We start from the raw sequence: 57,671 nt of genomic DNA on the forward strand, positions 1-57,671 counted from the left end.
TAGCTTTAATCTATTACCAACACCAATTTCTTGCAATTGAAATTCAGTTTCTGGAATACCAGAAACAGTGAACCGACTATTTCCCTCTTCCTGTCCTTCAAACACTCTTGTAACTGAATTAATAGCATCTCGTTGAAAATCCAGGTTTGGATTAAATTTAATCTTCATAGCCATATCAAATACTCCTTACATCTTCAATTCCGTGTTGCTTCAGGATCTGAACAGCATTGGTTTTAATCACATCATCTTTGAAGCCGCTGTCTCTGAATACCACTCGGGTTAGCTCCGGCTCCAGTTCTTCCTTCTGTTTGGCAATACCTTCCACCACAACGAGGTCAATTTTTGGAGCTAAGCAGATAAATAGGGCTCCGGCACCTGCCACAAATACTTTTGAACCGCCGATTTCTTTTTCTTCAATTGGGAGAGCTAAGTCTAAACCATACTTCAGCAGTATCTCATAAAGTACATCCTGTTCTGAGCGATCAGGTTTAATATTTTCAATGGAATCTTCAATAGATAACTGAACTTGTTCAAAATTGGGGTCCCAAGCTTTGATATTCGACTCATCAAGCTTCAATGACTTGAAACCATTTTTATGATTATTTTTTTCATTTGATTCATCAATAATATTAATGACTTTTCTAATTCTATCTTTGGCAATTTCAGATATGGTCTTGTATCCTAATTTATATGCTTCAGATTTTTCTTCTATTTCTTCAGGTAGTTGAACAAGAATAAATCGCCTATTTCCATCATCATTTATATTTTTGTAAAGACAAGCTTCCGCTAAGGATGCTGAGCCAGCAAAGAAATCAAGTATCAAGTCGTCTTTTTTTGTTCCTACATGAATAATTTTTTTCATGTAGTCCACAGGCTTTGGATAGTCAAATACCTGTTTTCCTTGAAACAGTTCTTTCAGGGCTTTATTCGATCCATCAGTATGCCCAACTTCATCATAGTCCCAAAAGGTAGTAGGAGTGATACCCTGTTTAACTTCACTTAAAAAGCGTTTTATAGAAGGAACGTTAGAACCGTCTTCTCCAAACCAAATTCGATTATCATCAACTAATTCCTGAAATTTGTCTTTAGAGTACCTCCATGAATTACCTTCAGGGGGAGCTACTTTTCTACCAGAAGGTGTAGTAATTTCATAAATATCCTTCTCTGTTACTCTACCTACACTTAAATCACTTGATTTCCAAGGTCCTCTTGGATCATTATCTGGATTACTATATCTACTGTTTTGTTTTTCAGTTCTTGGAAGCAATGTTGGACTAAAGGATTCAGAATTCTTAGCATAACATATTAAATACTCATGGCTTGTAGAAAAATGTTTTGCATCATTTTGTATTCCATATTTTTTTCTCCAAACAATATTTGCAACAAAATTACTGTCACCAAAAACCTGATTACATACATTAATCAAGTTGAACAATTCATTATCATCAATTGATATAAAAATGCATCCATCTTGAGTCAATAACTCTCTTGCTAATAACAATCTTGGAAACATCATGTTTAACCAATCTGTGTGATATCTACCGCTATATTCTGGATTACTACTAACTTTTTTTCCTTCTCTATCAACTTGACCTGTTATTTTTAAATAATTCCTGATGTTATCACCATAATCGTCAGGATACACAAAATCGTTACCTGTATTGTAAGGAGGATCTATATAAATCATTTTCACCTTCCCATGATAGCTTCGCTGAAGTAGCTTAAGAACTTCCAAGTTATCTCCCTCAATAAACAGATTCTCAGTACTATCCCAGTTAACACTTTCTTCTGGGGCAGGTCTTAAAGTTCCCCGACTGGGAGTCATGGCTAATTTCCGGGCTTTACTTTTCCCATTCCATGTAAAAGAATAGCGTTCCTTGCTATCTTCTTTAAACTCTCCGAGTACTTCTTCAAGAGTTTCAAAATCAACTTTACCATCTGTTACAATTTCCGGGAATAGCTGCTTCAGCTTTTCTATGTTTTCAGCTACCAGATCTTTACTTTCCCCATCTTTTTCTGTCAGTGGTGGTATGGTGTCACTCATAATTGTTTTGCTATCTGCTTAAGTTGTTTTTCCAGTTCCTTAATATCCACATTCAACTTCACTTTTTCATTGAATGCTTCTTCTTTCTTTAATTTCACTTTAAGGGCTTCAATTTGCTCTTCCAAATCCCGGTGTTCATTCAGGGCTTTTATTCTTTGCTGCTTTTTACTTTGCTCGTCCAGCATTTCAAAATTACCGGTTACACTGGCGACTTTATAAGCAGTAAAAGCATCTATCCAGCCTTTATAGAATACCTTAAGGTTTAACCTTGGCTGTTTATCATAGGCTAATTGTTCTACAAAAGCCCGATCGGAATTTGCCTTTAAATTCTCATCAATCTGTTCGGTAACCCAATACTCTTCAATAGTAGCCGCCTGATTATCTGCCAAATTAAAGCGTTTATCAGCTACTGATAAGCGAACCCACTGTTTCCCCTTAAATACAATCATCATAGGGTATGGAATTGCCCGGTGTATTATATCTGTCAATCGGTTCACATGATGGTCATTCTCCAAGTCAACTTCAATCACCGCTATTTCATCATAATGAAAATGTTCTTCTTTCACCGGAAATATCAGTGTAACAGTTGGCTTTATAGAATATTTCCACCTTATATGATTAATATCTTTAGTAAACCACTTCTTATCGGTTACACTGAACTTTGCGTTCTCATAAAACAGTTTTTTATATACTGGCTTGTCCAGTCTGCACTTCTCCGGCAGTTTCAGATATGTATAGGGAAATTCATCCATTAAATCTGATCGGGTGATACAATGAGATAGCTTACCACTTCAAAATCATTCACCCCTTTAAAGGAATGTTTACTGATGGTAGTACCACCTCGGGTGAACAAACTCTCCACACCTTTTTCCTCTGCCTTCCCTGAAATGGACTTCACCGCCTTTTCTAAAAGTGCCTGATATTTTTCCATCCTTGTACCATCTTCAGTTTGCTTCATGAACGTTTTGAAAGCATCATTTTCGGAGGAAGTATTCCCAAGGCTAAGTAGTTTAAAGATGTCTAAGAGTTTTTTTGTCTTGGTAAATGGAATAGCCGCATTACCATCGGCATCCACATATGCGAGATAGTACGGAGCAATTGAATAATTTGGATCAATACTGATATTTGGATTATCCGATTTTAAACAAAAAAGTACACCTGCGGCAGAATTTTCTGTTATAAACTCGTCAGGATTTACACAAGCTCTACCACCAATTGGAAGCTTTGTAAGTTCTTCTTCGTGGTTTTTCAGGTATTCAGCCAAATCCATACGAAAGTCATTCAGTGTTAAATCAGTTATTGAAATTCCACTACCTAAATCCTCAAGATCGAGTACCTCATCCTGCAATTGCTCCATTTGCCTGCGACGATACTCTAAATCGTTCATGGTGGCAGAATCCTTATACTCAATTACATTTTCTTCCCCGGTTGCTGAAATATCCAAGAGCACCATTCTACCAGACACTCTGGCCTCCAGGTTAATGTACTCATCCAATTCAAGGTTTGGCCAAAAATTCACTAATTGAATCTTACTGTTAATTGACCCTAAGCGATCGACTCGTCCAAATCTTTGTATAATTCTGACTGGATTCCAGTGTATATCGTAGTTGACTACAAAATCACAATCCTGGAGATTTTGTCCTTCTGAAATACAATCGGTGGCAATTACAATATCAATTTCTTTTGTGGCCTCCTCATCAATTTTCATGCGCTCTTTTGAGATAGGAGAAAACCAGGTAATGATAGAAGCTAAATCGGTTCTAATACCGGGAAGGGTACATTTATTACCAGAATTACCACCCGTTACTAATGCAACATGAAGGCCCAATTCATCCTTAGCCCACTTTGAGATATCATCATATAAATATTCTGCTGTATCCGTAAAAGCAGTGAAGATCAGAGCCTTTTTATTACCGGCATTAATTGGGTTTTCAGCCTTTTCCCGAAGCAGCGTTTTTAGTTCTTTTAGTTTTGCGTCATTCTCTGTTTTAACAGAATTTGCTGTTCTGTAGAGCTTTAATAGCTTTTCCTCATCTTCCTGAAGTTCTTCTTTCCAGCGAATTAAATCCATGTCCTGAATTAGAACCTTAATTTTATTTCCAATCAGGAATGGCTCCATTGACTCGTCTTCCAGATCCACATCCTCAATGGACAATTCATCTATCTCATCTACACTATCAATTTTATCTATCAAATCCTGAACTTTTTCATGTAGCTTACCAAGTGTGGACGAAAATGATACTACGGAACTCTCTAATCTTTTAAGAAGATTCACTCGCATCAGATGTATCAGACTTTGCTCACGATCTACCTGTTTAAATACCGAACCCTGAGCAACTTGAGTATCATATTTTTGGGCATACTCGTCTCGTTTTTCCGGAAGCAAATATTTGAGGGGAGCATAAGCCGCTAAATTTAATTTCCTAATTTCTCTGTTTATCTCTTTAAGGGGAGGGAACTCATTCTTAAGATCAATATCAGGCTTCTTGTTGATTGGCTTCAATCTTTCCGGAAATGTCCCAAAATCTTCACCTTTGAAATACTTAGTAATGTGCTTTCTCGATCTTGCAATAGTGAGTAAATCAAGCAGTTTGAAATAATCAAAGTTCAGAGCATCTAATAGGGATTCGGTGGTTCGTTGCTCAGCTTCAAAATTCTGCCACTGATTGAATTTAGTTTGTGCCTTTTTGAGGGTTTGCTCAATGCTATGAATGCCTGACTCATATAATGCGTCGTCGCTGCCTTCAGTTATAAAAGCCACCTGATTCTTAAGGTCATTCATTCGGTTATTTACCGGGGTAGCCGAAAGCATTAATACTTTAGTCTTAACACCGCTTTTTATTATCTGGTGCATGAGCTTCCCGTAGCGGGTTACTCCATCTTTTTTTGGCGGATTATTTCTAAAGTTATGTGATTCATCAATTACAATTAAATCATAAGTGCCCCAATTCACAGTCTCCAGATTGATATCACCTGACATACCACCATCCCTGGTAAGATCGGTATGGTTCAATACATCATAATTAAAGCGATCTTCAGCGAATAAATTTCTTTTATCATTTAATGTATAAATAGTCCAGTTATCTCGGAGTTTCTTTGGAGCTAATACAAGAACTCGATCATTTCTCAACTCATAATACTTTATCACTGCAAGCGCCTCAAAGGTCTTTCCTAACCCTACACTATCCGCTATGATACATCCATTATGCTGCTCAATTTTACTAATGGCACTGATTACTCCGTCAATTTGAAATTTGTATAGTTTATTCCAAACCAGCGTGTTTTTTATGCCGGTACGAGTTTTCATAACCCGTTCCTCATCAATCAGATCTAATGAGTCCTTAAAAAGGTGATAGAGCGTTTGAAAGTATAATTTCTGAGGAGATCTTGGCTTGTAAATGCTTTTTAATGAGTCAGAAAGTAATTCCATTGCTTCTTTACCGGAACCAGTATTATTCCATATTTGCTGAAACCAATTATTAAGCCGAAGCACATTATCATCATCCTCAAATAAACTATTCATCTCATGGCCAGAAGAAGGGATAACCCCAAGGCCAGAACTTGTTAATGTTGATGAACCATTAATAACAGAATGTTCTCCCCCATCTTGAAACACCTCATAGTGGTTCGCATTTAGTGGGTCATAAGAACCTTTTACTTCTACTTTATCATTAAGCCATTCATCAAATTGCTTTGCCAAAGCTTGTACTGTAAGTTCATTTCGCAGCTCACGATCATTGACATCTCCGAGAATAGGAGGCAGGCCTTCAAGTTCCTCTGGAAACATATCTTTCAGAGAAATCAACAGCTTTACAGATTCAACCTGATTGAGCTCTTCACTAATAGCTGAATATCCAAACAAAGACAATTTTCTTGTTATGATATTCAGTTTGTCCCCTTTACCAATAGCTTTTTTTAAAGCATCAAGTACACGCCCGTTGTCTCTGTTGTCTAAAATCATTTATTAATTAACTTCTTTGCTAATTTATACTCCCGATCAAACGGCACCTTCTCTATCCGAAATAATAATTTGGCAATGCAATCGCTCAACTTACGTAATAATAGGTAAATACTATTTAGTCACATAAACTAATTCTCTTAATAGATAGTATATGGTACCTGTTTTTTGGTAATCGTTTCAAGTTATATCTACTCGAACAATTTCTATTGCATTTTTTTAATTCTTAGTGTGGAATATCCGAAATGTACTGTAATGTGCTCACCGAGTACGTGAATACCGCTTGGCTGACATCATGTCGTTATGAAACATCCATCAAATTTGTCATTAAGATAAAATGAAGCATTCATCACTTGTGATATTTTTTAATGCACTTATCAAATCTATAAAAGGTTCCGTGTATTCAAGGACCATACTCTTATGTAAATTTTTCGGATCCGGATACGCATTATTACCATATATCTTGATAGAATTATCCTCATAGAATATTTCAAAAGACCATTGTGTACCATCTAAAACATCAGATTCGTAATGCCTTGACCAGTTCCAAATCTCGATCCTATTTAAGATTTCCCGAAATTGTATCCATTGTTGCTCAGATGGATTAAAGACTTCTTCTTCCATAAATAAGTATGATAATCCACTGTAATATTTCAATTTATTTCGTTCCAGTTCAATTTTAAATGAGGGACCATCATAACCTCCAATTTCAAAAAGCAGTTTTTTTGGCACAATATTTAAGGAATTCTCTTGCATAGATATTTTCATTGGTTCAAACCGAATATGGTCATAAAAAACTAATTGTGTAGAATTTTTAGCTTCATTTTAGCAATTTCCTCATCCACATCTTCTTTTCTAACAACTAAATGCGCCGGTCTATTTGTCCGAAAGTTCTGAGCGATAGGTTTCGGGCTTAAAAGCGGCCGTACACAATCATAAAACATACTGCTTCGCATTCCGGTTTTCTCTTCTACATAGACCTGAGCCTGTTTTATTGTCATCACTTCCAGGTTTACCAGGTATTCGATATCAGTATTGTCTTTTTTTGTCATAATCATGGGTAGTTAGTTAGTTATTGATGTTAGGTGCTGCCTTAAATATTAAACCTGCTTTTCTTAAAAAGTCCGGTTTGTGTGGCTGTTGCTGTAATTTGTTTCAAAAAGGAAAAAACGACGTTTATTCTTATGGAATGGCCGTTTTTGTTGAAACAGTTGTGGAAACATTGCTGTTTCAAGTTGATTTTAGTTTTAATTGGATACAATAAATTCAGATACTTACGATCTTCGATTTTGAAACTTTCTTGAAACATGAATGTTACCATTACAGGAGTCAATGTTTCAGCCGGTTTCAAAGAAGTTTCAAGAAAATGTTTCATAAAAAGTGTGTTTATAATGATTTTAAGTTCGTTTTATACCTTTTGAAACATTGAAACAGAGATTTTCCAACTTTCACCGATCTCATATTACTGGTTAAAAAAATATGTCAGAATGGAGCTGACTCTTCATCAAGTGACTCTGTGTTTTTGGGTTGCAGGTCATCCTCTTCTTCGACAATTCCATTTTTCATCTTATAGGTTGTCCAGTCCGAGCTTCCAACCGGTCTGAACTTGTCCCAGTTAAAGGCATTTCTGAAAATTTCGATCTCTACCGCTTTAGGGATGGAATAGCCTCTTTGCCGGGTATAACCCATCGCAAATCCGGAGGCTGACTCGCCGATTGCCCAATTCACGACCTTTAGATCGCCATTTTTTCCTAAATCGCTCAAGTCTTTCAACTTCTCATCCACGATATCCTTTCTGACAAGGCTATCGGTTCCACGTTTTTCCTGTTCGTAGATATCCCAAACTGCTTTCGCCCAGAACTTCAACCGGCCGTCTTCCATCCAGTTAAAATGGACAGTGGTGATTTTCTGCGCCTGAATAAGCGTACCAATAGAGTCGATGTAATCGGAAAGCGGATCATGTCTTGCAGCAATTACCGCATTTCGAACGATTTCTTTACGTATAAAGCCAAAAAGCTTTTTATCAATTAGCCCATCAATGCGGTCATGTAGTTTCTCCTGGATCAGTGTTTTGAATGATTCATCATCACTCTTTTCCAGCTCCCGGAATTCCAGTTCTACGTTGCTAATCTCCCGTCTGTACTCCGGTTTTAGCCAATGGTACACGGTGAGCAGTGAAGCAAACTGACTAATTTGTCGATCCTGAAGAACCGCATTTGAATCTCGTTGAGCAATATCCTGCTTAACCGTATCTCGGAGGTAGGATCTCATTCTATCGAGATCCCAGACAAATAGCTTTCGGTCAACCAGGTAGTAGTTCTGCATGTAGGAGATCATCAAAAGCTGAAGGATCTCTTTATTTTGCATCAGCCATTTCACATGTTGCTCCGGCCCACGAATGCTCTTCTTGTACTCGTAAATCAATGACCGACTGAGCAGATGATCCGTGGCCGGTTTAAAGTTACTGCAAAACAGAGGCATGGTGCGCACCTCTTTGCGCTCCTTACCCCATTTATTCCCTTTTTTGATGTTGGTTGGCCGGGGTTTAAGTTCGAACCAGGAGTTCCAGGTCTGATCTTCAATCTTCGCCTGTTTCCCCGGTACCTGGGGAACGTGCTCATCGATCCACTGGGGGATCTGGGATTTCATTTCCAGGGCTTCATCCACCGAACGTGGCGGTGGCGTGTTCAAACTGTCCAGGTAATTAATTCCAAAGAAGTCCAGAATACGTTTTGCAACCTCACCTTTACCTACGTTTCCCTCTCCATACAGATACAAAAAGATGATATGCTTGAAGTGGCCATAGATTTCATCAAAGTAGATGTAGCTGAAGATGTAGGATAGAATGAGCTTTCCCCATTGATCAAACTCGCTATCTCCCCCAACCATTTTACAGAAGTGATACTCTACCTCTTTAAACTTCTCTTCGAAGCGTTCATCATCAAACAGCATCCGCATCGCTTTCTTGTAGTGCCCGGATGGATCGGCTACTCCTAACTCAAAGTGGGGGAGGTGTACAGCATCATCGGGTGGTTTAATGAACTTGTTATCACCAACGGGGAATGCGCCATCCTGAAGGGCAATTAACTGTAGTTGCTGGCCGGTTTTCTTGGGAAAGTTGATCAGAACATTTCCGGCCAGAAAGTATTTCTCATTTTCAAAGGTAATGAAGCCGTAGTGATCGTACTCCCGGACGATCCTTGGTTTGTAGTAATGGTTGACATGCGACCAGAAGCTGCGCATCTCCTCATTCCTCATGTTTTTCACTTCCAGAACATCCTTTTCCCAAACAGCTTTGGAAAACTCCTCAACGCTGTGGGTTTGACCGGGTTCAAACAGAAAGGGTTTGTAGATCGCTTCCTTAAACTTGAAGTATCGAATTCTGCCTTCATAGCTTCGATCCCAATCCTGGGTTTCAGAATTCCACTTCTCAATGATCGAGTCCAGGAGGATGTCAAATTCCGTTACTACGATATTGTCACTGCCTTTTCTTCGGAACCATCGGTAGGTTTCATAATCCCTGAAATACTCCAGGCTATCCTGCTCGGCCTTCCACTGATCTTTCCATCGTTCAAACTCCACCTCCAGACGAATCTCCGCTTCCTGAATAGTGGCATCGTTTTTATAAGCCACGTACTCTGCCAGAGTGATGTAATTTCCTTTAGAATCATGGCAGCGGCCTTCATCCAGGTTTATTTCCAGATCAAAGCCTCCATGAATGATATTTTCTGCATTCGATATGACGGTCTGGTTCTCGTAAATATGTTGAAAATCGTCATACTCTCTTTTGAGCAGCCACCGCCAAAAATCTGCGTTATATGTTTCTACCTGCATTCTTTCACCTCAGATTCTGGAGTCTTCTTATTCGAGTACTCAGTGATGTATACTGATCGAGTTAAAGCATCCGGAATTGTGGCCAGTAGTTTAATGATATCGCTATGGCTGGGTTGTACGAATTCAATCACATAATGTATCCAGTCCATAGATATTCCATCAGCTGGTACTGTTATAGTGAATCCAGCATCCAGAGCAGCTTTTATGCAATCCTGGCTACTTTCCCAGTTGGTATTACGAATAACCAATTCACATCGATCGGTGTACTTTCGTAATGCATTGGCCTGGTCTTTCTGAAGTGGCGGAGATACTTTTACTGTTGGTGTGTTTTTAAATATATCCGCTGGCGTATCATCACAAATCACGGTAACGCATCCGGCCTTTCGTATGTCTGACCGAACATCTTTAAGATTAGGAATGGGTTCCTTTCCTCTAAATCTCTGTTCGGCTTTACCAGAACTATCTTTTTCAATGGAAATATGAAACCGGTCAGCGAACTGGTAGATCACCTCATGAAACTCTTTACCTTCGATACGCATCAAAAAATCGATGGCATCACCACCAAGTCCGCATCCGAAGCATTTATAAATGCCTTTCTGATCGGATACGTGAAAGGAGGGTGTCTTTTCTTCATGGAATGGGCAGCAGCCTTTCATTCCGTTCCCGGATCGCTTCAGCTCAACATAGTCTGAAACGATACCGGTTATGTCATCACGGGAGAGATCCCGGATCTGATTGATTGCTTGTGTAAATGTCATAGTACAGGTACCCCGTAAATTTTCTTCATTTCGATAATCAGTTACTATTTATCGATTGTTGTGGTAGTTACGCAGTTCGAGTTGAGCCTTGGCTAAAATCTCTGCGGTAGTTTTAATATCCAGTGGTTCGGTAGGTGAGACGGTAGATGCAAACAGCTGGAGGTCTTCAGCTTCATATAAGATGGAAGCGATAAACCAAACCGTTGCCCTAATGTCATCCCGACCAATCGTGATATTCTTGTCTTTTGCAATAATGGTCATGCTATTGATGTTGCTCATTTTCCCCAACGCTCCAGTTCGGAAAAATGAATCAGGTACCGTCCGGTCGGTGATTTTTTGAATTTTGATATGTTTCCTTTTCCCACATAGTTAGTAACGGTTCTATGCTGAAGGTTGGCTCGGTCGGCAAATTCTTTTGTGTCTAACCATTCGGACTGTGGGATGGCATCGTGAACTAACCCTTTGACGTATTCAAGCTGACTTTCCAGACTATCTATGGCTTTAAATAGTTTTTGTTGTTTATCTGAGATCACGGGCTACCTCCATTTCTTGCCAAAATGAAGGGTTTTCCTTTCTACTGTCCGCAATGAAGTTTTTAATTGCGTCTCTTAACCAGGGTGTATTTTCGTGATGTTGGGCTACTCTTATGACTGCTGTATGGCTTACGCCACGAACCCCATTTGGCCTTACAACACTTTCTGCAAACTCTTTGAGCTGCATGTGATTCAGTGTTAGTGCAAGCTTTAGATCCCAATGGAGGTTGTGTTTTTTAATTGACATAAAATTCGTTAATTACATATGTTAGTTACATCCGTTTGAAAGCGGAGATGAAAATAATCGTAAATAAACAATTTTGCCACGTAAATATTCAGATATAAACGAAATAGCTCGCCGGATCATCGCTTTAAGCGCTCTTTACCCAACTAATCGAGCATTCTTAGATAAATGCGGAATTACGAATCATTCGTTAATAACCGATTTAAAGAAAAGAAGAATCAAAAATCCGGGTGCTGATATTCTGGTTAAGGTGGTAAAGGGATCGGGGTGCAGTGGATCCTGGTTGCTTACCGGACATGGTAATATGTTTGACAAAGCGACTACCTATATAGAAGAGGAGGTAGGGGTAAGCTATATCATGATAAAAGAAACTTCGAACCTCATCGATGAATTTGAAAAAAGAATTGAAAGCGACGACTGTGAACTTACTGATGATCTACAATTAAAAATTTCCAAGTTGATGGTTAAGATTCTTGAACGGCGAATGGCAAAAGAATTACAATAAACTTTTTTGAAGTACATAGAACAAAGTGCCTATATTCAAGAGCTAACAAATGTTAGCGAGTGGCAGTGATTGAAAATGATGACAGCAAACAAACGACATATCCCTTTTGGTGCCCATAACCGAACAATCGGAAAGGGTAAGAATTGCTTTGGTGTCCAAATTGGTGTCCATTTGTAATCACAAATCCCTGTGAGAGGGATAAAAACGCTGTTTATTACGTTGTAGGGCCCATAGCTCAGTTGGTCAGAGCAGTCGACTCATAATCGATTGGTCGCAGGTTCAAGTCCTGCCGGGCCCACTACTTTATTTTGGGAAATATTCAGGGCAAAAATGCCCTTTTACGCACTTCTGATCCCAAAAAAACCCTCAAAACTTACAGTTTGAAAGCGAGTGAAAGTGACTGGAAATGAGTCACTCGCTCACTTTTACTCCCATTTGTGGGGGCCATTTTTTGCTTGAATTCAGAACCCAAAAAAATGGCATATCTTAAAAAAGAGGAAAATACTATTACGCAAAGTGGCACACATCGATAGATGGGCAAAAAATGTCAACCCGGAAAGCTTTAGGCAACTAGACATAAAGACGTAGTTCAGTAGATGCTTAAAAAACTCCGTGAATTGGAGTTACTGGGTAAAATTGATCCGTTTGCACCCGGTTTTGATCCGAAGGAAGCATTAACGAGTTAGATTTTCTACCTTAAAACCCGAATATTTAAATAAAACCTTTCTTAAACCCCGAAAGTTTAATATACTTTCAGTAAAAAGGCTTTTAATGCCCACTTTTTTAGAGTCATTACCGGAGGTATTCGTATCCAGTACTGAGATATCTTCCCAGGTATCTCAGGCGGTTGCGGAGGGCAAGCTTAAAAAGCTAGCTTCCAGGTTGTATACAAAGAACATGCAGGATGAACCTGAAGTGATTGTTCGAAGGCATTGGTACGATCTGCTGAAGGAGTATTATCCCGATGCACTGATTGCCGACAGAACCGCACTTGAGAACAGTCCGGCTAAGGATGGTTCGGTATTTATTGTTTCATCCAAAAAGAGGAATACAGAACTGCCCGGACTGATTTTAAATCCGCGTAAGGGGAGAGGACCGTTGGAGAGTGATCTGCCGTTTATCAATGATCTTTGGATTAGTTCGGAACCAAGGGCACTGCTGGAAAACATGCGTCCATCGCGTGCAAGGAAGGGAACCGTTAGCCGCACGCTATCACGAGAGGAGATGGAGGAGAAGCTGGATAAGTTAATACGTTTAAAGGGCGAGGATTACGTCAATCAGATCAGGGATAAAGCCAGGGAGATTGCTAAAGAGCTGGATATGAAGAAGGAATTTCAAAAACTGGATGACCTGATCGGTGCCTTGCAGGGGACAAGGTCAACAGAGCTAAAGTCAGACATTGCAAAAGCAAGAAAAGGAGACGAACCTTATGATCCGGATCGGGCTGAACTATTTCTTAAGTTGTTTGAGGATCTGAAAGCAACTGCACCCGGTTCAAGATCTGCGAAAAACCTATCTCAGCAGGAACGAATTAACCTCTCGTTCTTTGAAGCTTATTTCTCCAATTTTATAGAAGGGACAGAGTTTGAGGTTGAAGAAGCTGCTGATATCGTATTCCGAAATGCTATCCCAACCGAAAGACCGGAAGATGCGCATGATGTACTAGGCACTTATAGAGTGGTATCAAACTATCGTGAAATGAACCGGGTGCCTAAGGATTATGATGATTTCATTGAAATACTTAGATACCGTCATGCCGAAATATTGACCGCAAGAAAAGATAAAAATCCCGGCCAATTCAAGACGAAAGTGAACGTGGCCGGCAGCACACAATTTGTCCATCCCGATCTGGTAAAAGGTACCCTGCGCAAAGGATTTGAGATTTACCGTGCTTTGGAGTATTCCTTTCACAGGGCAGTATACATGATGTTTTTGGTGAGTGAGGTTCACCCATTTGCAGATGGCAATGGCCGGGTAGCCCGAATCATGATGAATGCAGAGCTGGTATCGGTTATGGATCAGAAGATCATCATACCCATAGTATATCGGAACAATTACATTGCTGCGTTAAAAACTCTGACCAATGATCGTCGTTCTGAACCTCTAATTCGGACTTTGGATTTTGGTCAAAAGTTTGCCCATTCAATAAATTGGAGTGATTACGAACATGTGCGAGGGCAGTTGGAGGAGTGTAATGCTTTTATGGATCCCAATGAGGCAGACAGGCAGGGGATTAGGTTGAGATTGCCGGTCTAATGACCCGTTTTGCTGATTATTCATTGAATCCAATTCCAACGCCATCCCAACTATGCGAACCCTCCCTCTGGAAGCAGTCCGTCGGACTGGGTGACCACCTACGACTATGACAGCCGGGGCCTTCTCACCGAGCGGGTATCCACCGACTCGGGAACTTCCCTGTACAGCTACGATTCGGCGGGGAACCTACGCTTCAGCCAGGATGCCAACCAGGCAGGGAGCAACGTGGCAAGCTACACCGGCTACGATTTTGCAAATCGTCCAACCGTTGAGGGAGTGACCGATATCGGGGCCACCACCTTTGCCATCAACTACGCCAAGGCTTCGTTGATCAAGAAAGCTTCGGAGTGCAGGCACTCTTTAGTATTTTTGTAACTGCGAGCACGAGATATTTATTCTTTCCAGCCATATCACATCTGTTTGATGGCTGATGGCGGGTAAGGAACTGCAAAACGAGAGATAAAAAGAGCCCTTGTTTGTTTAAAGAGGCGGTACGTCTAAATGATGACCGGTTCGGGGAATAGGGCGTACAGGGAATTAAAGAAATATTCGAATATTGGAAGAATATCTGCAACTCGAAGCTTGCATGGATTACTGGCACCAAGTGGTAACTACCCGGAACCGGAAGTGATCTCATACGGTTGAAGCCGGCAAAATGGCCGGTTATTCAAGACAGAAAGTAACCGGGAGTTGTAAACATAGAACTGAAAAAGACCTAAAGGGATAATAGATAACCTGCAAGACTAACGATGCTCCAAAACCATATAATTAGGAGTCTCATTGAAATAATTCTCCCAATTACCTGCATCTATGCACTAGTAAAAAATCTTATTTCCTGCGGACAGAACAGAATTTCGGGTGCAGATAAAAAAAAGGTAACTATTGGGACCATTATTCAATTAACCAATGATCCTGATGATCCTTTTTGTTTTTCATTTATTTCAAACGTGAGAACAGTTTTTAGACCATCACCTGTATTAAACATTTCAAGATCAGCTCCGAGTTGCATGCTTGAAATTTTGATAATTGTGATTCCCAATGTATTGGTTTCTTCAAAATTAAACTGTTCATCAACACCGACTCCATCGTCTTCTACACTCATGCTAAGTCTGTTGCCGACTTTTTTGAGGGAAACACTAATGCTTCCAGAAGAGCGACCACTAAAAGCATGCGTCAATGAATTGGATACCAATTCGTTTAGAATAAATCCACAGGAAATGGCTTGATTGATATTTAACACAAGAGGCTCTATCTCCAGATTGATATCAAGTTTCAAACCTGGACTCTTATATATTTGTTCGATTTCATCAATCATCTCTTCAACATATTCGCGAAATGGTATATTGGAAAATGTCTCCGACTCGTACAATTTTTCATGGATTTTCGCCATCGATTTTATCCGCAGCTGGTTAGCTCTGACCATTTCTTTAATTGATTCATCATCGGTGTGATAAAGGTTCATCTCAAGAAGGCCGGATATAATGGCTAAATTGTTTTTTACTCTGTGGTGTATTTCACCAAGCAATAACTCTTTTTCCTCAAGAGACTGCTGAATCTGTATATCCATTACTTTCCTCTCGGTAATATCATCCTGTATGGCTATAAAACCCAGCAGGTGACCATCATTATCCAGAATTGGGTTACTTGAAAAATCGATTGTAAGCAATTCACCTTCTTTTGTTTTGTTAATTACTTCACCCGTCATCACATCACCATCCAGGATCGTGTCCCAAAATTTCCTGTAAAACCTATCCTCCTGTTTTCCTGACTTTAAAATGCGAGGTGTTTTACCTGATAACTCCTTAAAAGTGTACCCATATACTTTTTCAAATGACGGATTTACATATTGAAAAAATCCGTCTTTGTCCGTAATAAAAATAATGTTCTTAGAGCGTTCAATCCCGAGCTTCAATTTTAAAAGATCTTTTTGATTCTTAAGGCGTTCAGTTACATCCGTTATGATGGAGTAGAGCAGGATTTTACCTTGTAACTCAATCATACCGCTAAACACCTCAACATCCCTGACACTACCATCTGATAGTCTGTGTTTAAACAGAAAATGGTTTCTCTTGGATGCTTTTGCTTTTTGCATTTCCTCCTGTATTTCATCAGGTGTCAGTGTGTTGATATCACTAATCTTCATTTTTTTTAACTCCTCAATAGACCAGCCATAATATTGTGTTGCGGCAGGATTGGCATCTACAATGAAACCTGTGTCAGGGTTGATGATCAGCATTACCTTATGCTTATTCTCAAAAATACTCCTATACCTTACTTCGCTTTTAATTAAATCCTCCCTTGCTGCATAACGGTCGGAAATGTCTTCAATCATGCCAATTCCACCTACAGGTTCTTTAGACGCATTCTGGATTGGATGAAAAATTGCATTCACTGGAACTGTCTTTCCGGATGTGACTGAAGTGTAGAATCCCTCGTGAGTGCTTTTATGTCCCTTCAAAGATTTTTTAACAGCTTTAACAATTTGTTTATCGGGTAAATCCAGGAGACACAGCCCAACTACTTTATCATGCTGAGATCCCAGCAAATCCAGCAAGCTATCATTGCAGGCGGTAATAATGCCAAATGAATCGTATGACACTATTCCCACAGGTGCTTTTTCAAAAATGTTCTTATAGAAATGGTAGTCTTTGCTTTGATCCGGAGTAAGAGCAGAAACTGATGATTTGACTCGATTCACCAATTCATTTATTTCTGATATTAAATCATCATTGTCTGATTTATTCGAAGTGAAAAGTGATTGAATACGATTCAAATCACTCAGAATTTGTTCATTTTTCATTTCTACTGCTCTCTGAGATGAGTGAATTAAATTAAAAATAAAGCATAATTCACAATTAACTACATCTACGTTACTTATCAAAGTAATCGCAATGTTATCACATTAACAATTCTGTTTAGTGTATTGATGTCTGTGTCGGAGCTGTGCCATCCTGTGCTGTTGGCCACACCAATTGATTGGGAGGAACTGAAGAGCAAAGACCTTCTATCTCATACTTATGCGGTGCAAAACAGTATATAAAGATCGTGCCACAAAGAGGATTTGTGAAAAAGAGATTTTCAGAGAGAGGTTAAATCGTTGTAGAAACCTGAGGCATTTAAATTTTTTCAGGAAGCAATTGCGGTCAACGTTGAGGATAGAGTTGGTCTGTCAATTGGCCGCACCTCATATTTTTATGCTTTGTATGGAATATAACCGTCTGTTTACAGGTGAAATTCATTTAATAAAAGCTCATCTTATGCAGGTCATTAATAACGCAATAAATTTGCCTGACCTGAATGGCTTTGCCCTGTAATAACCTTGTTTACAAGATTTTTATATCACTTGGACTTTTTCTGCTATTGGCAGGAACCATAAACGGTCAGTCTCATCGCCTGGTCAATACGCACAGCTGGCAGTATGAGTACATCCAGCGGCTTCAGGAGAGGGGACATCTGCTTCAGCTCAACCCCACGGATCTCCCATATACGGAAGGTGAAATACGGGAAGCGCTGCGCAGCGTTTCGCTGCAGGATCTAGGCGACAGGGAAAGGGAGTGGTACAATCTTTTGTCCGAACGCTTTGAAGCGCGACCGGTAAATATCGACAGCATGCGCGTGGGAGGTCTCTTTGAGGGTGGTGCCCGGCGAAGCAGCAGCGACCGGCTGAACGTGATCGATCCGTCCGGCGATGGTGAGATCATCCTGCCGCGCGGGAAATTGAACGGGTATATGGAGTGGAAAAACTGGATTGGTCAGGCAGGCGTAACCTTCGATTGGTTTTACGATATCGACCCGGATGGGCTGGATACCGCCGACCGCCTCTACATTCGCAGCGAGGAAACCTATCTTGGCTACAATGGGGAGAGGGTGGAATTTTATGTCGGGCGTTTTGACAATCACTGGAGCACCTATGGAAGGCAGGGGGCATTTCTGACCGACAATCCGCGGTCGTTTGATCAGATTCAGTTTAAGCTCGGATCGGAGAAACTCTCCTTCAGCACGCTTGTTGGCGAGCTGGATAATCTTAGATCTGATAGCACGTTCACGGGTCAACCTTCCCAGACAGGATCAATTTTAAGATACATTTATATGCACCGGCTCGATTGGAGCCCGTTTCCCAATCTAAAGCTGAGTTTTATCGAGGCTGAGCTTTACTATAGCCCGAATGCCGGTTTTTCGATCCGCAACCTTGTCCCACTGCACTTCATGTTTTTTGAAAGTGATAATTTGCCTAAGAATGTGGGTGCAAATTTTATATTGGGTGGGAGTGTCTGGTATCAAAGTGGAAAATCCACTTTTTATATTCAGGCGATGTTGGATGATCTGATTGTAGAAAATCGCAGTGAGCTGCGTGAGAACGATGAACTCATCCCGACTACCTACACAATCAACAGTTCATTGAAAGTGGCGGATATTGCGGACCGGTTTGACATGGGCCTGGAAGCGGACCTGGTGGGAGCTAATGCGTACCGGAGCAGACGGTTTCAGGATCAGTGGACTTATGCCCAGCGGGGACTGGCCACAAATTTCAGTGACTATGTTCGAACAAAAGCGTATCTGACGTTTTATCCGGAGTGGTCGTCCGGTCTGAAAATAGAACCTGCGGTTACGTTCTACTGGAAAGGCACCGAAGATCTCAGAGAGCTTCGGACCTCTGTCGGCCCCGATGGCAGCCAGATTCCCGGAATCCTGGCGGGTACTATTGAGCGTACTGTGCGTCCTTCATTAAATCTGCGCTACCAGCCTGCGGGAATGAAACTTTTTGGGGAAGAGAATGACGTTCGTTTCAACATGTGGCTGGATGCAGACATCGGTGTCAACTACGTGGAAAACGCCAATAACATTGAGGGAGACACAACCAGCCCTTTTATCGGGCTTTTACGCTTTTTTGGGCAGGTTACATTCTGAGTATACCCTGCTATTGCTTTGCTCAACCAGATATGTCTCATCACTTCCTTATACCTGCCTGTTTTCTTCAGCCCGCATGGTTGACTGCTGATTAAGGGGTAAGGATGATGATGGAACCATATTACCCGAAATCGGTTTTTGTCCAGGAAACCGCCATTTAAATAAATACTTCTTTGAGTCGAGAACAGATTATTACCCAAGAGATCTCTTTGAATGAAGCCTGGGAAAGGGTGATGGGATTGGTTTGTGAGGCCGCAGCAGGCGGATCTCACCCCTTCAGGTACGTGACACTGGCTACGGTGGATGAAGAAAAATCTCCGCAACAGCGAATGGTTGTGTTGCGGGACTTTGAGGATGCATCAATTTTCACAGTATACACGGATTGCCGGTCCGATAAGACCAGCCAGATAGCTCAAAATGACTCTGTAAGCCTTCTTTTTTATCATGGCGAGAAACGGCTTCAGTTGAGGGTTACGGGCAAGGCTGAGATCGTGAATACCGGCGAGGAGCATGCGCGCAGATGGAAGAATGATGCAAGTACAACTCCCGAACCCTATTCCTCAGTTGTACCGCCGGGTGAGGAAATTGAGCATCCAGAAGAGGCTTACGAATGGGACTTAGAGGGAGCACCAAACTTTTGTATTATAAAAATAAGGGCATTCCATATGGAATTTCTGCAGCTGGACGGTGTAAAGCATATCAGGGGGATGAAAAGAAATCTCTCGGACGGCAAAAAAACTGTCGGATGGATATCGCCATAGAACATTTATTCAGCGCACCGTATCAAACGCAAATTTGAAACCATAGGTTGTCTCTTATAAATGAATCTTATCTGAAGTATTCGAGTCAGTAAAAAACTTTCACAGAACACGTAAACAGTACAAAGGGGACAAATCATGGAATATCTGATAATTGCTTTAAAATTGATCGTTGGATTAAGCATTTTGAACGTTTGGCTCGTCCGGTCAAAAAAATCCACAGCCTGGAGGGGAGGTGATGCAAAGAATATTGAGGAGGAATTCAAAGCTTATGGCCTGCCGGTCTGGTTTATGTGGACGATCGGAACGCTGAAGGTGGTTCTGGCCATCCTGCTCATAGCCTCTATTTTCTACCCGCAGGTTGAGGCCGTTGCTGCGTACGGAATCGCATTTTTAATGCTGGGAGCCGTATCGATGCATATAAAAATCGGCGATCCCATCAAAAAATCGCTCCCTGCATTCACCTTCCTGGTACTATCCCTTGCAATAGCGCTGCTCTGAAGAGTAAGTTTGAGTTCAGGCAAAATTTATTTGAAGCCTCAAATTCCCCTCTTTCCCAAGGAGGGGCCGGGGGTGGTTCACTAGATTGAGTGAAAAGGCAGAAGGCAAAAGTGAAAAGGGTTTTTTAAGTTTAAAATAAGCTCTTAAGTTGTTAATAAATTTGGTAAATAGATTATTTAGAAATAGCTTTTTTGCCTTTTGCCTTTTGCCTTTTGCCTTTTGCCTTTTGCCTTTTGCCTTTTGCCTTTTGCCTTTTGCCTTTTGCCTTTTGCCTTTTGCCTTTTGCCTTTTGCCTTTTGCCTTTTGCCTTTTGCCTTACCTAAAAAAGTTTGTAAAACACAAAAGCAAGCCACCCGTTGATCAGCAGAAATAATATGGACGGCAGAGCCTGCAGAACACTGTCTTTGATCCTTATGCGAACGATCAAAGCCACGAACATCATGGCAGTTAATCCCGCGGCGGCGAACAGGCCGATTACTGTGTAAATGAACCCGGTTAACAGCCCAATGGATCCCAATATCTGCAATGTTCCGGTTACCTTTCGCTGCAAATCACTAAGGCCGAATCGCTTGAACTCTTCTATCATCATTTGAGAGCAGAGGGACTGAAAGCCGTAGATAATGAAAAAAACAGCATTAAGAACACATATAAATTGAAATACAGGGGTCAAGCTTCTTGAATTAGAGGGTGTAACCAATCAAATAGTTCTGCTATCTCATATAGGAGATATATTGGAAACAGAATTTCAGGGTTGATATAAGAGTATCCGCAGAAGCTTTAATTTGTCGGGTTCGTTCAGATTATTTATTAACCGTACCGCGGAACGTAAGTGAGTATCAGTCCTGAGGATTGGCTGAATTCATAAACTCTCTCCAGCTCTCTTCGATCAGCTCTCTGGAGGCATAAAAGTTCTCGTTGTGTCCTCCACGCAGCCGCACAAAACGCTTCGGTTCTCCGGCAGCCTCAAAAAGACGCTCGCTGTGATGGATGGGAATGATCTCATCCTGCGGACTGTGCATGATCATTACGGGCACACCCTGAAGCCGGCTCAGGTACTCCTCAGTCGGAAAGCTGTATTTGACGAGAGCAGAGGGTACAAAAGGGTAGACGTCTCCTGCCATCTTCCGCAGATTGGTAAAAGCCGAATCAAGCACCAGTCCGCCAGGTCTGATTTGCGTTGCTGCATAGGCAGCCACGGCCCCACCGAGCGATCGTCCGTTATGGAAGATATTTTCGGATTCATAGCCTTTCTCATCCATCAGCGCTTCAGTAAATGCAAGAATATCCCTGTAGAGCCCCTGCTCACTTGGACGACCCTCGCTTTTCCCATATCCCCGGTAGTCGTACATCAGCACGGCCGCACCGCTGTCGAGCAGGGTCCTGGCAATTTCGATCCGATAGCTGATATTGCCCGCATTGCCGTGAGAGAGTACGATCACCCTGTTTGTTTCCTCATTGGGAAAGTACCAGCCGTGGATTCGAACCCCGTCTTCGGTTTCCGTCCAGACATCCTCCGCTTTCAATCCTGCAGATTCCGGTGTTTGAAGCATTCCGGATGCCGGCATAAAGAGCAGGCGATCCTGAAACAGGTACATCAGGATCAGTAAAATGAAAAATCCCGCTGCAATGGCTGCTATGGTCGACATAATTGATTTCATGGAAATTTGTGGTGAAGAATAAGGAAAATCATGAATGGATGTTAATGTGAAGCTTCATTCCGAAAGGGGCAAGGTACATGGATCATGGCACAAGGTGAATAGGCGACAAGCTGCAAGCTTCAGGTTGCTCATTGGTTGAAGAGACAATACTTCGTCCATCACTCATCGTCTATCATCCATCCAATATCCTTCCAACAACCCCTCGATCTTAATCCGGGCGTTGATCAAAATCCGGCCTCGGGGTGAGAATGGATGCTTCATTCTACCCCGGGTTACACCCGGGGCTATTGAGGTTCAACGCCACCGGCGTTGGAGGTTAGAGACCTGTAGAGGCGGCGCAGGAAAGAGTACTTCATGAATTTGGGATTCTGATGCGCCGCTTCTGCAAAGCCCGCCACTTGTCATCCCGACTAAGTGAGCGTAGTGAACGCATGGAGGGATCTCCAAAAGTTTCAATAAGAGAATTCTTGCCACAACCCCCTCGATACAAATCCGGGCGTTGATCAAAATCAGGCCTCGGGGTTGGAATGGTCGCCTCACATTACCCCGGGTTTCACCCGGGGCTATTGAGATTCAACGCCTCCGGCGTTGGAGGTTAAGAGCCCTGTATTGGCGGCGCGGGAAAGAGTACTTCATGAATTTGGGATTCCGATGCGCCGTTTCTGCAAAGCCCGACTTTAGTCATCCCGACTAAGTGAGCGCAGTGAGTGCATGGAGGGATCTCCCAAAGTTTCATTAGGAGAATTCTTGCCACAACCCCCTCGGCACAAATCCGGGCATTGGAGAAAGCCACAAGCTGCAGGTTTGATAAGGCGGAAATCTGCTTATTCAGGAAACTTCAACCATCACTCATCGTACATCGTACATCGTCCATCATCCATCGTCCATCACATATCATTTTCCCAAGGCCTGATCAAGATCCTCCATCAAATCCTCCGGGTGTTCAAGGCCCACGCTGATGCGAATCAGCCTGGGGGGAGAGACCGAACCTTCGCCTTCGCTGCTTCCGCGGTGTTCCCATGTTGTTTCCACACCACCCAGGCTGGTGGCACGTTTGATAAGCTTCGACTTACCAACCGCTTTACGGGCATCCTCTCCATCCCCTCTGATAAAGAATGAAATCATACCCCCATATCCATTCATCTGCTTTTTCGCAGTTTCGTACTGAGGGTGCGATTCCAGGCCAGGGTAATAGACCTCTGAAACGTTTTTGTGACCGGATAAAAACTGTGCTATCTCTTCAGCATGCTCATTATGCCCTTTCATCCGGTAGGAAAGGGTGCGTGTGCTGCGGCTGAGGAGCCAGCAGTCGTGCGGCGAGGGCACGGCGCCGCCCATGCGCTGTGTGAAGCGTATCTGTTGAAAAAATTCATCGTTTTTTTTGCTCACTATGGCTCCGCCCAGAATGTCGCTATGGCCGCCAAAATATTTTGAGGTGGAGTGAAGAACCAGGTCGGCTCCGAGCTCAAGCGGAAGCTGATTCACCGGTGTGGGCCATGTATTGTCCACAATTACTTTGATATTGTTCTCATGGGCCAGACTGCTAAGCTCCCGGATATCCGTAATTCGCATAAGCGGATTTGAGGGGGTCTCGATCCAGATCAGCCTGGTTTCGGGTCGTATACGCTGTTTTACGGTTTCCTGGGTCATATGGATAAAATCGGCCTCCAGTCCCCAACGCATCATAATATTCTTGATCATTTTTCGGTTGCCGGCATAAATATCCTCTGGAACGATGATATGATTGCCCGGTTTCAGCGCTTGCAGGGTGGCCGTAGCCGCCGCAATACCCGATGAAAATGCAGCTCCCTCTTCACCGCCTTCAAGGGTGGCAATCAGATGCTCGAACTGCAGCCGGTTCGGGTTGCCTAATCGTGTGTAGTGAAGATCGCCTTCCCGGCGCCCTTCCGCGTCAATCTCAAAAATATTGCTTGGCGAAATGGGAGGGATAATCGCCTTGGAGGGATTCTCGATATCGAGTCCGGCGTGTATGGCAAGTGTTTCAAATCGCATAGTTCTGATAATTAGTTTATTGCCTATCTAAGTTTCTCGCAGATTATCGCAGATGAATTCGCTGATTTTCGCAGAGATTCTGCGTTTAACTGCGTCCTAATCTGCGTAACTCAGCGAGAACGTGAGTGGTAGAAGATGGAATTAAGCTGTTCGAAATCTAAGCTTTTTCACCAATCTTTACGACCGGTTTCATCACCACCTTCGTCTTGATGGAGCGGGTTATTAGACAGATCTCTTCTGCTTTTTCCAATAGCCGGTGCGCTTTCTTTTCTCTGTTTGGATCAGTTATGAGCAGCTCCGGTTCAATCAGGATATCACTCATCACAAACTTACCGTTTTCACGGCTCATCCTGCCCTTGCTCCTCACTGTCAGGCTCTCAAACGGAAATTTGGAGTACTCTGCTACGGCTGTGAACGAGGTGAAAAAGCAGCTGCTTACGGATGCCGTAAAAAGGTGCTCGGGAGACCAGATTCCTTCCACACCGCCCGGAAATTCGGGGGGAGTGGCAACCTCAATAACATCGTTAAGGGCGTCGGACTCCATTACTCCGATCCGTCCCTCTTTCCATTTAAGATCTACTTCAAAAATATGCTCTTCGTTTTCGCTACTCATGTTCGCTCAGTTTTTGCCGGATCACGGATTCCAGTTGTGCTGCAGGTACAACACCAGCCTGCTGCCAGAGAACCTGGCCGTTTTTAAAAAGGATCAGATTTGGAATGCCGCGTACCTGGTAGCGAATGGCAACATCCGGATTTTTTTCCGTATCAATTTTGATAATGTTCAGGTCATCACCCATTCGCTGCTTCAGCTCTTTAAGAATAGGAGGCATCATTCGGCAGGGAGCACACCAGTCTGCATAAAAATCAACCAGAACGGGGGTTTCGCCTTTGATTACCTCCGAAAAGCTTTTTGTTTTAATATCGGTACTCATAGTTAATAACTCTTTATTGTTTCCTTATAATTCAAATTTATTGCGATCCTCTCTGCTTAAATCAGAACCCGGAATGCGGCATTGACCCGCAATGCATCCGGTGCAGGTAACAGCCTGATAAAGCAAAAAGACGGAAATGATCCCGGATACGGGCGCGCTGTTTACAAGCCAGTTCATGGCAAACAAAAGGCCCAGAACAAGCGTAACCCATCTCATCGGATGCCAGCCAGAGGCGCGAAGTTTTGCAGATAATGAATTCATTTTACCTGTTTTTGATGAATAAAGGCAGGTTACAAAAAAACGGGACGCCGTGCATCAGGGATACCCTGATTATGTCAGAAGCGCATGCCTGTTACACTTTACAACGTGTATAAGAGCAAAATGTGCAGTCTGGCATAATGACGGAATCTGGCTCTGTCAGCTTCAGAGGGCGGGGAGAGAAGATGTATTGCAGAGTGTTCTGATGTTTAGAGATTCTTCAGGCTTGTGATGATTCAGCTTCACAACGCTCTTTCAGCGCCACGTTCATATTCTGAAAACCTGTTTTTGTTTTTTTCAGAATGCCCGGCATCAGACGTGGAAGTATTCCTGAAAACGTTTCACCATGTTTAAGACTGGTACTTCCGTTGGGAAGCGGGTTTAAAATAAAATAGTGCTCACCGTCAAAAAGCCCCTTGATGAAGAGTTTTCCTTTCCACCGGAATTCATGATGTGGTTCAGCCCGGAGCACGCGGGGTGTAAAATTCATCTCTTTTTCACCCGGAAGCTGAAGCGTGACCGAAAGGGTATGCCCCGGAGAAACGTCTCCCTCAATGGATTTCACAAACGGGTTCCACTCCGGGTAAGATTGAAAATCCATGAGCACATTCCAGACGTTTTGCAGCGGTGTGTGGATGTGAATAACAGTCTCAATTTTCTTCATGATAAAACAGCTTTACAGATAACACCCGGCTTCTGATACATTCCGGAAAGCGGGTATGCATGAATTTCACAATTGTTAGATGGATGGGAATCTTAAAACCCCTACGCGCTATACGAACAAATCGTTATAAAGTTGTGAAAATGTAAAAATTTATGAAAAAATTGCGCTCTTGATGTATTTCCTGGAAAGATTTTGGCATTCATCAGGTGCAACCGAAACGGTGAAAAGAACAACTATCCCGTTTTTCATGTATCAAAAAATAAAAAAAGCAGTATGCCATTTTAAAGGTGAAAAGCTATTTTTAAGCATATGTACACAACCTCAACCCAAACCGGATTGAATTAAGATGATCGTATATCTGAATGGAAAATTTTTAGAACAACAGAAAGCAGCCGTTTCGGTTGCGGACAGGGGCTTTATTTTTGGTGACGGTATATACGAGGTAATACGGGTGGTTGAAGGTAAGTTCATTATGGAGAATGAGCATTTGTCCCGTCTGGATGAGGGCCTGAACGGACTCCGAATCCGGCTTGATGAGGATATACGTACATCTATTCCGGAAATAGGCAGAGAGCTGCTCAAAAAAAACGGACATTTAACCGGTGAAGCGACCGTTTATCTTCAGGTTACCCGCGGTGCGGCCACTCCCAGAACCCATGAATTTCCAATAGATCCGGTCGAGCCGACTCTGTTTATGTCCACCAAACCATTTAAGCCTCATAAAAAACTTCACGAAATGGGAACCGATGCCATTACACTGCCTGATGTTCGGTGGATGAGGTGTAATCTGAAGACCATCAATTTACTTCCCAACACTCTGGCAAAGCAGGCTGCAAAGGATGCGGGAGTAAACAGCGCGGTAATGATTCGTGACGGCGTGATTACAGAAAGTCCGAATGCCAATATTTTCTGCGTGAAAAATGGTGTTCTTCATACCTTTCCTTCTTCAAATTACATTCTGAACGGCATTACCCGGAGAGCCGTGCTGAACATTGCATCACAGGAAGAGATCCCGCTGGTGCAGGAACCGGTGCGTTTGGAGGAGATCGCAATTATTGAAGAGCTTTTCTTTTCCGGAACCACTACTGATATCCAGCCTGTTACGGTAATTGACGGCAAACCGGTAGGGAATGGAAAACCGGGACCCGTAACCAGGAAAATCCAAAAAGCATACGGGAAGATGCTGTATTCCGGCAACCTTTCTGCATAAGGGTGCACTTCTTAAGCTGGTGCAATAGCCGAAATCACTGAATAAAAGGCTCTTTTAGGGGCTTTCCCTACGGTTACATCTTTGCTAATCATTATCCTCAATCGCACTTAGGGGTTTCCCTTATATAAGGTAATGGTTGGTTTGACTATTCTAAGATCAGAAAAAATAGTCAACGGAAACCGTAACCTCACAGCCATGGAAACCCTGAAGAGAAAAACCGAGAGCCAAAAACTGTATGAAACGAACCTGAATGAGAATGAGCTGGCTTACTTTGAAGCCATTATTCTGAGGAAACGAGAGGAGGCCGAGGAAGAGCTGGACTACCTGATGGGTTCTCTGGAAAATCAGAGACTGAACGATGATGATGACGCTTCTTCACTTTCGCACCACATGGGCGACCTGGGCAGTAAAGAGGAGAGCATGGATCTTACGTATCGTCTGATTGAGAGAAATAAAAAATTTATCGGAGAGCTGAATCGCGCACTTACCCGAATTGAGAATGGTACATATGGGATCTGCCGCGCAACCGGCAAGCCGATAGAGAAAGAACGACTGGAGTTTGCTCCTCATACAAGGTATAGCATTGCAGCAAAGAAAAGCGGGCTCGATAAAAAGCCGGTTACCGCATAAGTCAAAGCAGGCGTATCAGTAAAAAAACACCGAACTGTTTTCGGGAAATAAACGTGTAAATAAAAAAGCCGCTCTCGCGAATACGCGGAGCGGCTTTAAATGTATAAAAGCAGGTTTGTGCTTATTCGTACGTAAGGCTTCTTACGTCAACGGCACTTAACCCTTTAGGTGTTTCCTCTACGGAGAATTCAACTTCTTCACCGTCTTCAAGTCCCTGATTCGGTCCCAGATTTTCTACATTATTTCTGTGTACAAAGATGTCTTTTCCACCTTCGTTGGGTTCGATAAAGCCGAAGCCTTTTTCTGCATCGAACCATTTTACTTTGCCTTGTTGTGTCATTGTATTGTATTGGTATAATTAATTCACCCAGGAGAAGATTCAAAGAGTAAGAGTTGGGTTAACGCGTCCGTCCAAAGAAGTGCTTTACCAGGTGTCGTTATGTTTAACGTTCCCATTATACGTGTTTTAATAACCAATAGCTATTGAGGCGCCAAAGTTTCTGTAATAATCGATTAGCAGACATCTCCGCTATCCGGATCAATGTAGCATCCGTCGCCGCTCAGTGACCTTGACCACTCCAGCTCGCCGGCCAAATTTCTGAACCACTCCTCCATATCCTCTCCGGGCAGAATTTTCCGGTCTCCCTCCGTGATAAAACATGGATCGGCAGATTCGTCGGTTACCGTGCGGTAAGCCAGAACAAGATCACGTAACCGTTCTTCTATTCGATCGGCACGGTCGTCGGAAGATTTTCTGTGAAGTGTAATCATCAATACTGCCCGTAATTTTTTTCACGTAAAATTCGCGGTATGATATAAGATCTAACAATTTTCGCAGGTTTTATAAATAAAATCTTTTTTGACATAAAGACGTCTGACGGACTGCATCAGATTGAATTTGCACGTGAAAACCGGGTCGGAATACAGGGTTGAAATCCGGAGCACATCCGCTGATGAGCAGGTAGCGGCAATATATGTAAGTCCTTTCAGTCAGCTACATCCAGCCTTTAGCGACCCAACTTATATGAAAACAATATATTGGATGATATAGTTGCTGATTGCTGACAACGATCAACCGGCCGCAAACCACTAACAACCCAAGCTAACAAGCCACCGTTTTACCATGCTATTCCCGATCATTTCCCGTACATTTCAACCTTAATAAATCTATCGAAATACACCCTTACATTTCATTCAATGACCTATCTGGCTTTTGTCAGAAAAGAAAAGAGGCTCTTATCCTTTGCAGTCTCATTTACCTTTTTTTCAAGTTTCGGACAGACGTTTCTCATCTCCCTTTTTGTACCCTACATGCTTACAGCATTTAATCTGAGCAATGCGTCATTTGGTTCTCTCTACTCCGCGGCCACTCTTACCGGAGCATTTGCGCTGCCCTGGCTTGGTCAGCTGATCGACAGAATCCCCCTTCGTCAGTACAGTCTTTTTGTTGCTTTGGGCCTCTTTGCATCGGCACTGTTAATGGCTTTATCCTGGCATATATCCATTCTTTTTGCTGCATTGATAATGCTTCGTGTTACGGGCCAGGGGCTGAGCTCCCATACGGCACAAACCACCATGGCACGTTTCGATGACGGCAACAGAGGGAAAGCCCTCAGTATATCGGCTCTTGGATTCCCTTTGGGAGAAGCCGTCTTGCCTGCGTGTATCGCTTTTTTACTGGCCGCGATGCACTGGCAGTCTGTATGGATGCTGATAGCCGCTGTCATTGGTGTGTTCTTTATTCCGTTGATCTGGTTCCTTGTAAAACCGGGTACGCAGGTGGAAACCCCGGACGAAAGTGCAGCAGCAGATTTGAAGCCGCCGGGTACAGCTGAAAGCTATCGCGCCATTATTACAGATTCACGTATTTGGTTTATCATCCCGGCCATTTTGATGCCACCTTTCTGGGTAACGGGCCTGTTTCTGTATCAGGTGTCGGTGGCGGAAGATCTTGGATGGACAGCAGCACTGATTGCTTCTGCATTTATACCTTTTGCTGTTCTGCGAATTCTCAGCGGACTTATTTCAGGTCCTCTGATCGACCGTTTTTCTGCTAAATCTCTTTTTCCCTCTTTGCTTCTTCCCATGCTTGCGGGACTTACATTTCCTGTCTTTTTTAGCGGAAACTGGACCGTTTTTCTATACATGGCTCTTGTAGGGGCAACCCTGGGGTATAGCGGCACACTGAAATCTGCGCTATGGGCCGAGATGTATGGAACTCGCGTCATTGGAACAGTTCAAAGCCTGTTTGCATCCCTGTCCGTTTTCAGCACCGCGATGAGTCCGTTTATTGCCGGCTGGATGCTTGACAATGGATACACTCTCGATAACCTGTTTATGATAGCGCTCATCACCACGATGGTTTCGGTGCTGCTGTCACTTCGGATCTTGCCTGTATTTAATGGCAGAAACCGGAAAGTGTAGATGATGCAGTGAGAGTACGAAATAAGGAATGAACAAATAGTCTTCCCACAAACTCTCAAGCCGAACAGACTTAATTTTTGATCGCAGAATACCGGGCGGTACGGGCACGTTTTACAAAAATCTTTCGTTAAAATGCAAAACCCATACTTCAGAGTAAGACATACGATGAAACTTACAGTCATTATATCCATTATTTTATCGCTCACAGCTATGAACCAAACTTCACCGGACAAAGAGATCAACAATACAGTTGAAAATGAGAATGAATATAAAACGGCTGTTTTGGGTGCAGGTTGTTTCTGGTGTGTGGAAGCGATCTATCAGCGCGTTAACGGGGTCGTAGCCGTTGAATCAGGATATGCAGGAGGCCATGTTGAAAATCCGACCTATAATCAGGTAGTGAGCGGCAAAACAGGACATGCAGAAGTGGCAAAGGTTACGTTCGATCCGGAAGAGATTACCTTCGAGGAGATACTTGAAGTTTTCTGGCACACCCATAATCCCACAACGCTGAATCGTCAGGGTGCTGACGTGGGCACACAGTATCGATCCGCAATTTTTTACAACTCGCTCGAGCAGAAGCAGATTGCTGAGGAGTCGCTCAAGAAAACAGACGCATCCGGTCTTTGGGAGGATCCCATAGTTACGGAGATAACCCCGCTCAGCAACTACAGTGTAGCGGAAAATTATCACCAAAACTATTTTAACAATAATCCGAATGCCGGCTACTGCTCTGTTGTCATTGCACCCAAAGTGGCAAAATTCAAAAAAGACTTTCCTCACCTGTGGCAGGAGTCTCTGGAATGAGGCGGATTATGAATGTATGAGGGGATATGAGAAATACTCATTATGTTACAGCTCAATATTACCAAACACCACTAAACTAACTGACTATGATTAAATACAGCTTTTCACTATTGATTGGTGCCATTCTGATGATATTAACAACGGCGGATCTTTCTGCGCAGGAGCGCCAGACTGAAAGGGTGATGGTAAGCCCGAATGCGTCTGTTTCCCAGACAATCGGCCTGACCGACATACTGGTAACCTATGGACGTCCTGCTGTCAGAGATCGTGAAATTTTTGGCGGATTGGTTCCCTTTGGAGAAGTGTGGAGAACCGGAGCTAATGAGTCTACCGTTGTTGTATTCCCAGAAGACGTTCGCGTTCAGGACGAAATGGTGCCTGCAGGAACCTACTCGCTTTATACGATACCGGGTGAGGATGAGTGGACCGTTATATTTAACAACTTGATCTCATGGGGCACCCAATACGATGAAGCTGAAGACTTTCTTCGCGTCATGGCCTCTCCTGAAGATAGCCACTACGTAGAGCAGATGATGATCTACTTCGAGAACGTTTCTGCCGAAGCAGGCGATCTGGTAATTCACTGGGCCAACACCAAGGTGCCCGTAACCGTAGAGCCCGTTGCCGAATTGCCTGACAACTGATTCCCTGAATCTGATACTTAATTTCTGAATGTTAAAAAGCCCCGAATTTTTTCGGGGCTTTTTTTTATGCCAGGATAGTTTGTTTTATATGCGCAAACTGCTTCCGCATTTCAGTACTCTACTATACTTCAGAAAGCAATCTCCAGGTTAAAGAGTACATTTCTGCCGGCCTGCGGATAATAGTAGTTGAAAAACTGCTCCTCACCTCCGGCTATCCACCCGAACGTGTACCCGTTGGAGACATAGTTGCTGTTTAACAGGTTATTGAACTGTAGCGATGCTGTAAGGCTGCTCAGATAGGGAATATCGCTGAATCCATAATTCAGTATAAGATCATTAACCCAGTAGGGATCGATAGAACGATCACGGTTTTCGGTATTGTCAAGGTACTGACGGGATACATAGCGTGAGTTCCACTCTGCTTCGAATGATCCGCGGTTGAAAGTAAGCACCGAACCTGAAATTACGGAAGGTGAGAATGCGATATCTACATCCCGAAAAATCCGGGATTGCTGGCCGCCCTGATCAAAATCATCCAGAAAACGCTCATACTCATCTATTTTATTCCGGCTCAGGGTGAGATTACCGTCCCATCTCAAATCAGAACTGATTCGGAGTCCTGCCTGGAGCTCAATGCCGGCCCGGTAGCTGTCAGGAACGTTTTCACGAACGTATCCGCCAACGTCGTTAACGGCACCGGTTAAAATGAGCTGATCCCTGTACTGCATGTAGTAAAGATTGACAGCTGCTGAAAATCGGCTGAATGTTCCGTTATACCCAAGCTCATAGTCTATCATGCGCTCCGGATCAGGCCGGCTTTCAATACTGGTGTCGACATAATCGCGGCGGGTTGGCTCTTTTCCACCCACGCTAACCGAGGCGAATGCGCGATGCCCGTCAGCAAGGCGGTATACTATACCGGCTTTGGGATTGAAAAAGGGCAAATTATCTTTCTGAGTCACATCCGTTATATCTCCGGTATTGTCATCAACCCTAAGTCCCACAAAACGGTAGGTAACCAGCCGGTACTGTAAATCACCATATACATTCAGGCTCGGATTGAGGTAGTAGTTCAGCTTTGCATAGGCATTGAAATCGGTTTTGAAACCGTTATTGTCGTAGTACCGGTCTCCAATATCGCTGTTACCTGCAAAACGCGCCCAGATTACCTCACCGAAATGATCGCCGTCATATTCATTATAGCCTCCGCCCAATGTCAGGTCCCACGCCTGGGTTTGCTCTATATTTGTTGATGCCACCACACCGTAGAAGTGGTTATCGAGCCAGCGCCTGCGCACAATATCACTCTCCATTACCGTTTCACCGCCAACCGTAACCGGTGCGATACCGTATGTATCCAGGTCATCATTTCTCCGGAACTGCTCAAAATATCCGCGTCCATAGGTATAATGGAGTGATGCGTTGCTCACCCAGCTGTCGTTGTGCATGAAAGAATAGTGCAGCTGATAATGATCCTGCTGGTAGTTATCTACCTGGTTTTCATATCGAAATTCATTGAATCGCCTGTTCCCCAGATTATTGCGCCAATGCTGCGCATCCTCTTCGCTCAGAAATAGGTTGGATATGTAGGATTCGAGCTGTGCGGCGTTGCCGGTCAGAATCGGCTCGGGTACTCCGTTCCAGGCCTGGTAGGTAACCTCACGTCCGGAAAATACGTCCGCTTTCAGCAGGCTTCGGTTACCGTGTCTCGCGGCTGAAAGATAGAAAGAGCGCAAATCAGAAGAAGCCCGGTCGATATATCCGTCGGATTCGATTTTTGACAGCCTGCCTTCAACCTGCCATCCGTTGTCGAGCAGACCGGACCCAAGCTGAACATTGGCTTTCCGGGTCCCGAAAGATCCCGTGCCGGTTGTAACCCGTCCATATGGAGTATTGTTAAGCAATGCAGTCTGCAGGTTAAGTGTTGCGCCGAATGCCCCGGCACCGTGAGTGGAAGTTCCAACACCCCGCTGGATCTGGATATTTTGCGTGGACGATGCCAGGTCCGGCAGGTTTACCCAGAATACTCCATGCGATTCGGAGTCGTTTAGCGGAATGCCGTTGATGGTTACATTGATTCGTCCCGGATCCACCCCGCGTATGCGGATACCCGTATAGCCGATACCAGCTCCTGCATCGGATGTAGAAACCACGGACGGTGTATTGTTGATGATATAGGGGATATCCTGCCCCAGATTCCGGCTTTCAATCTCCCCACGGTTTACATTTTGATAGGCTATCGGTGTGGAATCGTCTACGCGAAGCGCACTTACGAATACCTCACCGCTGAGTACGGTAGTCGGATCAAGCCGAACAGTAAGCAAGCTTCCTCGCTCAATCTCTTCTATAGGGATGATTTCATCGCTGAAACCAACATATGATATAGTGAGAGACCCCGTATTGGATTCAGGAGTTATGGAAAAGCGGCCATCCCGTCCGGTTGACGTTCCGTTTGACGTTCCGGTTTCCAAAATGGTGGCGCCCGCAAGAGGATTGTCGTTTTCTGCATTCAGAACCCGCCCCCGGATGGATTGAGCGAGTATATCAGGAATAATCAGAACCGCAAGGAGCAGTGAAAGGGTAAGATGTAGTATTGACTTTAAAAACATGATGCCTCCATCAATTTAAAATACGATTGAAGGAGGGGGACAGCGCGGTTTCAGATAAGATTCTGAAACTGCTGCAGATCGAATCGGTTTCCCTACGCCGGCATGACCCGGTTCAGGTTCACAGGGTATGATCTCAGTTCCGGTTTGCTCCGGAACACCCCCAACCTTGTTCAGTTGAATCGGAAAAATAGGCGTTAGCTGACCTTTTTTCAAATAGGTTGAAACAGAAACCGGCTCCTTTGCAAAGTTGCTGAAAATTCAGGCAAATATTTTCTACTTTCATCTGACTTGATACATGCGTGGTACCGGCCCGTAACCAGAATAATTCATCAGGCAAAACTGAAATTAAAGATTCGTCCCGGAATGATGAGAATTGTGAATGGCACTCAGTTCAGTGCGTATGGAAATCCCATTCAGGTTTTCCTCCTGCTTTTAGTGACTGTTATCTCCGCATGCTCAACTGTAAACAGTGAAAGGGAAACGGAGGAATTCCTTAGGGAGCATATTGAATGGCTATCAGGCGAAGAAAGGGCAGGGAGGCTTGCAGGCAGTGCAGAGGAGGCTGCAACAGCCAACTACCTGGAAAATATTTTTCTGCAATTCGGGTTGGAGCCGGCTGGAGATGAGGACACATATGTTCAGCAATTTGTTCTCAGCGGCCCGATGCCTGAGGCAATGGGAGTGGAAAACTATCAGTCCAGAAACGTCCTCGGATTGATCAGGGGCACTGAATTTCAAAATCAGTATATCATTGTAGGAGCTCATTACGATGGTCAGGGGAACGGCGGAATGATCTCAATGAATCACGGAGGGGAACCGTCAATTCATTATTCAGCCGATGACAATGCTTCCGGTACAAGCGGACTTCTTTTGCTGGCCAAAAGATTTGCGGAAAATCCTGCCCGCCGCTCTGTTCTTTTTGCAGCTTTTTCGGGCGAGGAGCTGGGATTGATCGGATCTCGCCATATGGCAGACCACCTGGAAATGCCGCGCGACTCCTTATTGGCAATGATCAATCTCGATATGATCGGGAGGCTGGATGGATCCGGTGTAACTATTTTTGGAACAGGTACAAGTTCTGCCTGGAGTTCGATACTCCGGAAAACACCCGTTCCCGACTCTCTAACGATCGTTTCAGCGCCGTCGGGCACCGGTGCAAGCGACCATACGTCATTTTATGATATCAATATTCCCGTACTGCATTACTTTTCCGGAATACATGACCAGTATCACAGGGAATCGGACACTGCAGAGCTGATCGACTACACAGGGATGATGATGATTCTGGATCATGCGGAGGGTGTGGTCCGCAACCTTGCAGAATACAGTCCTGAAGAGGTTACTTTTACTGAAACAGCTGGTGGTCGTCCTGAAGGCATGCCGTCGGGTACTGTTACGCTGGGCGTTTTTCCCGATTACACATGGTCAGGTAACGGCTTCCGGTTAGACGGAGTGAATAAGGGCAGTGTCGCCGAACGGGGAGGGATAGAGCCGGGCGATGTAATTATCCGAATGGATGACATGGAAATCACCGATATTTATGATTATATGGAGGCACTTGCAGAGTTTAGCATCGGACAGAGTGTGGATGTGATTGTAAACAGAAACGGTGAAACAGTTGAACTCCGGATTACATTTTAATCACCTTATTTATCAAAATCGTATGAAAAATCTGATCAGTTCTTCAATTATTCTCGCGCTTATTATAACAGGAACAGCCTGCTCAGGAAGTTCAGATACAGGGCTTGCAGACGTACCCGAAGGTGCTCAGGCCGTTTCACTTCTTGGAGAACCGCTTTACAAGCCTGAGCTTCCGGACGAAGTGTACACTACATACACAGAAAATTTTGAAGAGGCACTGACCGGATACAGAACTGATCCGGAAAACGCAGAGTCAATCATCTGGCTTGGAAGGCGTACGGCTTATCTTGGCGAGTATCGCGAAGCAGTGAAAATTTTTACGGAAGGAGTATTCAAGCATCCGGAAGACCCGCGTTTTTATCGCCATCGCGGCCATCGTTACATAACCCTGCGTCAGTTTGATGAAGCCATTCAGGATCTGGAGCGTGCGGCGGAGCTGATGCGAAGCGGACCCGATATGGTAGAACCGGACGGATTGCCGAACGCCTTGAATAAACCCGTGAGCACCCTTAAATCAAACGTCTGGTATCATCTGGGGCTTGCATACTACCTGAAGGGGGAGTACAGGAACGCCGCAGATGCCTATGAGAATGCCTTTGAACTCGATCTGACGGATGACATGCGTATAGCAACTCTCTATTGGTACTACTCGGCACTGAAGCGAATGGGTATGGATGAGGAAGCAGGTATCGCAGTGGCGGGAGTTAATCCGGACATTGAACTGATCGAAAATGACGTCTATCTGAACCTGATTCTGGTATTTGATGGTATTTTCGATGCCGACCACCTGATGGAAACGGCAGACGATGCCGTTCAAAATGCGGCACTGGCATATGGCCTTGGCAACTGGCACTATATGAACGGACGCCGGGCGAGAGCGTTTGAGATATGGAACAATATCCTTGAACTGCCTAACTGGGCAGCTTTTGGCTATATCGCTGCTGAATCAGAACTGGTGAGGGAAAGATAGTATTTGGTCTTGAGTCTTGAGTAGTGAGAGGGGATGATGACTGGTGATTTCCATGTCTCACGTTTAACGTCTCCCGCCTCAAGACTAAAAGTTACGCTTCCGCCACTTCATCCAGTTTCACGCCTACCAGGCGGCTCACGCCGGTTTCAGGCATGGTAACACCGTACATCATCTCCGCTTTCGACATGGTCTTTTTGTTGTGAGTAATGATGATAAACTGTGTGTCTTCACTGAATTTGCGAATCATAGCAGCAAACCGCTCAATATTGGCGTCATCCAGCGGAGCATCAACTTCATCGAGAACGCAGAAGGGGGAAGGTTTCACAAGGTAGATGGCAAAGAGGAGCGCAATGGCAGTCAGGGTTTTTTCACCGCCGGAGAGCTGATTGATGCTGGACGGCCTTTTTCCCTTGGGATTTGCGCGAATATCTATTTTGGCTTCAAGCGGATCCTGATCCTCTCCTTCGTCACGTATCATGAGGTCGCAGAAATCGTCCTCATGAAAAAGCGTATTGAAGACTGTTTTAAAGTTGTTACGTATTTTCTCAAATGTTTCGTTGAACCGTTCGGTGGCTGTACTGTTAATCTCATCGATTGTTTCCCGCATTTCCGCTTCAGCTTTTTGAAGGTCATCGATCTGCTCTTCATAGAAAGAGAGTCTCTCTTTCTCCTCACGGAATTCGTCTATAGCAAGCGGATTTACATCACCGATCTTATTCAGTTTTTGCCGCAGCCACCCGATGCGGGCTTTCGCCTCTTCCGGAGTGGTTTCGTCGGGCAGTTGTTCGGTTACCTGATCCATCAGAATGCCATATGTTTCCCAGATGTGGTCGGAATGAGACTGAGCCTGCAATTCAAACTTTTCCCGGGCCATACTTAAGTGATGAACCAGCTCCAGATTAACCTCTTTCCTTCGGCGAAGCTCCTTGAGCTCCTTCTCGATCTCATTGATGGCGCCCCTCTGCCTGCTGCTGGCCTCTTCTGCTTCAGCCAGTTTCTGATCCGCTTCCGATTTTTGTGAACGGCTGCCTTCAAGCTGCTTTTCGGTCTGCTCAATCACCTCTTTGAAGGTCTCAATTTTATTCCGGCTTTCACTCTGAAGCTCCTTTCTGGAGGCAAGCCGCGTCTTCATGCTGCTGATTCCATTTTCAGCTCGTTCCAGGTCTTTCTCCAGGTTATCAGCCTTGTTTTTGACATCCTGATGTTTCAGCTGTGCGTCATTGTACCGGTTTTGTGCAATGGCGCGTTCCTCCTCAAGCTTTCTGAGAATCTCTTTTTTCTCTTCCTGAAGGCCACTCAGCTCAGTAATCTTCTGCTGCAGTTCTTTTTGCCGGGGATGAAGAGTGTCGAGTTCTTCTCTTGCTGTATCCTGGTTGGAGAGAAGACGCACTTTCCGGCTATTGAGTTCCTGAATATTTTTTTCATAAACCTGAATGGAAGATTGGTAACGGCTTGATTGCTGCTCAGCCTCACGCGATCTCTGCTGAATTTGCCTTATGCTCGCCCGTATGGAATCCAGATTGTGTGAGTCTATTTCCTCATTCAGTTTTTGAAGCTCATTTTCACGCTGGGTAATGGATTTTTCGTATCGGTTTGATTCCGTATTCAGTTTCTCAACTTTATCCTTCAGCGCCAGGCGTATTCCGGCTTGCTTATGGTTGCTTCCGCTTTTCAGGAAACGGGAAGCGGTGAGAAGATCTCCGTCGCGGGTTACGGCAGAGGTGGCCTCATCTTTTTCCAGTATGCTCACCGCATTTTCAAGGTCATCCACCAGCAGGGTGGACCCAAGCAGCAGTTGAACAACCGGTGCGTAGGAGCTATCGGAACCAACATGCCGGGCAATGGATTTTTCATGAACCGAATAGCTCTTTTTCAGTTCAGAAAGAGGAATGAACGTAGCTTTGCCTTTGCCATTCTCTTTCAGAATACGTGATGCCTTAAGGGCATCGCCCATATTTTTTACTATCACAAAGTGAATTGATTCGCCCAGCGCAGTTTCAAGAGCCGATGCAAGCTCCTCTTTTGTATTCAGCAAATCCCCAACCGTACTGAGAAGCGCAAATTGGTCACCATGTTCTTTTTGGAGAAAACTAATGGATGAGGGCAGTCCCGCACCAGACTCTGCAAGATTGCCAAGAAGGGAAATTTCAGATTCCACTGCATCCTTCCTGCTTTTAAGCGATCTAATTTCATCCCGCAGCGTCTCCCGTTTCTCCTCCAGGTTTTGACGGATACGGGATGATTCTTCAAGCCTTTTTTCCTCCGACTTCAGCTCTGAGTCTATAGAATCAAGTTTTTCACGTGTGAGGCTAAGCTCGCCTTTTGCATTTTCAATCTCGTCTTTAAGATCTCGGATGTCACCGTCTATTCTGAGCTGATCATCTTCAGTATTTTCAAGCCTGGATTCAATTTTAATTCTGTCGGATTGCAGCCCGGATAGTTTTCGGCTAAGATCGCTGATCTCAATTTCCAGTTCATAGAGTTCATGACGCACTTTTGTAAACTGCTGCTGGACATCAGCAAATTTCTCTTTCGACTCTTTGAGGCTCAGGGCAGAGCGTTCACGTTCGTCCGAAAAGTTTTCCAGCTTGCTGATGCTTTGCTCGCGAAGCTGTTCAAGCTCGGCCAGATCTTTGCCGCCCTGTTCAATATCGGATTGATGCTGCCTGATCACCCCCTCCTCATTTACAATCTTTTCACGGGTAATTTTGAGGTTGGTCTCCATTTCGCGAATGGATGAGTGCAGCTGACTCACCCTGCGCTGCGCTTCCGCCTGATGCCGCTCTTTCTCAATCAGTAAGGTTCTGGCTTTTTCCTCACTTTCTTCAAGTTCCTCCACGCGTGAACCGATCTCTTTCTTTTCCTTTTCCGCGTTGGATATCCGTGTCTGCAGCGGTTCCAGCTCTTCGCGGATCGTGCTTAGTTCATGAAGTGTGTAAGCTTTATCCAGATGCTCCAGCTCAGTTTTATACTTTTTGGCTTTACCCGCTTTTTCTGCCTGTAATTCGAGCGAGCGGGTCTTTTTCCGAACTTCGATCAGAATATCTTCAAGTCTTTGCAGATCCTTCAGAGTGTCATCGAGTTTCCTTATCGTCTGCCTGCGCTTCTCCTTATATCGTGTAACGCCTGCTGCCTCTTCAAAAAGCCGCCTTCTGTCATTGTTTCTGTCATTCAGGATCTCCTCAACCATTTTCAGCTCAATTACCGAATAAGCATCCGAACTCATTCCAGTGTCCATGAAGAGATCCATGATGTCTTTGAGCCGGCAGGGTGTGTTGTTAATGAGATACTCACTGTCGCCAGAACGGTAAAGTCTGCGTGTGATCGTGAGCTCACTGTACTCCACAGGCAGTATACCCTTATCGTTCACAAATGTCAGGGACACGTCAGCCATTCCCAATGCCTTCTTTTTGGCGGTACCGTTAAAAATGACATTGCTCATGGCGCTGGAACGCAGCAGGGTAGGACGCTGCTCACCAAGTACCCACCGGAGGGCATCTACAATATTGGATTTTCCACAGCCATTTGGCCCAACGATTGCGGTGATTCCGCTGTCGAACTTTACATGTGTCTTGTGGGCAAAACTTTTAAAGCCGTGTAATTGTAGATCGGAAATATACATGCATGCAAAAATAACAAAAGGAAATCCGGAAAGGAAGCTTCGAAAAGAGAATAGTTATGCGTTTTCTTCTGAAGCACTCACGGCTGCATTGATGCAGCGTGCGTGACACTCTGCAGAGACAAATCCGTAGAAATGTATCCGTTCACAAATAACGGATAACAACCCTATACCGTCATAATTTCCGATTCCTTTACTTCGAGCATATCATCCACCAGCTTGATATACTTGTCGGTGAGATTCTGAACGGTATCTTCCGCTTCGAAACGACTGTCTTCGGGAAGCGACTCCTCCTGCACGGTTTTCTTGATTTCGTCGTTCGCGTCACGGCGTGAATTACGAATACTGATACGGGCTTTTTCAGCCACTTCCTTGGCATGTTTTACAAGCTCTACACGTCTCTCTTCCGAAAGCATGGGAAGCGGTATTCGGATCAGCGAACCATCGTTGTTCGGATTGAGGCCGAGTCCGGATGCCATAATGGCTTTTTCAATGTCTTCCATAGTTGATTTATCGAACGGCTGCACGACCAAAAGCCGTGCTTCCGGTGCAGAGACGGAAGCAAGCTGGTTCAGCGGAGTCTGCGATCCATAGTAGTTCACTTTAATACCGTCAAGAAGGGTAGGGCTTGCCTTACCGGCTCGGATATGGGAGAATTCTTTCTTGCAGAAAGAAGCAGCTTCTTTCATGTTCTCTTCGGCACTGTCGATAATCAGTTCTAGTTCTTCAGATATCATGTCTCAGTAGATAAATTTCAGAAGATTTGGCTGTTGATATAGGCGTACAGGTAACGGTAGGGAGAAGTTACTAAAATGCTTATTGATCCCAAACTACCGTAGATCCGATCGACTGATTTTCGCAGACTACCTTTTTCAGATTGCCTTTTATATTCATGTTAAAAACAATGATCGGTGTCTTGTTATCTCGACAAAGAGTAAATGCGGTCAGATCCATGACATTCAGCCGTTTGTTTAGTACTTCATCACCGGTAATGGTATCAAATTTCACGGCGTCCTTATTTTTTTCGGGATCCGAATCATAGATTCCATCCACGCGGGTGCCTTTGAGTATTACATCGGCTTCGATTTCTATGGCCCGAAGGGAGGCTGCGGTGTCTGTGGTAAAATAGGGGTTTCCGGTTCCGGCTCCGAACATAACAACCCTGCCTTTCTCCAGGTGGCGGATGGCGCGACGGCGGATATAGGGTTCCGCAATTTCTTCCATTCGGATTGCGCTCATCAGACGTGTGTGCACATTTTTTCTTTCCAGGGCATCCTGCAGAGCCATGCTGTTGATCATTGTGGCCAGCATTCCCATATAATCACCCTGCACGCGGTCCATGCCGGCTGTTGCCCCTTTAACCCCTCTGAATATATTTCCGCCGCCGATTACAACACAAACTTCTATTCCCTCAGCCTGCACGGCTTTAATCTCCTCTGCGTATTGGTCAAGGATGTCTGCGTCAATACCGTGTCCCTGTTCTCCAAGCAGGGCTTCGCCGCTTAGTTTCAATAAAATACGCTGATATTTATTTGCCACGCTGATCTATCAGTTTAATCATTATCGGATACAAAAAAGGCCACCTGATGAAGGTAGCCTTTTTTAAAGAATTATTTAAGCTTCGCCGAGCTGCAATCGGTGAAACGATGTAACCAGCGGAGCGTTGTTTTGCTCCAGGAACTCCTTGACGGTAATTCCATTGTCTTTCACAAATTTTTGCTCAAGCAATACCCGCTCTTCATAGAATCGACGCAATTTGCCCTTAGCGGCTTTTTCTGCAATCTCTTCCGGTTTGCCTTCATTAATGAGCTGCTCTTTGGCAATTTCAAGCTCCTTGTCGATGACCGAAGCATCAACACCGTCCCGGGTCACGGCAAGAGGGTTCATAGCTGCAATCTGCATTGCTACATCTTTGCCAACCTGGTCGTCTGTGAGATTTCCGTCAAACTCCACGATAACGGCAAGCTGATTGCCGGGGTGGATATAATCAATCAGTGTGCCATCGCTGTCGACATACACCACACGATTAATCTCAATTTTTTCACCAATTTTGCCAACCATGCTTTCAAGGTGTTTTTCGATGGTGAGTCCATCTACTTCTTCCTTGAGAAGCTCGTCTACAGAGTTGATTTTTCCTGCAAAAGCAGCATCAAGAAATGCTTTTGCCTGGTCCTGAAAATCTTCGTTCCGGGCAACAAAATCTGTTTCACAGTTTAATTCAACTGCCGATGCGCGCTTGTTGTCGTCGCTCAGTTTTGTGAATATGAGGCCTTCATTGGCATCACGCTCAGCGCGTTTTTCAGAGACCTTCTGGCCTTTTTTGCGAAGGATTTCAATGGCTGCTTCCATATCGCCGTCAGCTTCGGTGAGGGCCTTCTTGCAATCCATCATGCCCGCGCCTGTCGCTTCGCGAAGTTTCATTACATCTTTTGCACTAATACTCATTTTTTTATAAAAAAGGGTTTACGATTGAGGTTTCAGCTCTTCCTGATTATCTGAACTCTCTTCAGAGTCGCCGTCGGAATCAGAATCAGATGTACTGCCTGAATCTGAAGCTTTATCAGATTCGGTGGTTTTACGTCGTCTTTTTCTTCGTTTGGGCTTTGCTGCTGAAGTTTTTTGGCTTTCTTCTTCACCGGCCGATTCTTTTTTGCCGGCAGCAGCTGCTTCTTCCATGAGTTCTTCCTCTTTCATGGCCTCACGTTCTGCATTGCCTTCAATAATGGCGTCTGCGATCAGTGATGTTACCAGCTGTATAGTTCTTGCTGAGTCATCATTGGCCGGAATAATATGATCCGGAATGTCAGGGTCACTGTTGGTGTCGACCATGCCGATGATCGGGATGTTGAGCTTCACCGCTTCATTCATAGCGATGTGCTCCTTAATGGTATCTACAACAAAAATAGCGCCCGGAATGCGGGTCATGTTTGCGATACCGCCAAGTGTTTGCTCCAGTTTTTCCCGTTCACGATCGAGCATAAGACCTTCTTTCTTGGTGAGTTCCTCGAAAGTGCCGTCGGTTTTCATTCGCTCAATCTCTTCCATTCGAGAGATACTTTTACGAACGGTGGAGAAGTTTGTAAGCATTCCACCAAGCCAGCGGTGAGTTACAAAAGGCATTCCACAACGGATGGCTTCGGTACGGATAATTTCCTGAGCCTGTTTCTTGGTACCTACAAATAAAATGGTTTTGCCTGCTCTGGCAAGTTTGGTTACCTGGTCGAGGGCTTCCTGAAGATAGCCCTGAGACTTTTTGAGATCGATAATGTGGATCCCGTTACGCTGCATAAAGATGAATTCCTTCATCTTGGGGTTCCAGCGGCGGGTGAGATGTCCGAAGTGAGCTCCGGATTTGAGTAGTTCTTCTACTGATGCTGCTTTAGGCATAATTTAGATATGTATGTTTGAGTTAATCCTCTACACAGGTCAGTCTCCGAACGCCAACCCCAACCTTGTTATCAGGAAAGAGCACCCGGCGCAGAGTCGCTGTGTATGTGTGATAGAAAAAAAGGTATATGATTCAGAGTGCAAGGCACAGAGTTGCCTGTACCATGTAACATGTGCCTTGAACCGTTGCTTACCGCTTGGAGAACTGGAATTTCTTTCTCGCCTTTGGCTGACCATATTTTTTACGCTCAACCATTCTGTCATCACGGGTTAAAAGTCCTTTCTCTTTTAACGCAGAGTGAACATCTTCATTGAGATCATCCAGTGCGCGGGCAAGAGCAAGTGAAATTGCACCTGCCTGACCGGTTATTCCGCCGCCGCGTACAGTTACCTTAATGTCATAGTTACCGTCAAGACCTGTAACGTCAAGAGGCAGACGCGCAATATTCAGACGCGCTTTTGTCTTGAAATAATCATCGATCGGCTTGCTGTTAACCAGGAAACTTCCTTTGCCTTCATCAATATAGAGGCGGGCAGTCGAGGTTTTTCTTCTTCCGATATAGTTTGCTTTAGCCATGTCGGGCAATTAATTCTCTTTAATTTCAGGTTTTTGTGCGGAATGCGGATGCACAGGTCCGGCGTATACGCGTAAATTTTTCATCAATTGACGTCCGAGCTTGTTTTTTGGAAGCATTCCTTTAACGGCAATGGTAATTAACGAGGTCGGGTCTTTTTCCATCAGATCTTTGGCGGTGGAAAATGTTTCGCTTCCAATGTAGCCGGTATGACGGAAATATTGTTTATTGGTAAACTTTTTACCGGTCAGTTTCACTTTTTCCGCATTGATTACAATAACGTTATCTCCGGTATCGATATGCGGTGTGAATTCCGGTTTGTTCTTTCCGCGTAAAATTGTGGCAACACGTGTGCTGAGCCGGCCAAGAGGCTGATCTTCCGCATCCACGATAACCCACTCCTTATGGGTTGTGGAAGGTGTTGCACTGTAAGTTTTATTGCTGATCGTATTCACGATAAATTTGTTCGTTTTTATGCAAAATTGGAAAGTCGAAAAAGATACAGGGATTTCTCGTGTATTGCAACAGATTTGATGCTGAAAAACCCGTATGCCGGTACTGATTGTAGAAAAAGCCGGCCGATAACGGTTTTCGGCCCAGACTTACCCCAAAGGAATCGAATTATTACGGTGTTTCCCCATTGAATGTCTGATCAAAAAATTCATTCATTTCCTGCCATGACAGAGAATCAACGTCTGCGTTATAAGCCAGCGGCAGACCAAATGCAACCCCAAGTGAATCGGCTGCCGGATTGGTATATGCATGAGTGGCTCCCTCATAATTGACATATCTGAAGTCCGCGTTTACACGTTCAAGAGCACCGGTCAGATTTTCCACATCTTCAGCGCTGATCAGTGGGTCTTCCGCACCGTTCAGGATAAGTATCCGGCTTTGGATCTCATCTTGCGGCATGACCGGAAGCTGAAGACCCGCATGAAACGCCGCTACGGCGTCCAGATCGGCACCCGTATTTGCCATCGCCAGAATCAGGCTTCCGCCAAAACAGTATCCAATAGCTCCCGTTTGTCCGGCATCAACCAGCGGATGATCCTTCAGTGTTTCCAGGGCAGCATTAAACCGGGCCTGAGCGGTATCAAAATTGCCCATGACGCTTCCTGAAAACTCCATTGCCTCCTCAGGGTGCTGAGCAACTTGTCCATCTCCGTACATGTCAACGGCCAGCGCAACATACCCCATCTCCGCAAGTTTTTCTGCACTGTTGCGTGCATGTTCATTATGCCCCCACCATTCATGAACCACCAATATTCCCGGGCGAACATTCTCTGAAGACTCATCGTATGCGATGTAGCCGTTCATTGTAATCTCTCCAGCAGTGTAAACCACCTCCTCGCCTGTAATGGATTGAGCCACCTTGTCAGCGGGTTCAGGTTGTGCGCAGGATATGAGGAGAAAAGTAAATGGGAGGATTAATAGTGCAGGTTTAAACAATTTCATAATGGTGTTGGGTTTGGGTTTTATGAATTCAACAATTTGATTTGCCGCTAATGTTCCATCCCACTACCGATGGAAAAATACGGACAGTTACCGTAAGGGTCAGAAAAATGCCTGCGCCAGGAAAGCAAACATTGTCGCAAAAAGAGCGGAGAGCAATGTGCCGATCAGTATATACTCTGCAAAGGTACGATTGCCAAAATCAGGATACCTTACAATTCCCTTTGCGGCGAGGATAAATCCAACGGCTGCATACTGCTGAAGCAGGATAAAAATGAAGACAAATATTCTTTCCAGGAAACCTATCACTCTTCCTGTCCTGTATTCCTGCTCATTTATAACCTGTCCTTTGTTTCCTACCGGTGAAAGGCCCAGCCTGGTGAGCATAAGCCTTACCATGATATTGGCTTCGTTCAGTATGATTAAAAATCCAAAAAGAACGGCCTGAATCGCAAGCCAGTCGGTATCCTGATGCTCACCCTCTCCGCCGGGCGTAAACATTTCGATCAGGTAGTTTTCAAATCCATAAATCCACGATACAGGATTCAGGTTGTAGAGACGGCTTGTTAAAAGAGCTATGATTGCGGTATGAATAAGCAGCAGAATGAACCTGTTTCTGTTCAGGTTTCTTGCATCCCTTTCAAGCAGACCTGTAAGCCAGGGCGATAATGCCAGATACATGAATAGCAGCAGGAAACCGGTATTAAGCTCAAAAAAAATCAGAACCGGAAAGGGGATAAGGGCCATAATCACACGGCTGCGTACGTCTGTGGTACCCTCATCGCGCAGGGTGAGATACAGCCGCGAAAGCAGGATCATATTCATTACCGAGAAAAACAGAATGTAGTTCATAATCTCTTGTTACTTATTCAGCAAATTCGCGATTCCCGAAGTGAATTCAAGTACGGCTTCCAGGTTACCGGCATGAATATTCTTATAGACTGCCACATCTGATAGATTCAATTCCGCAGCAATCTGCCTGACCTCCATCCCGGAACAAAGGCGCTCCATAATCAGGAATCGGTTTAGTCTCCATGATCTTAAATCGGCAGTCAGCAGTTTAAACGAACTGTTGGCCAGTGAATCATACAGGGTATGTCCCGTTTCAACCCTGAAAAGCTGTTTCTCTTTTTTAAGGACCTCAATACCGTTTCTGGCCCTGTGAAAAGCGGGGCCGTCCATTCCAATTGAGCGTGTTTTATTGACAGGGGTGTCAATACCTCCGGTGCCGATGGCCCAGCGAACCATCACCGGATGAATAGCCGCCGCGACAATCCAGATATGGTGAAAGAGGTCATTGGCATCTTTATAAAGTGCCTGGAATTCGTCGCCAAGGGTTAGTGTATAGGGTGATACAACGCTTTCACTTAAAAGCCTGTCATCCCCAAATATCTCTTCCAGAATCACCTGAGTCTTTCGCCGTGTTTCTCTGTCCAGCTCTTTCGATGATTCAAGATCACCAATGATGGCAATGTATTTATTCATATAAACCTGTTTGGTTTGTTTGTGATGTATTTAACCAAATCAGTTAATAATGTCAATATTTAACCTAAAAGGTTAATAAAATACAAACACCACTTGAAATTACAGCGTGGTATATGAACAATATGCGCCTAGAAAAAATGTTATCAGGCATATTTTATATAACATAGAATAACATTACTCATACAAAAAATAATAATACTTATATGCATCGAATTAAATTTTGAGAAGAAGTGCCTGCATCATAATTTAATAGGAGTTGCCTGAGTTAAAAGCACATCCACAAGGCGCCAACTACTGCTCATCAAGTTTAAGTATGTCAGCTATTTGCCGATGCATGTCTGTCAGTTATACACTGAACAGCTTGTCTCTTATTGAGCCGTGAAAAAAAAGCAGAGCAAACATAAACAAGGCAGTAATACCTATCGGAGTGCACTGTAAATGATGCCCGCAAACTCCTCCAGTACACTGCTGTCAAGCCATCTGGTTACGATAACAAGATCGTTCTCCTCATCTACGAGTATATAGTTTCCCCCAAAACCCGCAGCGTAGTAAACGTGGTCCGGAACGTTTTCCCATTGGGTATCTCCTTTTAGGGTCCACCACATGTATCCATACGAAGGAGTGGGTTCTGATGGAGTTTGAGCCAGCTCAATCCACTCTTCAGAGATCAATTGTTCTCCACGCCAATTGCCTTTCCTGGCAAAAAGCAGCCCGAAACGTGCCTGATCGTATGTATTAATGAACATGCCGCCGCCATGATGGCCGCCGCCGCTCACCGACTGCATTTCGATTCCGTCAATGAGAACCATGGCATTGTCATATCCAAACCATCTCCATGTTGTGCCTGCCCCGATAGGATCCATTATTTCTCTCCTTAGCATCATGGGGAGCGGCTCCCTGACAACGTGTAAAAGGGAATATGCAAGCAGGTTAACGCGCACATCATTGTACTTGAATAATGTACCGGGTTCATTGAGTTCGCGCATGCGCCATGAATCCAGGTCTCCCTGTCTGGAAGGGCGATCGGCCCAGTCATCGATGCCAAATAGAGATCCGTACCAGTCGGACGATTGATTCAGTAGGTGATCCCAGGTAATGCCTGAATTGTGTTCACCGTCAAATGTGCTGTCCCAAACATAGTTTTTTACAGGATGGTCCAGGTCACGTATAAGGCCTCTATCCCATGCCAGGCCGGCTGCGGTCGAGAGGTAGCTCTTGGTTACACTGAAGGTCATATCCACACGATCAAGATCACCCCAGGAGGCTGCAATGTACCCGTCCTTAATAATCATGCCTGCCGGTCCACCGCGTTCTTTAACAGGTCCTGCCAGCCCGTGATAGGGCTCACGACTGAATCCCTGCAAGATGGCAACTCTAAGATCTCGATCCACACTGTTTTCATTACTCTCTGCGAGGGTGACGGCCTCATTTATCAGTGACGCATCCAAACCCAGATCTTCCGCGCTTCTGGTTTCCCATTCCGAACCCGCCGGCGGATAATAAAGATTCTGTGCAGAAAGGGCTTGCGGCCCGCATAATAACAGTACCGTGTAGAGGAATAGAGCGGATATGGCTGATCGATTAGTAAACATAGTAAGAATGTCGTTTTTGAATAAGTATGTTTGACCGAAGTCAATGTAGATAATTTACAGAACAGACATTAACGAAAATCAAATCGCACCCCAAACATTGCCCATCTTCCCGGCATTGGAGGGCCCAATATTTCCTGATAGCGCCTGTCGGTCAGATTCAGAATTTTTGAGTAAACCGAGAAGGCTCCGCTTAGCTGATAGTCAAGATTCAGATGGGTAAGAAAAACTTCACCCGGTACCTCAGCCGCAATGGGTTCGGCTGTTTCGGGAGATCTTACCCTGAATGAGGATTGTGACACAATTGAAAGATTGTTCAAACGAAGGCCCAGGTTCAGGGAGAACTGATGGGAGGGATGGTTTGCTATATATTTTGAAACATTTCCGGTGTCGGCGGATGTGCGAAGGTATGTGTAGGATATATCGGCCGATCCCATGGAGTTCCGGCTCATGCGTTTTTCATGCGCCAATAAGATTTCAACCCCGGATGTCTGAGCGCTTGATATGTTCCGGGTATAAAAATACATCTCACCGGGCTGCAGATTGTCAGCGTTGCCTATTTCCGACGAGTTTGTGAGTACATAGTCTATCAAGTCGTCTGAGGTTCTGTAGAACCCCGTTACTGAAACTCTTGTGTTTCCGGAAGCTCTCCAGTCGGCGCCTGCATCCACGGTTATCGAGCGCTCAGGGAGGAGGTCAGGATTTCCAATATTTCTGCCGGGGGTAAGGTTGGGGATTTGGGAAGAAATATATCTTTCAGTGAAATCACCGACACGAATCGCTTTTCCCGCAGAGGTCCTTAAAGTCAGATTATTCAGGGTGTAAGATGCGCTCAGCTGCGGAAGCAGGTCACGGTTTCCGCGGTTGTCGAACTGAAGGCGTGCGCTTGCGGTAATGTTTGTTCTGGAAATTGGGTTTAATTGTGTGATCAGATATATGCCTCCTAAGAGCTCATCATGATTACCGCGATCTGTGCTATTTATGGTTCTGTTCGAAAACTGAGCTCCGGCCATGATTCGCTGCAGGCCAAGCAGAGAATGTGAGGGATCACTCATAATTTGGTGAGAAAAATTTGCAAAAGTACGTCCGGTGGTGTGCTCATTCGGCTCAATTCCGATACGCGAATTGAAATCAAAAATATCGTCAACCATGCGGTACGACAGGTTGAACTCGCTCCGGTTTTTACCCGTGTCGCGTGTGATGGAAGAGAGAACCCATCGGCTTGTTATCTCTTCCACAGATTCGTCAAAGGCGCTTCTTGTGTAAAAATACCGCGCACTGAAATCCCTGTAATCCAGCCCTCCGCGCACATAGAGCGACCAGTTTCTGGCAGGCCTGTAGGAGAAGGATACGGATGAATTTCGTAGCGTAAAGAAGTTGCGGTAAAATTCCCGGTCCGAGACGCCCTCTTCAAATCCAGGATTGGGCAGCTTTTCGCCATCCGATTCCACAGATCGAAGGGAAGCACTCATTCTCCATCGGGTGCCCTGAAGCTCAAGGGCGCCATCTGCCAGGTAGAGACTGTTCTGACCTCCCGAAACTTCGGCCGTTGCATAATTCACAAGCCTGCTGCCCCGGGTCACTTCACGCTCCATGTAGGTTTTTGTCTTGATGTGAATCACTCCGCCAACAGCATCAGCGCCGTAGGATGCGCTGGATGGGCCTCTGACAATTTCTATTTGACCTATTTCGGAAAGCGAAACAGGAATATTGGTATTGAAATGTGCGGTCAGAGGATCGTTAAGGGGTGCGTTATCGAGCATAAACAGCACCTGTGAAAAGGTGGAGCCGCGTATCCCTACATCAGACTGTATTCCAAAACCCTGACGTGAATTCAGATTCAGGCCCGGCAGCGAGCGAATAAGCTCGTCTACTGATGTAACGGGCAGCTGCCGTATATCGGCCTGAGTTAAAACTGATACGTGCTTCCCGCTTTCCGACACCGTTGAGGAAATCCTGGATGCAGTAACCTGTATAGAATCAAGTTCAACTGTAGTCTGTGCAAAAAGTTCAAATGGGACGGTAAGGATTAGTGCCAGCAGCATTGGAATGCAGAGTTCTACTCTTTTCATCGGGAGACGCAGGTAATATGGGTTAAAAATGAAATTTTTATGGAATTGATTTTGACCCGTACAAGGTAGCAGGCACAGCTGTGCGGGTCAATGAGGAATCCCATCAGTGAGATGCCATAGCCACAAGAAAACATTACTTACTTGTGATGAGCAGGGTGTTCCTCAGTTATAAATACATGCAGCACCAAAGAAGAGATGGAACAAGAGAAGAAATTATCCTACTCGGCAGACTGGATTGAAAATGTAATAACTAGGGCTGAATACTGCAGCGGTTTATAGTTCAACACCGCAGCCGGTAAGTCAGAAAAATCGTTCAGTAAGAAAAAGCCTGTTAGTCCGTCATGCTGTCGGCGTTAACGGCCTTTAAAAATGTCTGCTGAAGGTTTCTTTTATTGATAGGCTTGGAAAGAATATCTATATGAAAGGTCTTGATAGCCCGCTGATAGTTGTAGCGGTCTGTATTTCCTGTAATGTAAATCACCGGAATCTGGGAAACCTCCTGAATTTGTTGTGTTGCACTGATACCGTCAATATCATCGTGAAGGGAAATATCCATGGTGATGATATCCGGTTTCATATCAAGTGCCATATCAATAGCTTCACGTCCTGTTCTGGCTTTTCCGATAACTTCGTAACCGAATTCGGTTATCATACTTTCAAGAACCATCGACTGAATCATTTCATCTTCTACAATGAGAACTCGTGCTGTATTCATGAGAGCCACCAATGGGGTTTATCGGCCTCCGCGCAGAAAAAAGAGAATTGCAGGAAGCAGGTCTGAGAACCGTTATTTTGTTAGATTAAGAGCAAATTGGTATCAGCAGGAAAAATAGTGCTGATATGGTAGTAATTAGTACAAACAGGGTAATTAGAGATATTTCGCTCCTAAGTTGGCAGGTTTTTTAGATTTTATCAAATTTTTAGAATAATCCAATCTTTTAACTAACATTTATTATCTCTGTAAGAAGTTGCTATTTATAGATTAAATGCACTTTTATGGTGCAATAAATATTCGATTTCTAATATAATAATTCAGAAAATAATGGGGTTTAATGGCAGAATTCAGTGAATTTTGGTGGATTGGTATGATGCTTGCAGCCTTTGCAGGCGGTGCATTCGGCGCAGCCATAGGGGCTTTACCGGCATTCATATTTACAGGGTTTATGGTGATTCTGGGCGAAGGTCTGCGCGTTCTTAGCGGAGATTTGTCCGGTTTTGCGGGGTATGATCCTGAATTGCTTAGCTCAGCAACCATAACATCACAGATAGCATTCGGCCCGGTTTTTGGTCCGCATATTAGCTTTGCAGCCGGTGCTGCGGCATCGGCGTATGCCGCTAAAAGGGGATATATGAAAACCGGTTTTCCCTACCATGAGTCCAAAAATATCGGTTACGCCCTCGGCCCCAAACCGGACGTACTGTTTGTAGGCGGGCTGTTTGGCATTCTGGGATTCGGGATCACTACACTCTCTTCCACGTTCTCACTGCCGTGGGATCCGATTGCAGTAGCAGTTGTACTCTCCGCTTTTGCACATCGTCTATTTCTGGGGTACCCATTGATCGGAAGTGCACCGAAAGGGTTTCTCAACATGAAACCGTTTGAAGAACTTGAAAAGAGGGAGGGCAACTCTGAAAGGCTTCTGATAGAACCCTGGCTGGGACACCAGTATAAATGGGGTGATGTATCCATGCTCGGATTAGTCGTTGGCATACTGGCCGCATTTATCACGTATCAAACCGGAAGTGCATTTTTGCCGTTTGGAATCAGTGCGGCATCACTCTTCTTTCTGAATCTCGGTGTGCAGAAATTTCCGGTTACACACCACATTTCACTGGTAGGAAGTACCGCTGTGCTGGCAGTTTCAGGCGGTTCCTTTGAAGAGTATTCCCTTGCATTGGTTCTCATAATTGGTGCACTGTTCGGGATTATCTCCGCTTTATTGGGTGAGCTTACCCAGCGGATATTCTATTCGCATGGCGATACTCATCTTGATCCTCCCGCTTTCGCTATTGTACTTAGCACTTTTTTGATTGTGCTTTTGTACTGGTCGGGTTTGATTTCAGATACATCCTGGATCCCGGTTCCTTTTTGAGGAAACTTCAGATACAGTCCAGTCCTGGGTCAGGTTCGATTCAATATAAATCGTTTGGGAAGCCTGTAATCCAGTGCGCCTATTCCAAACAGGGCATAATCGTACCTTGCCGGATCAAGCGGATCCAGTTGAATCAGAGTTTGAGTGAGTTCGTTAACAGATTTCCAGTCATTTGTTCTTCTCGACAAAAGTCCATAACGACGAGCTTGCCTGGCAACATGTACATCAAACGGGATCATGAGTTCAGAGGGTTTAATAAATGACCATATTCCCGGATCCACCGGACTCCCATCCCTGATTGTCCAGCGCAGGTACATATACAGACGTTTACAGGGGCTTCCCTTTTCCGGGTTGGAGACATGTTTCACTGTTCGGCCGGCAAGATCACTGCTTCTCCGGAAAAACTCCTCATGAAATACAGCCAGGAAGTGTCTGCCCTGATTTTCACCGATCCTGTAGCACCGGTTCCAGAATGCTTCAAAATCTCTGAATTCAGTGTATATCTGCTGCAATGCAAGAAGCAGCCCATGAATGTCGATCGGTTTGAAAGTGCGGTGCCTGAAATTGTTGAACCGGCTGAATTCGGCCTGGTTGTAGTTGCTCACAAATTCGTACGGAGAATAATCCATGCGTTTCAGCAATTCGTCCGCTTTGGCAATCACGATATCCCGCCGGCCCCAGGCCATGGTGGCAGCCAGAAACCCCGCAATCTCCATGTCTTTTTTGTCCGTATACATATGCATGAACCGAACCGGATCATCCTTGATGTAGCTATGTCTTTCAACCCTGTTATTGATGTCGTCTAAATAGGGTTTTAACTCTCGCAATTTTGCCAGGGAACGTGTTCTGAGCTTTGGAAGAGTGTTCATTTTATCAGAAAACGTTTCAAATCCTCAGGCTGCATGTTTTGCAGGCCTTCAACCAGTATTTTATTGGCTTTTGGAAATGGGTGCTGCTCTAGTTCGTCCAGGCTCACCCATTTTAGTTTTTCACTTGATTTGGGTTGGGGGTTGCCGGAGATGATGGTGCACCAGTAAGCATGCAGTGTAATTTTGAAGTGAGAGTAGGCATGTTTGAGCTGCATGTATTTTTCAGACACACGAACCTCAACGCCAAGCTCTTCACGCAGCTCTCTGATTACGGTCTCTTCCAGAGATTCACCGGTATCATTTTTTCCGCCGGGAAATTCCCATAGTCCTCCGAGCATCGCATCTTCAGGACGCAGCGCAATCAGTAGTTTTCCTGATTGATTGACGATCAATCCAACTCCAATTTTGTGATGCGGGATTTTTTTTGCTTTCGACTTGTAGGGAATTACGTCTGTTCGTGATGTTTGGTTTGCAATACATCCCGCCGAAACAGGGCATGAACTGCACTGTGGATTTTTTGGCGTACAAACGGTAGCGCCCAGCTCCATAACGGCCTGATTAAAATCACCCGGTTCATTATTCGGAATGAGCTCTTCAGCATGTTCGCGAACCCGGTTCCTTACCGAAGCTGAACGTATATCCTCCTCTATCCCAAAGTATCGGGTTATCACACGAATCACATTGCCGTCTACCACTGCATAGGGTTTGTTGAAAGCAATGCTCAAAATGGCGGCTGCACTGTACGGGCCAATGCCCTTAAGTGCCGAAATTTTCTCATAGGTGTCCGGCAGGCGTCCGTCATACTTATCTGCAACGGTCCTGGCTGCATCGTGCAGATTGCGGCCGCGGCTGTAGTATCCTAACCCTTCCCAAAGTTTTAATACCTGCTGCCGATCGGCATTTGCAAGATGATGTACTGTTGGGAATGCCGCCAGGAACCTGTGCCAGTACGGGATTACCGTATCGACCCGTGTTTGCTGGAGCATAATTTCAGAAACCCAGATCCGATAGGGATCGTCGGTTTTTCGCCAGGGCAGATCACGTTTTTCACGCCGGTACCAGGTGAGTAAATTTTCCGCAAATCTGTCAGACACGCTACCGGCCGTTCTCTAAATCGGATTCATCTTCAGAGATTTCCAATACCTGAATCTCCACATCCTGGGAGGCAGCTGCACCGTACTGGTCGGTTGCAACAATTTCGAATCGGTGCGTACCCACCTGTCGAATGCTGGGGTTCCAGGTGAACTGGCCGGTTCGCTCGTCGAGTCGCGCTCCATCCGGCAGATCCACGGCGAGGTAACGGATCAAATCCTTGTTCATACCATCAGGATCAACGGCCTTGATTTCGAGCTGAAAGGCCTCATTTATTGGAATTGTAATAGGTCTGAGCGGAGTAAAACGGGGCGGTGAATTGAATGGCCGCAATTCTACCATGAAAGATACGGAGTGATTCTCTCCTTCGGGGGTGGTTGCAAAGATTTCTATTCTGTGCCGCCCTGTTTGAGTTGCTGTAGGCTGCCAGTAAAATGTATTTCCCCGGATACGTGCATTGGTAAATGGTGCTTCATAACTGAATGATACATCCGTTTCAACACTGTTTTCAAGAGTAAGGGGAAGAAGCAGCGGTTTTGGAAAGGGAAGTATGATATCCTCGATATCCGCAATTTTGAGTGGACCGTTGTCCCGCAGAACGGTTGAATCATCATCGCTGATCTGCATTGTGACAGGAGCAATATTGTCAAAATTGGAAACCCAGAGTTCATTCTCAGTCACGGTAAAGTGATTTCCGGCCTGCTCGTTCAACCGCCATGCTGATATACGGGAATTCTGATCATAATCACCGAGCCAGAGCACATGACCGGAAGTCTGAAAAACGATCGTATCGTTCCAGGAAGATAGTTTTTTGATTGAGGTGCCCGCATCAGCGATCACGTTTGTGCGTCCATCCGAATTAATCAGGAATACACGGCCTTCAGAGTCGGAGCCAACCAGCTCATTCTCTGTCAGGAAAAGTTTTTCAGCTGCACGGTCGAGTCGTACACGTTCATCGTGAACTGCTGTTGGAGGATTTTCAGAATCAGTTCGGTCCCTGCTCACCCTGTAGATATCGATTCTGTTCCCGCCGCTCAAAACGTATAGAATTTGTTCATTATCTGATACCAGGCTCTGAACCGGCTGCCCGCGAAAGCGATCCTGATCCAGAATCATAATTTCGGAATCGACGCTTTCAGGATTTGACAGATCCAGCGTTCCGAGACCGTTTTCGCCCAGCGCAAGGTAGAGTTTATTGCCGATGCGGCTTACGGAGTTGGGAGCGGACGGGAGGAGAGTGGAGGAGTAAACGCCCAGTACCGATGTTGGTTCCACTACCGTCAGCCTCCTTCCGTTGCCGTAAAGGTAGGCGAAACGGATGTCGCTTTGAAGGGTATTTCCTCTCTGCTGCATGCCCGTCGAAGAGTAGAGCCACTGCAGCGAATCGCTGTGTGCCCTGAATACAACCAATCCTTCGGTCTCCGATAGCGCGTAGAGATGCGTTTCAGAACTTTCGATGGCGGTAATGTCGGGTATTTCGAGCTGCCGGGCCGGGTTTAAGCTCCACTGTGCAAAAGCAGAATCAACCGTTATAAGACAAATGGGAAAGAGGACAAGAAAAGTAAGCGTACGATATAGTTTTTGCATAGGTAAAAGAGTCATTTTTATAGCCATCCATGCTTTCGGTACCATGTCAGTGTTCTTGAAATTCCCTCACTGAGTGAGTACTCCGGCTTGAAATCAAGTTCCCTTGCCGCTTTCTCATATGAACAGGTCCATTCAAGAATCATTTCATTGGCTTTTTCCCGGTTTAATACCGGATAGGAACCAAATAAAGAGCCGGTTGTTTCAACAGCACCCGCAATTTTTTTTACCCAGGCCGGATTCAGCTTAACAGGAATATTTTTTTTACCGAGTACAGTGGATACAATGTCGCGGATCTTGTTCCAGTTTGCAATCTCGGGACCGCTGATGAAGTAAGTGTGGATTCCGGGCTCGCTCTGATTCGCAGCTTTTAATAGTGCCTGTATCACATCCTGAACATACATGATGGAGAGTTCCGGATGGTTTCCGGAGCCTACAATAGGCGCAATCCCGTACTTCATCATTTTAAATAAAGTGAAAATCTGGTCTTCCCGGGGTCCGTAAACTGCCGGCGGGCGAAGTATGGTTACCGACATATTCTCGGGCGCCAAACGATGTACCAGCTGCTCCATTCGTTTTTTTGATTCACCGTATCGGCTCACCGGATTCAGCAAACTATTCTCTGTGAGCGGTGTTCCGCTGCTGGGCCCGGCAGCTGCCAGCGATGACAGAATCACAAGTTTGCGGACACCTTTTTTTTCTGCAATTCGCAACAGATTTTCGGTGGCTTCAACGTTGGCATAATCGAATTCTTTCTGAGATGGAGCTTTTACAACGGCTGCGAGATGAAAAATGACATCTTCTTTATCGATCACCCTGTTGAGTACATGGAGCGAATGAAGATCGCCGCTAACTTTCTTGTAGGTTTTTCCTTCAAGCCACTTTTCACGCGATCGAACCAGACATTTTACAATATCGTAGTCAGGATGTTCAATAAGTGCATCTGCAAGATGACTGCCAATAAATCCGGTACCGCCGGTAACAAATGCGTTCATTAAATTTGTATATTCAACCTGTTAAAAAAATTCAGGTAATCTGCAGTCTGATTTACGATGCTGCAAATAAAAATATTGTACTGTCTGCAACCTTATGCTC

General features: G+C 44.6%; 53 protein-coding genes, 1 tRNA gene and 1 riboswitch (1 of these 55 only partly in view). Of the genes, 15 read left to right on the forward strand and 39 right to left on the reverse strand.

What is annotated here, in order from left to right:
* From DDZ15_RS09740 to DDZ15_RS09795, 11 genes are all read right to left on the reverse strand, one after another.
* Positions 1-168: the start of a type III restriction-modification system endonuclease gene (locus DDZ15_RS09740; protein WP_109647183.1), read on the reverse strand. 2,808 nt of this gene lie to the left of the window's left edge; the window shows 168 of its 2,976 coding nt (coding positions 1-168); it begins with the start codon at positions 166-168; the stop codon falls past the left edge of the window.
* A gap of 7 nt (positions 169-175) precedes the next feature.
* Positions 176-2,044 carry a site-specific DNA-methyltransferase gene (locus DDZ15_RS09745; protein WP_199222934.1) on the reverse strand — a complete coding sequence of 623 codons (1,869 nt, stop codon included), beginning with the start codon at positions 2,042-2,044 and terminating at the stop codon, positions 176-178.
* Positions 2,041-2,796: a DUF4391 domain-containing protein gene (locus tag DDZ15_RS09750; RefSeq protein WP_109646913.1), complete on the reverse strand. Its 756-nt coding sequence runs from the start codon at positions 2,794-2,796 to the stop codon at positions 2,041-2,043. The genes DDZ15_RS09745 and DDZ15_RS09750 overlap by 4 nt, the downstream gene beginning before the upstream one ends.
* Positions 2,796-6,005, reverse strand: a complete 3,210-nt coding sequence (locus tag DDZ15_RS09755; RefSeq protein ID WP_109646914.1) for a helicase-related protein — start codon at positions 6,003-6,005, stop codon at positions 2,796-2,798. Before DDZ15_RS09755 ends, DDZ15_RS09750 begins: the two co-directional genes overlap by 1 nt.
* Before the next feature lie 324 nt (positions 6,006-6,329).
* On the reverse strand, positions 6,330-6,758 hold the full coding sequence (locus tag DDZ15_RS09760) for a hypothetical protein (protein WP_109646915.1): 429 nt from the start codon (positions 6,756-6,758) through the stop codon (positions 6,330-6,332).
* 41 nt (positions 6,759-6,799) lie between these two features.
* On the reverse strand, positions 6,800-7,054 hold the full coding sequence (locus DDZ15_RS09765; protein ID WP_109647185.1) for a hypothetical protein: 255 nt from the start codon (positions 7,052-7,054) through the stop codon (positions 6,800-6,802).
* A 430-nt stretch (positions 7,055-7,484) separates the two neighbouring features.
* Complete coding sequence (locus DDZ15_RS09775) at positions 7,485-9,836, reverse strand: hypothetical protein (protein ID WP_199222935.1); 2,352 nt, start codon at positions 9,834-9,836, stop codon at positions 7,485-7,487.
* Entirely contained in the window at positions 9,827-10,594 is a 768-nt protein-coding gene (locus DDZ15_RS09780) for a CHC2 zinc finger domain-containing protein (protein WP_109646917.1), read from the reverse strand. Before DDZ15_RS09780 ends, DDZ15_RS09775 begins: the two co-directional genes overlap by 10 nt.
* Positions 10,595-10,642: 48 nt before the next feature.
* The gene (locus DDZ15_RS09785; RefSeq protein WP_146198566.1) at positions 10,643-10,855 is read right to left on the reverse strand and encodes a hypothetical protein; all 213 of its coding nucleotides are present in this window, start codon (positions 10,853-10,855) and stop codon (positions 10,643-10,645) included.
* 14 nt (positions 10,856-10,869) lie between these two features.
* Entirely contained in the window at positions 10,870-11,127 is a 258-nt protein-coding gene (locus DDZ15_RS09790; RefSeq protein WP_109646919.1) for a helix-turn-helix domain-containing protein, read from the reverse strand.
* The gene (locus DDZ15_RS09795; RefSeq protein ID WP_109646920.1) at positions 11,114-11,374 is read right to left on the reverse strand and encodes a hypothetical protein; all 261 of its coding nucleotides are present in this window, start codon (positions 11,372-11,374) and stop codon (positions 11,114-11,116) included. The genes DDZ15_RS09790 and DDZ15_RS09795 overlap by 14 nt, the downstream gene beginning before the upstream one ends.
* A 73-nt stretch (positions 11,375-11,447) precedes the next feature.
* On the opposite strand from DDZ15_RS09795, the gene DDZ15_RS09800 reads away from it, so the two are divergent.
* From DDZ15_RS09800 to DDZ15_RS09815, 4 genes are all read left to right on the forward strand, one after another.
* Positions 11,448-11,876 carry a hypothetical protein gene (locus tag DDZ15_RS09800; protein WP_109646921.1) on the forward strand — a complete coding sequence of 143 codons (429 nt, stop codon included), beginning with the start codon at positions 11,448-11,450 and terminating at the stop codon, positions 11,874-11,876.
* 224 nt (positions 11,877-12,100) lie between these two features.
* Positions 12,101-12,174 (forward strand) — tRNA-Ile (locus DDZ15_RS09805).
* A 473-nt stretch (positions 12,175-12,647) separates the two neighbouring features.
* Positions 12,648-14,132, forward strand: coding sequence for a Fic family protein (locus DDZ15_RS09810; RefSeq protein ID WP_199222936.1), 1,485 nt, complete (start codon positions 12,648-12,650; stop codon positions 14,130-14,132).
* A 90-nt stretch (positions 14,133-14,222) separates the two neighbouring features.
* Positions 14,223-14,507, forward strand: coding sequence for an RHS repeat protein (locus DDZ15_RS09815; protein WP_158278674.1), 285 nt, complete (start codon positions 14,223-14,225; stop codon positions 14,505-14,507).
* Between the two features lie 520 nt (positions 14,508-15,027).
* Here DDZ15_RS09815 and DDZ15_RS09820 read toward each other — a convergent pair.
* Entirely contained in the window at positions 15,028-16,932 is a 1,905-nt protein-coding gene (locus tag DDZ15_RS09820; RefSeq protein ID WP_109646924.1) for a PAS domain S-box protein, read from the reverse strand.
* Positions 16,933-17,429: 497 nt separating this feature from the next.
* Here DDZ15_RS09820 and DDZ15_RS09825 point away from each other — a divergent pair, with 497 nt between their 5' ends.
* The 3 genes from DDZ15_RS09825 to DDZ15_RS09835 all read left to right on the forward strand — a co-directional run bounded on the left by DDZ15_RS09825 (position 17,430) and on the right by DDZ15_RS09835 (position 20,299).
* Complete coding sequence (locus DDZ15_RS09825) at positions 17,430-19,040, forward strand: capsule assembly Wzi family protein (protein ID WP_109646925.1); 1,611 nt, start codon at positions 17,430-17,432, stop codon at positions 19,038-19,040.
* Positions 19,041-19,213: 173 nt separating this feature from the next.
* Positions 19,214-19,801, forward strand: a complete 588-nt coding sequence (locus DDZ15_RS09830) for a pyridoxamine 5'-phosphate oxidase family protein (RefSeq protein WP_109646926.1) — start codon at positions 19,214-19,216, stop codon at positions 19,799-19,801.
* A 135-nt stretch (positions 19,802-19,936) separates the two neighbouring features.
* Positions 19,937-20,299, forward strand: a complete 363-nt coding sequence (locus DDZ15_RS09835) for a DoxX family protein (protein WP_109646927.1) — start codon at positions 19,937-19,939, stop codon at positions 20,297-20,299.
* Positions 20,300-20,618: 319 nt separating this feature from the next.
* On the opposite strand, the gene DDZ15_RS09845 is transcribed toward DDZ15_RS09835, so the two are convergent.
* The 7 genes from DDZ15_RS09845 to DDZ15_RS09875 form a co-directional block, all read right to left on the reverse strand.
* The gene (locus DDZ15_RS09845; protein ID WP_109646928.1) at positions 20,619-20,996 is read right to left on the reverse strand and encodes a DoxX family protein; all 378 of its coding nucleotides are present in this window, start codon (positions 20,994-20,996) and stop codon (positions 20,619-20,621) included.
* A 139-nt stretch (positions 20,997-21,135) separates the two neighbouring features.
* Positions 21,136-21,945: an alpha/beta hydrolase gene (locus DDZ15_RS09850; RefSeq protein WP_158278676.1), complete on the reverse strand. Its 810-nt coding sequence runs from the start codon at positions 21,943-21,945 to the stop codon at positions 21,136-21,138.
* Between the two features lie 906 nt (positions 21,946-22,851).
* Complete coding sequence (locus tag DDZ15_RS09855; RefSeq protein ID WP_109646930.1) at positions 22,852-23,970, reverse strand: trans-sulfuration enzyme family protein; 1,119 nt, start codon at positions 23,968-23,970, stop codon at positions 22,852-22,854.
* Between the two features lie 157 nt (positions 23,971-24,127).
* Positions 24,128-24,583 (reverse strand): OsmC family protein, encoded by a 456-nt coding sequence (locus DDZ15_RS09860; RefSeq protein ID WP_109646931.1) that lies wholly within the window; start codon positions 24,581-24,583, stop codon positions 24,128-24,130.
* The gene (gene trxA, locus DDZ15_RS09865) at positions 24,576-24,902 is read right to left on the reverse strand and encodes a thioredoxin (RefSeq protein WP_109646932.1); all 327 of its coding nucleotides are present in this window, start codon (positions 24,900-24,902) and stop codon (positions 24,576-24,578) included. Before trxA ends, DDZ15_RS09860 begins: the two co-directional genes overlap by 8 nt.
* Before the next feature lie 24 nt (positions 24,903-24,926).
* Positions 24,927-25,163: a hypothetical protein gene (locus tag DDZ15_RS09870; protein WP_109646933.1), complete on the reverse strand. Its 237-nt coding sequence runs from the start codon at positions 25,161-25,163 to the stop codon at positions 24,927-24,929.
* Positions 25,164-25,380: 217 nt separating this feature from the next.
* The gene (locus tag DDZ15_RS09875) at positions 25,381-25,824 is read right to left on the reverse strand and encodes an SRPBCC domain-containing protein (RefSeq protein ID WP_109646934.1); all 444 of its coding nucleotides are present in this window, start codon (positions 25,822-25,824) and stop codon (positions 25,381-25,383) included.
* Between the two features lie 346 nt (positions 25,825-26,170).
* Here DDZ15_RS09875 and DDZ15_RS09880 point away from each other — a divergent pair, with 346 nt between their 5' ends.
* Both DDZ15_RS09880 and DDZ15_RS09885 read left to right on the forward strand, forming a co-directional pair.
* Positions 26,171-27,034, forward strand: a complete 864-nt coding sequence (locus DDZ15_RS09880) for an aminotransferase class IV (RefSeq protein WP_109646935.1) — start codon at positions 26,171-26,173, stop codon at positions 27,032-27,034.
* A 195-nt stretch (positions 27,035-27,229) separates the two neighbouring features.
* Positions 27,230-27,664, forward strand: coding sequence for a TraR/DksA family transcriptional regulator (locus tag DDZ15_RS09885; RefSeq protein ID WP_109646936.1), 435 nt, complete (start codon positions 27,230-27,232; stop codon positions 27,662-27,664).
* A 121-nt stretch (positions 27,665-27,785) separates the two neighbouring features.
* On the opposite strand, the gene DDZ15_RS09890 is transcribed toward DDZ15_RS09885, so the two are convergent.
* Positions 27,786-28,004 (reverse strand): cold-shock protein, encoded by a 219-nt coding sequence (locus DDZ15_RS09890; RefSeq protein WP_109646937.1) that lies wholly within the window; start codon positions 28,002-28,004, stop codon positions 27,786-27,788.
* A 173-nt stretch (positions 28,005-28,177) separates the two neighbouring features.
* Complete coding sequence (locus DDZ15_RS09895; RefSeq protein ID WP_109646938.1) at positions 28,178-28,435, reverse strand: hypothetical protein; 258 nt, start codon at positions 28,433-28,435, stop codon at positions 28,178-28,180.
* Between the two features lie 426 nt (positions 28,436-28,861).
* Here DDZ15_RS09895 and DDZ15_RS09900 point away from each other — a divergent pair, with 426 nt between their 5' ends.
* The 3 genes from DDZ15_RS09900 (at position 28,862) to DDZ15_RS09910 (ending at position 31,539) form a co-directional block, all read left to right on the forward strand.
* A complete protein-coding gene (locus DDZ15_RS09900; RefSeq protein ID WP_109646939.1) occupies positions 28,862-30,088 on the forward strand; it encodes an MFS transporter in 1,227 nt (408 codons plus the stop codon).
* Between the two features lie 165 nt (positions 30,089-30,253).
* Complete coding sequence (msrA, locus tag DDZ15_RS09905) at positions 30,254-30,895, forward strand: peptide-methionine (S)-S-oxide reductase MsrA (RefSeq protein WP_109646940.1); 642 nt, start codon at positions 30,254-30,256, stop codon at positions 30,893-30,895.
* 86 nt (positions 30,896-30,981) lie between these two features.
* A complete protein-coding gene (locus DDZ15_RS09910; protein ID WP_109646941.1) occupies positions 30,982-31,539 on the forward strand; it encodes a DUF2911 domain-containing protein in 558 nt (185 codons plus the stop codon).
* Positions 31,540-31,667: 128 nt separating this feature from the next.
* Here DDZ15_RS09910 and DDZ15_RS09915 read toward each other — a convergent pair whose 3' ends face one another.
* Positions 31,668-34,148: a TonB-dependent receptor gene (locus tag DDZ15_RS09915; RefSeq protein ID WP_109646942.1), complete on the reverse strand. Its 2,481-nt coding sequence runs from the start codon at positions 34,146-34,148 to the stop codon at positions 31,668-31,670.
* A gap of 72 nt (positions 34,149-34,220) precedes the next feature.
* Positions 34,221-34,320: riboswitch (TPP riboswitch) on the reverse strand.
* A gap of 191 nt (positions 34,321-34,511) precedes the next feature.
* Here DDZ15_RS09915 and DDZ15_RS09920 point away from each other — a divergent pair.
* Together DDZ15_RS09920 and DDZ15_RS09925 are read left to right on the forward strand one after the other, a co-directional pair.
* On the forward strand, positions 34,512-35,789 hold the full coding sequence (locus tag DDZ15_RS09920) for a M28 family peptidase (RefSeq protein WP_146198567.1): 1,278 nt from the start codon (positions 34,512-34,514) through the stop codon (positions 35,787-35,789).
* Positions 35,790-35,811: 22 nt separating this feature from the next.
* Positions 35,812-36,759 (forward strand): tetratricopeptide repeat protein, encoded by a 948-nt coding sequence (locus tag DDZ15_RS09925; protein WP_109646944.1) that lies wholly within the window; start codon positions 35,812-35,814, stop codon positions 36,757-36,759.
* 91 nt (positions 36,760-36,850) lie between these two features.
* Here the strand turns inward: DDZ15_RS09925 and smc are convergent, their stop codons facing one another.
* From smc to DDZ15_RS09990, 13 genes are all read right to left on the reverse strand, one after another.
* Positions 36,851-40,381 (reverse strand): chromosome segregation protein SMC, encoded by a 3,531-nt coding sequence (gene smc / locus DDZ15_RS09930; RefSeq protein ID WP_109646945.1) that lies wholly within the window; start codon positions 40,379-40,381, stop codon positions 36,851-36,853.
* 164 nt (positions 40,382-40,545) lie between these two features.
* The gene (frr, locus tag DDZ15_RS09935) at positions 40,546-41,115 is read right to left on the reverse strand and encodes a ribosome recycling factor (RefSeq protein WP_109646946.1); all 570 of its coding nucleotides are present in this window, start codon (positions 41,113-41,115) and stop codon (positions 40,546-40,548) included.
* Between the two features lie 79 nt (positions 41,116-41,194).
* The gene (gene pyrH / locus DDZ15_RS09940; protein WP_109646947.1) at positions 41,195-41,917 is read right to left on the reverse strand and encodes a UMP kinase; all 723 of its coding nucleotides are present in this window, start codon (positions 41,915-41,917) and stop codon (positions 41,195-41,197) included.
* 75 nt (positions 41,918-41,992) lie between these two features.
* The gene (gene tsf, locus DDZ15_RS09945; RefSeq protein ID WP_109646948.1) at positions 41,993-42,823 is read right to left on the reverse strand and encodes a translation elongation factor Ts; all 831 of its coding nucleotides are present in this window, start codon (positions 42,821-42,823) and stop codon (positions 41,993-41,995) included.
* 18 nt (positions 42,824-42,841) lie between these two features.
* Positions 42,842-43,765 carry a 30S ribosomal protein S2 gene (rpsB, locus tag DDZ15_RS09950; RefSeq protein ID WP_109646949.1) on the reverse strand — a complete coding sequence of 308 codons (924 nt, stop codon included), beginning with the start codon at positions 43,763-43,765 and terminating at the stop codon, positions 42,842-42,844.
* Between the two features lie 190 nt (positions 43,766-43,955).
* Complete coding sequence (gene rpsI / locus DDZ15_RS09955; RefSeq protein WP_109647187.1) at positions 43,956-44,342, reverse strand: 30S ribosomal protein S9; 387 nt, start codon at positions 44,340-44,342, stop codon at positions 43,956-43,958.
* Between the two features lie 9 nt (positions 44,343-44,351).
* Entirely contained in the window at positions 44,352-44,795 is a 444-nt protein-coding gene (gene rplM, locus DDZ15_RS09960) for a 50S ribosomal protein L13 (RefSeq protein ID WP_109646950.1), read from the reverse strand.
* 169 nt (positions 44,796-44,964) lie between these two features.
* On the reverse strand, positions 44,965-45,795 hold the full coding sequence (locus DDZ15_RS09965) for a dienelactone hydrolase family protein (RefSeq protein WP_109646951.1): 831 nt from the start codon (positions 45,793-45,795) through the stop codon (positions 44,965-44,967).
* Between the two features lie 99 nt (positions 45,796-45,894).
* A complete protein-coding gene (locus tag DDZ15_RS09970; protein WP_109646952.1) occupies positions 45,895-46,644 on the reverse strand; it encodes a hypothetical protein in 750 nt (249 codons plus the stop codon).
* A gap of 9 nt (positions 46,645-46,653) precedes the next feature.
* Entirely contained in the window at positions 46,654-47,277 is a 624-nt protein-coding gene (locus tag DDZ15_RS09975) for a SatD family protein (RefSeq protein ID WP_109646953.1), read from the reverse strand.
* Between the two features lie 419 nt (positions 47,278-47,696).
* Positions 47,697-48,869: a serine hydrolase domain-containing protein gene (locus DDZ15_RS09980; protein ID WP_109646954.1), complete on the reverse strand. Its 1,173-nt coding sequence runs from the start codon at positions 48,867-48,869 to the stop codon at positions 47,697-47,699.
* Positions 48,870-48,937: 68 nt separating this feature from the next.
* The gene (locus DDZ15_RS09985; protein ID WP_109646955.1) at positions 48,938-50,938 is read right to left on the reverse strand and encodes a TonB-dependent receptor plug domain-containing protein; all 2,001 of its coding nucleotides are present in this window, start codon (positions 50,936-50,938) and stop codon (positions 48,938-48,940) included.
* 331 nt (positions 50,939-51,269) lie between these two features.
* A complete protein-coding gene (locus tag DDZ15_RS09990) occupies positions 51,270-51,653 on the reverse strand; it encodes a response regulator (protein WP_109646956.1) in 384 nt (127 codons plus the stop codon).
* 337 nt (positions 51,654-51,990) lie between these two features.
* Here DDZ15_RS09990 and DDZ15_RS09995 point away from each other — a divergent pair, with 337 nt between their 5' ends.
* Entirely contained in the window at positions 51,991-53,031 is a 1,041-nt protein-coding gene (locus DDZ15_RS09995) for a DUF7973 family transport facilitator (RefSeq protein WP_109646957.1), read from the forward strand.
* A 29-nt stretch (positions 53,032-53,060) separates the two neighbouring features.
* Here the strand turns inward: DDZ15_RS09995 and DDZ15_RS10000 are convergent, their stop codons facing one another.
* From DDZ15_RS10000 to DDZ15_RS10015, 4 genes are read right to left on the reverse strand one after another with little or no spacing between them, the layout of a single operon-like run.
* Entirely contained in the window at positions 53,061-53,900 is an 840-nt protein-coding gene (locus DDZ15_RS10000) for a TIGR02757 family protein (RefSeq protein ID WP_109646958.1), read from the reverse strand.
* Positions 53,897-54,994, reverse strand: a complete 1,098-nt coding sequence (mutY, locus tag DDZ15_RS10005; protein ID WP_109646959.1) for an A/G-specific adenine glycosylase — start codon at positions 54,992-54,994, stop codon at positions 53,897-53,899. The genes DDZ15_RS10000 and mutY overlap by 4 nt, the downstream gene beginning before the upstream one ends.
* 1 nt (position 54,995) lies before the next feature.
* The gene (locus DDZ15_RS10010) at positions 54,996-56,579 is read right to left on the reverse strand and encodes an Ig domain-containing protein (protein WP_109646960.1); all 1,584 of its coding nucleotides are present in this window, start codon (positions 56,577-56,579) and stop codon (positions 54,996-54,998) included.
* Positions 56,580-56,596: 17 nt separating this feature from the next.
* Positions 56,597-57,571, reverse strand: a complete 975-nt coding sequence (locus DDZ15_RS10015; RefSeq protein WP_109646961.1) for an NAD-dependent epimerase/dehydratase family protein — start codon at positions 57,569-57,571, stop codon at positions 56,597-56,599.
* Positions 57,572-57,671: the final 100 nt, after the last annotated feature.

Origin of the sequence: Rhodohalobacter mucosus (genome assembly GCF_003150675.1) — a bacterium.
GTDB lineage: Bacteria > Bacteroidota > Rhodothermia > Balneolales > Balneolaceae > Rhodohalobacter > Rhodohalobacter mucosus.

Coding starts and splice junctions, on each gene's coding strand:
- tsf (WP_109646948.1), bottom strand. CDS start 42,823: ATGAGTATTAGTGCAAAAGATGTAATGAAACTTCGCGAAGCGACAGGC.
- DDZ15_RS09870 (WP_109646933.1), bottom strand. CDS start 25,163: ATGAATTCATTATCTGCAAAACTTCGCGCCTCTGGCTGGCATCCGATG.
- DDZ15_RS09820 (WP_109646924.1), bottom strand. CDS start 16,932: ATGAAAAATGAACAAATTCTGAGTGATTTGAATCGTATTCAATCACTT.
- DDZ15_RS09985 (WP_109646955.1), bottom strand. CDS start 50,938: ATGAAAAGAGTAGAACTCTGCATTCCAATGCTGCTGGCACTAATCCTT.
- DDZ15_RS09765 (WP_109647185.1), bottom strand. CDS start 7,054: ATGACAAAAAAAGACAATACTGATATCGAATACCTGGTAAACCTGGAA.
- DDZ15_RS09760 (WP_109646915.1), bottom strand. CDS start 6,758: ATGCAAGAGAATTCCTTAAATATTGTGCCAAAAAAACTGCTTTTTGAA.
- DDZ15_RS09750 (WP_109646913.1), bottom strand. CDS start 2,796: ATGGATGAATTTCCCTATACATATCTGAAACTGCCGGAGAAGTGCAGA.
- DDZ15_RS09775 (WP_199222935.1), bottom strand. CDS start 9,836: ATGCAGGTAGAAACATATAACGCAGATTTTTGGCGGTGGCTGCTCAAA.
- smc (WP_109646945.1), bottom strand. CDS start 40,381: ATGTATATTTCCGATCTACAATTACACGGCTTTAAAAGTTTTGCCCAC.
- DDZ15_RS10015 (WP_109646961.1), bottom strand. CDS start 57,571: ATGAACGCATTTGTTACCGGCGGTACCGGATTTATTGGCAGTCATCTT.
- DDZ15_RS09975 (WP_109646953.1), bottom strand. CDS start 47,277: ATGAATAAATACATTGCCATCATTGGTGATCTTGAATCATCGAAAGAG.
- msrA (WP_109646940.1), top strand. CDS start 30,254: ATGAAACTTACAGTCATTATATCCATTATTTTATCGCTCACAGCTATG.
- DDZ15_RS09795 (WP_109646920.1), bottom strand. CDS start 11,374: ATGTCAATTAAAAAACACAACCTCCATTGGGATCTAAAGCTTGCACTA.
- trxA (WP_109646932.1), bottom strand. CDS start 24,902: ATGAGTACCGATATTAAAACAAAAAGCTTTTCGGAGGTAATCAAAGGC.
- DDZ15_RS10010 (WP_109646960.1), bottom strand. CDS start 56,579: ATGCAAAAACTATATCGTACGCTTACTTTTCTTGTCCTCTTTCCCATT.
- DDZ15_RS09890 (WP_109646937.1), bottom strand. CDS start 28,004: ATGACACAACAAGGCAAAGTAAAATGGTTCGATGCAGAAAAAGGCTTC.
- DDZ15_RS09925 (WP_109646944.1), top strand. CDS start 35,812: ATGAAAAATCTGATCAGTTCTTCAATTATTCTCGCGCTTATTATAACA.
- DDZ15_RS09855 (WP_109646930.1), bottom strand. CDS start 23,970: ATGCGATTTGAAACACTTGCCATACACGCCGGACTCGATATCGAGAAT.
- DDZ15_RS09990 (WP_109646956.1), bottom strand. CDS start 51,653: ATGAATACAGCACGAGTTCTCATTGTAGAAGATGAAATGATTCAGTCG.
- DDZ15_RS09910 (WP_109646941.1), top strand. CDS start 30,982: ATGATTAAATACAGCTTTTCACTATTGATTGGTGCCATTCTGATGATA.
- DDZ15_RS09785 (WP_146198566.1), bottom strand. CDS start 10,855: ATGACCATTATTGCAAAAGACAAGAATATCACGATTGGTCGGGATGAC.
- frr (WP_109646946.1), bottom strand. CDS start 41,115: ATGATATCTGAAGAACTAGAACTGATTATCGACAGTGCCGAAGAGAAC.
- DDZ15_RS09995 (WP_109646957.1), top strand. CDS start 51,991: ATGGCAGAATTCAGTGAATTTTGGTGGATTGGTATGATGCTTGCAGCC.
- DDZ15_RS09895 (WP_109646938.1), bottom strand. CDS start 28,435: ATGATTACACTTCACAGAAAATCTTCCGACGACCGTGCCGATCGAATA.
- DDZ15_RS09980 (WP_109646954.1), bottom strand. CDS start 48,869: ATGTTTACTAATCGATCAGCCATATCCGCTCTATTCCTCTACACGGTA.
- DDZ15_RS09885 (WP_109646936.1), top strand. CDS start 27,230: ATGGAAACCCTGAAGAGAAAAACCGAGAGCCAAAAACTGTATGAAACG.
- DDZ15_RS09965 (WP_109646951.1), bottom strand. CDS start 45,795: ATGAAATTGTTTAAACCTGCACTATTAATCCTCCCATTTACTTTTCTC.
- rpsI (WP_109647187.1), bottom strand. CDS start 44,342: ATGGCTAAAGCAAACTATATCGGAAGAAGAAAAACCTCGACTGCCCGC.
- DDZ15_RS09880 (WP_109646935.1), top strand. CDS start 26,171: ATGATCGTATATCTGAATGGAAAATTTTTAGAACAACAGAAAGCAGCC.
- DDZ15_RS09780 (WP_109646917.1), bottom strand. CDS start 10,594: ATGACATTTACACAAGCAATCAATCAGATCCGGGATCTCTCCCGTGAT.
- DDZ15_RS09900 (WP_109646939.1), top strand. CDS start 28,862: ATGACCTATCTGGCTTTTGTCAGAAAAGAAAAGAGGCTCTTATCCTTT.
- rpsB (WP_109646949.1), bottom strand. CDS start 43,765: ATGCCTAAAGCAGCATCAGTAGAAGAACTACTCAAATCCGGAGCTCAC.
- DDZ15_RS09810 (WP_199222936.1), top strand. CDS start 12,648: ATGCCCACTTTTTTAGAGTCATTACCGGAGGTATTCGTATCCAGTACT.
- DDZ15_RS09835 (WP_109646927.1), top strand. CDS start 19,937: ATGGAATATCTGATAATTGCTTTAAAATTGATCGTTGGATTAAGCATT.
- DDZ15_RS10000 (WP_109646958.1), bottom strand. CDS start 53,900: ATGAACACTCTTCCAAAGCTCAGAACACGTTCCCTGGCAAAATTGCGA.
- DDZ15_RS09970 (WP_109646952.1), bottom strand. CDS start 46,644: ATGAACTACATTCTGTTTTTCTCGGTAATGAATATGATCCTGCTTTCG.
- DDZ15_RS09860 (WP_109646931.1), bottom strand. CDS start 24,583: ATGAGTAGCGAAAACGAAGAGCATATTTTTGAAGTAGATCTTAAATGG.
- DDZ15_RS09850 (WP_158278676.1), bottom strand. CDS start 21,945: ATGTCGACCATAGCAGCCATTGCAGCGGGATTTTTCATTTTACTGATC.
- DDZ15_RS09875 (WP_109646934.1), bottom strand. CDS start 25,824: ATGAAGAAAATTGAGACTGTTATTCACATCCACACACCGCTGCAAAAC.
- DDZ15_RS09745 (WP_199222934.1), bottom strand. CDS start 2,044: ATGAGTGACACCATACCACCACTGACAGAAAAAGATGGGGAAAGTAAA.
- DDZ15_RS09825 (WP_109646925.1), top strand. CDS start 17,430: ATGGCTTTGCCCTGTAATAACCTTGTTTACAAGATTTTTATATCACTT.
- DDZ15_RS09915 (WP_109646942.1), bottom strand. CDS start 34,148: ATGTTTTTAAAGTCAATACTACATCTTACCCTTTCACTGCTCCTTGCG.
- DDZ15_RS09755 (WP_109646914.1), bottom strand. CDS start 6,005: ATGATTTTAGACAACAGAGACAACGGGCGTGTACTTGATGCTTTAAAA.
- DDZ15_RS09920 (WP_146198567.1), top strand. CDS start 34,512: ATGATGAGAATTGTGAATGGCACTCAGTTCAGTGCGTATGGAAATCCC.